Source organism: Streptomyces sp. CBMA29, assembly GCF_014596445.1.
In the GTDB taxonomy this organism is placed as follows: Bacteria; Actinomycetota; Actinomycetes; order Streptomycetales; family Streptomycetaceae; genus Actinacidiphila.
This window is the reverse complement of record NZ_MECL01000158.1, coordinates 1-57,671: the sequence shown is the minus strand read 5'-3', so window position 1 is coordinate 57,671 and position 57,671 is coordinate 1. Positions and strand designations below refer to the sequence as shown.

At 69.0% G+C, this 57,671-nt stretch carries 49 protein-coding genes, 4 pseudogenes and 3 CRISPR repeat arrays (1 of these 56 running past the window's edge); of the genes and pseudogenes, 18 read left to right on the top strand and 35 right to left on the bottom strand.

All coding sequences use genetic code 11. From position 1 onward, the window contains the following. The 5 genes from BGM09_RS21335 to BGM09_RS21315 form a co-directional block, all read left to right on the top strand. On the top strand, positions 1-1,844 hold the 3' portion of the coding sequence (locus tag BGM09_RS21335) for an Ig domain-containing protein (protein WP_188283265.1). The gene continues 400 nt to the left of window position 1, outside the view; the window shows 1,844 of its 2,244 coding nt (coding positions 401-2,244); the start codon falls outside the window, past its left edge; the stop codon is at positions 1,842-1,844. 208 nt (positions 1,845-2,052) lie between these two features. Next, positions 2,053-3,084, top strand: coding sequence for a LacI family DNA-binding transcriptional regulator (locus BGM09_RS21330; protein WP_188283264.1), 1,032 nt, complete (start codon positions 2,053-2,055; stop codon positions 3,082-3,084). A gap of 11 nt (positions 3,085-3,095) precedes the next feature. Further along, positions 3,096-4,010, top strand: a complete 915-nt coding sequence (locus BGM09_RS21325) for an SMP-30/gluconolactonase/LRE family protein (protein ID WP_188283263.1) — start codon at positions 3,096-3,098, stop codon at positions 4,008-4,010. A gap of 5 nt (positions 4,011-4,015) precedes the next feature. Then, positions 4,016-4,732: an SDR family NAD(P)-dependent oxidoreductase gene (locus tag BGM09_RS21320; protein WP_188283262.1), complete on the top strand. Its 717-nt coding sequence runs from the start codon at positions 4,016-4,018 to the stop codon at positions 4,730-4,732. Between the two features lie 203 nt (positions 4,733-4,935). Then, positions 4,936-6,279, top strand: coding sequence for an enolase C-terminal domain-like protein (locus BGM09_RS21315; RefSeq protein WP_188283261.1), 1,344 nt, complete (start codon positions 4,936-4,938; stop codon positions 6,277-6,279). Positions 6,280-6,307: 28 nt separating this feature from the next. Here the strand turns inward: BGM09_RS21315 and BGM09_RS21310 are convergent, their stop codons facing one another. Further along, the gene (locus tag BGM09_RS21310; protein WP_188283260.1) at positions 6,308-7,051 is read right to left on the bottom strand and encodes a hypothetical protein; all 744 of its coding nucleotides are present in this window, start codon (positions 7,049-7,051) and stop codon (positions 6,308-6,310) included. Positions 7,052-7,077: 26 nt separating this feature from the next. Between BGM09_RS21310 and BGM09_RS21305 the strand changes: the two genes are divergently transcribed. Next, entirely contained in the window at positions 7,078-7,395 is a 318-nt protein-coding gene (locus BGM09_RS21305; protein WP_188283259.1) for a hypothetical protein, read from the top strand. 208 nt (positions 7,396-7,603) lie between these two features. Beyond that, positions 7,604-8,071 (top strand): RICIN domain-containing protein, encoded by a 468-nt coding sequence (locus BGM09_RS21300; RefSeq protein WP_188283258.1) that lies wholly within the window; start codon positions 7,604-7,606, stop codon positions 8,069-8,071. Between the two features lie 133 nt (positions 8,072-8,204). On the opposite strand, the pseudogene BGM09_RS21295 reads toward BGM09_RS21300, so the two are convergent. The 5 genes and pseudogenes from BGM09_RS21295 to BGM09_RS38945 form a co-directional block, all read right to left on the bottom strand. Further along, positions 8,205-8,405: pseudogene (locus tag BGM09_RS21295) on the bottom strand (transposase); the annotation flags it as partial. 18 nt (positions 8,406-8,423) lie between these two features. After that, positions 8,424-9,267 (bottom strand): annotated as a pseudogene (locus BGM09_RS21290) (IS5 family transposase). Between the two features lie 37 nt (positions 9,268-9,304). Further along, positions 9,305-9,553 (bottom strand): hypothetical protein, encoded by a 249-nt coding sequence (locus BGM09_RS21285; protein ID WP_188283257.1) that lies wholly within the window; start codon positions 9,551-9,553, stop codon positions 9,305-9,307. Between the two features lie 69 nt (positions 9,554-9,622). Continuing rightward, positions 9,623-9,841, bottom strand: a pseudogene (locus BGM09_RS37910) (hypothetical protein); the annotation flags it as partial. Between the two features lie 4 nt (positions 9,842-9,845). Beyond that, positions 9,846-10,397, bottom strand: coding sequence for a C40 family peptidase (locus BGM09_RS38945; protein ID WP_188283256.1), 552 nt, complete (start codon positions 10,395-10,397; stop codon positions 9,846-9,848). An 80-nt stretch (positions 10,398-10,477) separates the two neighbouring features. Here BGM09_RS38945 and BGM09_RS21275 point away from each other — a divergent pair, with 80 nt between their 5' ends. Next, positions 10,478-11,290, top strand: coding sequence for an SCO6880 family protein (locus BGM09_RS21275; protein ID WP_188283255.1), 813 nt, complete (start codon positions 10,478-10,480; stop codon positions 11,288-11,290). 15 nt (positions 11,291-11,305) lie between these two features. Beyond that, a complete protein-coding gene (locus BGM09_RS21270) occupies positions 11,306-12,796 on the top strand; it encodes a VirB4 family type IV secretion system protein (RefSeq protein ID WP_223187369.1) in 1,491 nt (496 codons plus the stop codon). A 190-nt stretch (positions 12,797-12,986) separates the two neighbouring features. Here BGM09_RS21270 and BGM09_RS21265 read toward each other — a convergent pair whose 3' ends face one another. After that, a complete protein-coding gene (locus BGM09_RS21265; protein WP_188283253.1) occupies positions 12,987-13,511 on the bottom strand; it encodes a DUF1877 domain-containing protein in 525 nt (174 codons plus the stop codon). A gap of 296 nt (positions 13,512-13,807) precedes the next feature. On the opposite strand from BGM09_RS21265, the gene BGM09_RS21260 reads away from it, so the two are divergent. The 4 genes from BGM09_RS21260 to BGM09_RS21245 all read left to right on the top strand — a co-directional run bounded on the left by BGM09_RS21260 (position 13,808) and on the right by BGM09_RS21245 (position 17,755). After that, on the top strand, positions 13,808-15,601 hold the full coding sequence (locus tag BGM09_RS21260; RefSeq protein WP_188283252.1) for a type IV secretory system conjugative DNA transfer family protein: 1,794 nt from the start codon (positions 13,808-13,810) through the stop codon (positions 15,599-15,601). Positions 15,602-15,753: 152 nt separating this feature from the next. Continuing rightward, complete coding sequence (locus tag BGM09_RS21255; protein WP_223187368.1) at positions 15,754-16,431, top strand: hypothetical protein; 678 nt, start codon at positions 15,754-15,756, stop codon at positions 16,429-16,431. Positions 16,432-16,452: 21 nt separating this feature from the next. Next, entirely contained in the window at positions 16,453-17,445 is a 993-nt protein-coding gene (locus BGM09_RS38940) for a DnaB-like helicase N-terminal domain-containing protein (protein ID WP_188283250.1), read from the top strand. Between the two features lie 13 nt (positions 17,446-17,458). Further along, positions 17,459-17,755, top strand: coding sequence for a hypothetical protein (locus BGM09_RS21245; protein WP_188283249.1), 297 nt, complete (start codon positions 17,459-17,461; stop codon positions 17,753-17,755). Between the two features lie 112 nt (positions 17,756-17,867). Beyond that, positions 17,868-18,547: direct repeats of the CRISPR family, unit length 29 nt; unit sequence GTTGCGAACCCTCCTGGGCTGATGACGAG. Between the two features lie 88 nt (positions 18,548-18,635). Here the strand turns inward: BGM09_RS21245 and cas2 are convergent. From cas2 to BGM09_RS21170, 15 genes are all read right to left on the bottom strand, one after another. Beyond that, positions 18,636-18,890, bottom strand: a complete 255-nt coding sequence (gene cas2, locus BGM09_RS21240; protein WP_317452816.1) for a CRISPR-associated endonuclease Cas2 — start codon at positions 18,888-18,890, stop codon at positions 18,636-18,638. Positions 18,891-18,905: 15 nt separating this feature from the next. Further along, positions 18,906-19,886, bottom strand: a complete 981-nt coding sequence (gene cas1b / locus BGM09_RS21235; protein WP_188283248.1) for a type I-B CRISPR-associated endonuclease Cas1b — start codon at positions 19,884-19,886, stop codon at positions 18,906-18,908. Further along, entirely contained in the window at positions 19,886-20,425 is a 540-nt protein-coding gene (locus BGM09_RS21230) for a CRISPR-associated protein Cas4 (RefSeq protein WP_317452812.1), read from the bottom strand. Before BGM09_RS21230 ends, cas1b begins: the two co-directional genes overlap by 1 nt. Beyond that, positions 20,422-22,842: a CRISPR-associated helicase Cas3' gene (gene cas3, locus BGM09_RS21225; RefSeq protein ID WP_188283247.1), complete on the bottom strand. Its 2,421-nt coding sequence runs from the start codon at positions 22,840-22,842 to the stop codon at positions 20,422-20,424. The genes BGM09_RS21230 and cas3 overlap by 4 nt, the downstream gene beginning before the upstream one ends. Then, positions 22,824-23,534 carry a CRISPR-associated protein Cas5 gene (gene cas5, locus BGM09_RS21220; protein WP_188283246.1) on the bottom strand — a complete coding sequence of 237 codons (711 nt, stop codon included), beginning with the start codon at positions 23,532-23,534 and terminating at the stop codon, positions 22,824-22,826. The genes cas3 and cas5 overlap by 19 nt, the downstream gene beginning before the upstream one ends. Continuing rightward, on the bottom strand, positions 23,518-24,588 hold the full coding sequence (gene cas7i / locus BGM09_RS21215; protein WP_188283245.1) for a type I-B CRISPR-associated protein Cas7/Cst2/DevR: 1,071 nt from the start codon (positions 24,586-24,588) through the stop codon (positions 23,518-23,520). The genes cas5 and cas7i overlap by 17 nt, the downstream gene beginning before the upstream one ends. Next, positions 24,588-26,000 carry a hypothetical protein gene (locus BGM09_RS21210; RefSeq protein ID WP_317452810.1) on the bottom strand — a complete coding sequence of 471 codons (1,413 nt, stop codon included), beginning with the start codon at positions 25,998-26,000 and terminating at the stop codon, positions 24,588-24,590. Before BGM09_RS21210 ends, cas7i begins: the two co-directional genes overlap by 1 nt. A gap of 2 nt (positions 26,001-26,002) precedes the next feature. Next, positions 26,003-26,692 carry a CRISPR-associated endoribonuclease Cas6 gene (gene cas6, locus BGM09_RS21205; RefSeq protein ID WP_188283243.1) on the bottom strand — a complete coding sequence of 230 codons (690 nt, stop codon included), beginning with the start codon at positions 26,690-26,692 and terminating at the stop codon, positions 26,003-26,005. A gap of 382 nt (positions 26,693-27,074) precedes the next feature. Then, positions 27,075-27,424: a CRISPR direct-repeat array (repeat unit 29 nt; unit sequence GTCGTCATCAGCCCAGGAGGGCTCGCAAC). 99 nt (positions 27,425-27,523) lie between these two features. Then, positions 27,524-28,137: a CRISPR direct-repeat array (repeat unit 29 nt; unit sequence GTCGTCATCAGCCCAGGAGGGCTCGCAAC). A 38-nt stretch (positions 28,138-28,175) separates the two neighbouring features. Continuing rightward, the gene (locus tag BGM09_RS21200; RefSeq protein ID WP_317452809.1) at positions 28,176-29,114 is read right to left on the bottom strand and encodes a thiopeptide-type bacteriocin biosynthesis protein; all 939 of its coding nucleotides are present in this window, start codon (positions 29,112-29,114) and stop codon (positions 28,176-28,178) included. 11 nt (positions 29,115-29,125) lie between these two features. Further along, positions 29,126-30,277, bottom strand: coding sequence for a lanthionine synthetase C family protein (locus BGM09_RS21195; RefSeq protein WP_188283241.1), 1,152 nt, complete (start codon positions 30,275-30,277; stop codon positions 29,126-29,128). Continuing rightward, complete coding sequence (locus tag BGM09_RS21190; RefSeq protein ID WP_223187367.1) at positions 30,274-33,276, bottom strand: lantibiotic dehydratase; 3,003 nt, start codon at positions 33,274-33,276, stop codon at positions 30,274-30,276. Before BGM09_RS21190 ends, BGM09_RS21195 begins: the two co-directional genes overlap by 4 nt. A gap of 108 nt (positions 33,277-33,384) precedes the next feature. Next, the gene (locus tag BGM09_RS21185) at positions 33,385-33,585 is read right to left on the bottom strand and encodes an FxLD family lanthipeptide (protein ID WP_188283240.1); all 201 of its coding nucleotides are present in this window, start codon (positions 33,583-33,585) and stop codon (positions 33,385-33,387) included. Positions 33,586-33,640: 55 nt separating this feature from the next. Further along, entirely contained in the window at positions 33,641-34,888 is a 1,248-nt protein-coding gene (gene fxlM / locus BGM09_RS21180; protein ID WP_188283239.1) for a methyltransferase, FxLD system, read from the bottom strand. Positions 34,889-34,932: 44 nt separating this feature from the next. Further along, positions 34,933-35,421, bottom strand: coding sequence for a DUF6907 domain-containing protein (locus tag BGM09_RS21175; RefSeq protein WP_188283238.1), 489 nt, complete (start codon positions 35,419-35,421; stop codon positions 34,933-34,935). A gap of 307 nt (positions 35,422-35,728) precedes the next feature. Next, the gene (locus BGM09_RS21170; protein ID WP_317452808.1) at positions 35,729-36,925 is read right to left on the bottom strand and encodes a helix-turn-helix transcriptional regulator; all 1,197 of its coding nucleotides are present in this window, start codon (positions 36,923-36,925) and stop codon (positions 35,729-35,731) included. A 121-nt stretch (positions 36,926-37,046) separates the two neighbouring features. Between BGM09_RS21170 and BGM09_RS21165 the strand changes: the two genes are divergently transcribed. Together BGM09_RS21165 and BGM09_RS21160 are read left to right on the top strand one after the other, a co-directional pair. Then, positions 37,047-37,754 (top strand): HAD family hydrolase, encoded by a 708-nt coding sequence (locus BGM09_RS21165; RefSeq protein ID WP_188283236.1) that lies wholly within the window; start codon positions 37,047-37,049, stop codon positions 37,752-37,754. A gap of 521 nt (positions 37,755-38,275) precedes the next feature. Next, complete coding sequence (locus BGM09_RS21160) at positions 38,276-38,803, top strand: ATP-binding protein (RefSeq protein ID WP_188283235.1); 528 nt, start codon at positions 38,276-38,278, stop codon at positions 38,801-38,803. Between the two features lie 375 nt (positions 38,804-39,178). On the opposite strand, the gene BGM09_RS21155 is transcribed toward BGM09_RS21160, so the two are convergent. Further along, positions 39,179-39,703, bottom strand: coding sequence for a hypothetical protein (locus tag BGM09_RS21155; RefSeq protein WP_188283234.1), 525 nt, complete (start codon positions 39,701-39,703; stop codon positions 39,179-39,181). Between the two features lie 328 nt (positions 39,704-40,031). Beyond that, entirely contained in the window at positions 40,032-41,441 is a 1,410-nt protein-coding gene (glnA, locus tag BGM09_RS21150; RefSeq protein WP_188283233.1) for a type I glutamate--ammonia ligase, read from the bottom strand. Positions 41,442-41,682: 241 nt separating this feature from the next. Between glnA and BGM09_RS21145 the strand changes: the two genes are divergently transcribed. Next, positions 41,683-42,150 (top strand): RDD family protein, encoded by a 468-nt coding sequence (locus BGM09_RS21145; RefSeq protein ID WP_188283232.1) that lies wholly within the window; start codon positions 41,683-41,685, stop codon positions 42,148-42,150. Between the two features lie 69 nt (positions 42,151-42,219). Here BGM09_RS21145 and BGM09_RS21140 read toward each other — a convergent pair whose 3' ends face one another. The 4 genes from BGM09_RS21140 to lipB all read right to left on the bottom strand — a co-directional run bounded on the left by BGM09_RS21140 (position 42,220) and on the right by lipB (position 45,499). Next, positions 42,220-42,909, bottom strand: a complete 690-nt coding sequence (locus BGM09_RS21140; RefSeq protein ID WP_188283231.1) for a DUF4191 domain-containing protein — start codon at positions 42,907-42,909, stop codon at positions 42,220-42,222. Positions 42,910-42,940: 31 nt separating this feature from the next. Then, complete coding sequence (locus BGM09_RS21135; RefSeq protein WP_188283230.1) at positions 42,941-43,147, bottom strand: hypothetical protein; 207 nt, start codon at positions 43,145-43,147, stop codon at positions 42,941-42,943. A 324-nt stretch (positions 43,148-43,471) separates the two neighbouring features. Beyond that, positions 43,472-44,461, bottom strand: coding sequence for a lipoyl synthase (lipA, locus tag BGM09_RS21130; RefSeq protein WP_188283229.1), 990 nt, complete (start codon positions 44,459-44,461; stop codon positions 43,472-43,474). 168 nt (positions 44,462-44,629) lie between these two features. Continuing rightward, the gene (lipB, locus tag BGM09_RS21125; RefSeq protein ID WP_188283228.1) at positions 44,630-45,499 is read right to left on the bottom strand and encodes a lipoyl(octanoyl) transferase LipB; all 870 of its coding nucleotides are present in this window, start codon (positions 45,497-45,499) and stop codon (positions 44,630-44,632) included. A 336-nt stretch (positions 45,500-45,835) separates the two neighbouring features. Here lipB and BGM09_RS21120 point away from each other — a divergent pair, with 336 nt between their 5' ends. Beyond that, on the top strand, positions 45,836-47,341 hold the full coding sequence (locus BGM09_RS21120) for a regulator (protein WP_188283227.1): 1,506 nt from the start codon (positions 45,836-45,838) through the stop codon (positions 47,339-47,341). Between the two features lie 275 nt (positions 47,342-47,616). Here BGM09_RS21120 and BGM09_RS21115 read toward each other — a convergent pair whose 3' ends face one another. Continuing rightward, on the bottom strand, positions 47,617-48,912 hold the full coding sequence (locus BGM09_RS21115) for an NAD(P)/FAD-dependent oxidoreductase (protein ID WP_317452807.1): 1,296 nt from the start codon (positions 48,910-48,912) through the stop codon (positions 47,617-47,619). A gap of 268 nt (positions 48,913-49,180) precedes the next feature. After that, a complete protein-coding gene (locus BGM09_RS21110) occupies positions 49,181-50,074 on the bottom strand; it encodes a TIGR01777 family oxidoreductase (protein ID WP_188283225.1) in 894 nt (297 codons plus the stop codon). 73 nt (positions 50,075-50,147) lie between these two features. Between BGM09_RS21110 and BGM09_RS21105 the strand changes: the two genes are divergently transcribed. Continuing rightward, on the top strand, positions 50,148-50,648 hold the full coding sequence (locus BGM09_RS21105; protein WP_188283224.1) for a GNAT family N-acetyltransferase: 501 nt from the start codon (positions 50,148-50,150) through the stop codon (positions 50,646-50,648). A gap of 39 nt (positions 50,649-50,687) precedes the next feature. Here BGM09_RS21105 and BGM09_RS21100 read toward each other — a convergent pair whose 3' ends face one another. The 5 genes and pseudogenes from BGM09_RS21100 to sucB form a co-directional block, all read right to left on the bottom strand. After that, the gene (locus BGM09_RS21100; RefSeq protein ID WP_188283223.1) at positions 50,688-51,200 is read right to left on the bottom strand and encodes a DUF4240 domain-containing protein; all 513 of its coding nucleotides are present in this window, start codon (positions 51,198-51,200) and stop codon (positions 50,688-50,690) included. 119 nt (positions 51,201-51,319) lie between these two features. Next, complete coding sequence (locus BGM09_RS21095) at positions 51,320-52,315, bottom strand: GNAT family N-acetyltransferase (RefSeq protein ID WP_188283222.1); 996 nt, start codon at positions 52,313-52,315, stop codon at positions 51,320-51,322. 388 nt (positions 52,316-52,703) lie between these two features. Further along, positions 52,704-55,382, bottom strand: coding sequence for a pyruvate dehydrogenase (acetyl-transferring), homodimeric type (gene aceE / locus BGM09_RS21090; protein ID WP_188283221.1), 2,679 nt, complete (start codon positions 55,380-55,382; stop codon positions 52,704-52,706). Between the two features lie 376 nt (positions 55,383-55,758). After that, a complete protein-coding gene (locus BGM09_RS21085; RefSeq protein ID WP_188283220.1) occupies positions 55,759-56,397 on the bottom strand; it encodes a GntR family transcriptional regulator in 639 nt (212 codons plus the stop codon). Positions 56,398-56,569: 172 nt separating this feature from the next. Next, positions 56,570-57,553: pseudogene (gene sucB / locus BGM09_RS21080) on the bottom strand (2-oxoglutarate dehydrogenase, E2 component, dihydrolipoamide succinyltransferase); the annotation flags it as partial. Between the last annotated feature and the right edge of the window lie 118 nt (positions 57,554-57,671).

Below are 57,671 nucleotides of genomic sequence, written 5' to 3'. Positions count from 1 at the left end.
TGTGCCTGGACATCGTCAACGGCAGCGCCGTCAACGGCAACCCCGTCCAGATATGGGCATGCAACGGCTCCGCCGCCCAGCAGTGGACCCTGCCCACCGGTGACGGCGGCGGTACCACGGGCGGCACCACCGGCGGCGGTACGGGCGGCACGCTCGGCGTCACCGGTATCAGCACCCAGAGCACCACGCTGGGCGTGGCCACCGGACTGCTCCCGGCCTCCACCGGCGGCACCGGCCAGGTCCAGTGGTCGGCCACCGGCCTGCCCGCGGGCCTGTCGATGAACTACATCAACGGCACCATCATGGGCACCCCGACCGCCACCGGTTCCAGCACGGTGACGGTGAAGGCCACCGACGCCAACGGCGCCACCGGCACGGGCAGCTTCACCTGGACGGTGACCGCTCCGGCGGCCGTCGGCAGCTCCTACTACCTGGACTGCTCGGCGGCCTCCAACGGCTCCGGCACCCAGTCCTCACCCTGGAACACGTTGGGCAGCGCCAACAGCCACACCTTCGGCCCCGGCGACAAGCTGCTGCTGAAGAAGGGCACGACCTGCCACGGCAAGCTCACCCCCAAGGGCAGTGGCAGCGCCACGGCGCCCATCACCCTGGACGGATACGGCTCCGGCGCGGCCCCCGTCGTCGCCGGCGACGGCCTGACCAACCCCGATCCCAGCAACCTGATCAGCGAAGCCACCGTGGCGCTGACCAACCAGAGCTACTGGATCATCCAGAACCTGGAGGTCACCAACAACGCCTCCGCCGAGGCCCTGCGCTCCGGCATCGAGGTCTTCGGTACCGACGGGCAGGAGCACGACGGCATCACCATCCGCGACAACAACGTGCACGACGTCATGGGCTGGACCAGCCGCAGCGCCAACCTGGACTGGTACTACCTCTCGCACGGCATCGGCGTGGAGATCCCCACCCAGGGCACCTTCTTCAAGGGCGTCACCGTGTCCGGGAACTCGGTCCACGACATCCACGGCGTGGGCGTCGGCCTGTACGGCGACCAGCACAACTGGAACGACAACCCGGTGCGCAACCGCTACGTCCTGGTCACCGGCAACACGGTGCGGAACATCTCCCACGACGGCATCGTCGTCTCGGTCAGCGACTCCCCGCTGACCGAGCGCAACGTCGCCGACCGGCTCGGAGTCAACGGCCGGGACGGCGTCTACGCCGGCATCTGGGGCTGGGGCGACACCAACCCCACCTTCCAGTACAACGAGGTCTCCCACATCACCCGGGTCACCGACGACAGCGTCGCCTGGGACTGCGACGGTTCGATGCTCGGCACCTGCACGTACCAGTACAACTACGACCACGACAACAGCAACGGCATCCTGCTCGTCTGCGCTTCCTGCGGACGGACGACCACGCTGAAGGTCGTCTACCGGTACAACGTCTCGGTCAACGACTGCCGGTTCCACAAGTACACCGACGGCGCGCTGTCGGTCGACTTCTACAACAACACGATCGACTGCCGGAACAAGGCGTTCGACTTCGGTGAGACGCCCAGCATCACCAAGTTCTCCAACAACGTCTTCATCGGCCAGGCCGGCTCGTCGCTCCCGTCAGGACCCACCTACAAGGCCAACACCTACGTGGGCTTCACCCCGCCCTCCGACCCCCAGGCGTCGACGGCCGACCCCAGGCTCGTCTCCGCCAACGGGGTGGGAACCCCGGGCATCGGTTCCATCGGCGGCTACAAGCTGCTGTCCGGTTCCCCCGCGCTGAGGAGCGGCACCACCGTGCCCGGCAACTTCGGCACCGACCTGTGGGGCAACCCCGTGAACACCGCGACTCCCAACCGCGGTGCCTACGCGGGCCAGGGAGAGTGAACACCCCCGTCGGTACCACCGTCGCCCTCGACGGCCGCACCGCAGGAGGATGAGGCAAGCTTCGTATCACCGACACATGATCGGATCCCGCGCGTGGTAATTGACGGATAGCACACCGTCAGTCCACCGGTGATTCCGGTCCCGCCCCGGCACCTCGTGCCGGGGCGGGACCGGAACGGATGTTCCAGACTCAGGAGACGACCCGCCCATGCCGGACGCCCCAGTTCGCCCCCGCCTGGCCGACGTCGCCGCTGCCGCGGGCGTATCGAAGTCGGCCGCTTCCAAGGTGCTCAACAACGCCCCGAGCGCGAGCGTCAGCGCCGGGACGCGGGAGCGGATCCTGTCCGCGGCCAAGAGACTCGGCTACCGGCCGCACGGACCCGCGCGGTCGCTCGCGACCGGGCGGACCGGCGCCATCGCTCTCGTGCTGCCGTCGATCGCGAACCCGACCCACGCGACGATAGCCCGCGGTGCGACGAGGCGCGCCCTCGAACTCGGCTTCATGACCCTGACCGCCGAGGACCTGGGGGACGCCGGCTCCCGCGAGGAACTGGAGATGGTGGTGGAGTCCGGTCGTATCGACGGCGTGCTCGTCGGTTCGGCGTCCGCGACCAGCGACCTGCCGTTCGTGCTGCGCCGCACCGGCATTCCGCACGTCTTCGTCAACCGGAGCAATCCGCAGGGGCAGGCCAACATCGTCATGGACGTGGCCGAATCGGCCCGCGCCGCCGTCGACTTCCTCGTGAAACTGGGCCATCGTCGGCTGGGCCACATCGGTGGGCCGGAGGACGTCACTCCCAGCCTCGACCGTATCCGTGCCTTCAGGGAACGCTGCCGGGAACTCGCCCTGCCCGAGCCCGTTTTCGCCATGCAGGAGTTCGACGAACACGGCGGCAGCCGGGGCCTGGCATCCCTGCGGGCCGCGTCGGAGCCGCCGACCGCGCTGTTCACCAGCTCCTTCGCCCAGGCCGTAGGGGTGCTGGGGACGGCTGCCCGGATCGGTCTTGCCGTGCCGGACTCGCTGTCGGTGCTGGCGAACGACGACTACCCGATGGCCGACTATCTGGTGCCTTCCCTCAGCACCGTCGTGACGCCCCTGGCCGAACTCGGCGCCGCCGCCGTCGACGCCCTGGTCGCGATCGTGCGCGGTGGCGAACCCCGCAGCATCGTCATCCCGACCAGCCCCACCATCATCGCCCGCGCTTCTACGGCGGCCCCGCCGCCGTCCGACCCTTCGTGACGAGAGACCCCATGAAGATCTGGCACTCCGGAATCGACGCCTTCGACCACGATCCGCTCCTCCTGGGCGAGGGCCCCCGCTGGGACACCGCCACCGCGACCCTTTCCCTGGTCGGCATCGACGATCAGGTGTTCGGGACGCTGACCGACGACGGCGTCGCCCTTTCCGCGGTGCCGGATTTTCTCGGCAGCGCGGTTCCCTGGCACGACGGCCTGTGGCTCGGCGCCTACGGAACATCCCTGGCAGGTATCACGGGGGCCGGTGATCTCATCCCCTTCACCGCGCTGCCGGTCGATCCGACGCTGTACCGGGCCAACGACGGCGCCTGTGATCCGGCCGGGCGCTTCTGGCTGGGTGTGATGGACCGGCACGCCGCCGTGGGCGCGGGAAGCCTGTGGGTGGTCCGCCCGGACGGCTCGGCGGAGCAGGTCCTCGACGGCATGACCATCCCCAACGGACTCGGCTGGTCGCCGGACGGCACGGTCATGTACGTCACCGACACCCACGCGGGCACGATCACCGGCCATGTCTTCGACGTGGATTCCGGGTCCCTGGGCGAGGTCCGTTCGGTGATCCGCACGGACGGGCGCCTCGGCGGACCCGACGGCCTCGCCGTCGATGCCGAGGGCGCTGTGTGGACGGCGATCTGGGACGGGGGCGCCATCCTGCGATACGCACCCGACGGCGCTCTGACCGGTGTGCTCGACGTTCCGGTACCCCGGCCGACAGCCTGCGCGTTCACCGGGCCCGGCCTGCGGGATCTCGTCATCACCTCGGCGGCCGTCGGGCTGTCCGCCGACGAACGCGCGCGGTATCCGATGTCGGGACGGACTCTGCGCATGCGCGTGGACGCCGAGGGGCTGCCGTCGACACGGTTCGCCGCGCCGCTGCCGTCCGCCGTCCGCGGGGAACGAGCCGTCCGATGAATGCCGTGGCCGTTGTCACCGGCGCCGTCGGGGAGATCGCCCAGGCGTCCGCGCGTCTGCTCGCCGACTCCGGCTGGACCCTCGTCCTCACCGACATCGACGACGAGCGCGGCCGCACGATCGCCGCGCGGACCGGCGCCGCCGAGTACCACCGGTGTGATGTCACCGACCAGGACGACTGGGCCCGGCTGCGCGATCACCTCGCGCGTCGCCACGGCCGCCTGGACCTGCTGTACTTCAACTCCGGAAGCAGCGCGCGCACCCCGCTGGGCGACACCCCCGTCGCGCGCTGGAAGCACCTGCTCGATGTCCACATCACCGCCGTCTACCAAGGTGTCGCAGCGCTCCGCGACCTGTTGGACGTCGCTCGGGGCAGCGTGGTGGTCACCTCCTCCATCCACTCCGTCACCGCGTTTCACGAGTACTCCGCGTACGCGGCCGCCAAAGGCGGTCTCGAGGCGCTGACTCGTCAACTCGCCGTCGACTGCGCACCAGGAGTACGGGTCAACGCCGTCGCGCTCGGTGCGGTGTTCACCAGTCCGTGGGAGATCGCCGGCGAGGAGGAGCTGGCGGCCATCCGCAGCCGTATTCCTCTCGGACGGATCGGCAGCCCGGCGGATGTCGCGTCCGTCGTCGCGTTCCTGGCTTCGGAGGGCGCCGCCTACCTCACCGGCCAGACCCTGCGGGTCGACGGCGGACGCACGATCTGGGCGGGGGAGTAGACCGCGCCGGCGGCTCTCCGTGGTACCGATCGTGCGCGATGGTGTCGTTCTTCGCTTTTCGTACTCTCGATACATCCGATCTTTATCTTGTCAAACCCTGACCTTGGGCTCTATGGTGCACGCACTGGGATTATTCATCCCATCTTTCTCCTCGCTGTCCAACGGGCCCGCGCCTGTGGCCGCATCCCGCGAAAGGAACTGTCGTGTCCTTTGCCAGAGCCCGGATCACTGCCGTGGACACCTACGATGTCCGTTTCCCGACCTCCCGTGACCTGGACGGTTCGGACGCGATGAACCCTGACCCGGACTACTCGGCGGCGTACGTGGTGCTTCGCACGGACGCCGGTGACGGGCTGGACGGACACGGATTCGTCTTCACCATCGGCCGTGGCAACGAGGTGCAGGTGGCCGCGATCGACAGCCTCCGCTCCCATGTCATCGGATGTTCGGTGGCCCAGCTCTGCGCCGACCCCGGTTGGATCAGCCGGCGGCTCATCGCGGACAGTCAACTGCGCTGGCTCGGGCCCGAAAAGGGCGTCATGCATATGGCCATCGGCGCGGTGGTGAACGCGGTCTGGGATCTGGCCGCCAAGTGCGCGGGGGTACCGCTGTGGCGCCTGCTGGCGGAGGCCGAGCCGGAGTGGCTGGTCTCGCAGGTGGACTTCCGCTACATCACCGACGCGCTGAGCCCACAGCGCGCCCTGGAACTCCTGCGCGCCGGACGTGAGGGCGCCGCCCAGCGCCAGTCCGAACTGATCCGGCACGGATATCCCGCGTACACCACCTCACCGGGCTGGCTCGGCTACTCCGACGAGAAGCTGGAGCGGCTGGCCCGACAGGCGGTGGCCGACGGATTCGGACAGATCAAACTGAAAGTCGGCGCGGACCTCGCCGACGACATCCGCCGCTGCCGCACAGCACGGCGCGCGATCGGTGACGACGTCCGCATGTGCGTGGACGCCAACCAGCGCTGGAATGTGCCCGAGGCTGTGGAATGGACGAACGCCCTGGCGGCGTTCGGGCCGTACTGGATCGAGGAGCCGACCAGCCCCGACGACATCCTCGGTCACGCGACCGTCCGCTCGGCCGTCGCGCCCGTCAAGGTCGCCACCGGCGAGCACGTGCAGAACCGCATCGTCTTCAAACAACTGCTCCAGGCCGGTGCCATCGACGTTCTTCAGCTCGACGCGGCCCGGGTCGGCGGCGTCAACGAGAATCTCGCGATTCTCCTGCTCGCCGCGGCCTTCGGCGTGCCGGTCTGCCCGCACGCCGGCGGCGTCGGACTCTGCGAACTCGTCCAGCATCTCGCGATGTTCGACTTCGTCGCCCTGTCCGGCTCGGTCGAGGACCGCGTCATCGAATACGTGGACCACCTCCACGAGCACTTCATCGATCCGGTCGTCATCCACAACGGTCACTACCAGGCGCCCTCCCGCTCCGGCTTCTCCGCCCAGATGCGCCAGACATCAGTGGCCACGTACACCTACCCCGGCGGAAGCTTCTGGGCAGCCGACCTCGCCGTGACGTCGTCGTCGGCCGACCGCTGACGCAGGCGGGTCGGCCACGCCGCCGGTATTACCGGCTCAACCCAGACGGTGCTGAGAGGGCTCGGATGGCCCTGGCAGTTGCATCTGCCAAACGCAGTGCCCTGCGCGCGCTGCGCCCGGGTCTGGCTGGAGGCACCACTTCATGAGCAATGCCGGTGCCTCCGAGGTCCGCGCGACAACCCATCACCACCGCGCCCCCGATTCCGTCCTTGCCCGCGCTCGGGACTCTGCGCTCGCCATCGCCCGCGAGCTCGAATTCGCCCGAGATCGCGCCCATGAGTTGGAGGGTGCTCTCGATCAGGCCCGCCTCAATCGAGCCCGGGAAATCGTCGGCGACCTTGCCGTCCACCTCGACCTCGTCCGCGATTTCGTCGGCGAGATCGGCCCGGTCCGTGGTCTCGACCTTGATCTCGACTTGGTCCGCAGTCTCGACTACGACCTCGACCTCAACAGCGCCCGCGGTGTCGTCGTAGTGCTGGAAAGAGCGGGAGCCCAGGCGCGGAAGATCGTGGTCGAGCTTGGAGCCGTTGCCGCGCTTGACGGGGTGTTGGCGACGGGACAGGTACGGACTGCCGCGTGTGCCGGATGGTTGGTCCGGGTGGCGTTGCGCATCCTGCCCGCGGCCGAACGGATGCGGTACAGCGAAGAGTGGCGCGGAGAGCTGTGGGATCTCGCCGAGGGGCCGGCTCGACGGCGCAGACAGACCCGTCACGCCATGCGACTGGTCGTCCGGGCGTGGCCCGTGCGATGCGGCATACGTGAGAGCCAGCACCGTCGTCCGGGTAAGGGTTGACTCTGGTGGGCGCGGTGAAGGCGAAGGTAATGGCAGGGGCGGGAGCGACGGCCGGAGCGGGCGGAGTCTTGGTCGGCGGCCTGCCTCTGGCGGCAGCGGTGCTCGGTGTGCTCGTCGTGGCGGTACTCGCTCTGCTGGTATGGACGGTGGCCGACGCCAGCCGTACACAACGCCTGGCAGAACTGATCCGTGCCTACCGCGCACCGTCCGCCCAGCTCCCGTCATGGTCCGGGGAAGCCAGCGACAGCCTGTCGAATTCGCCCGACCAGTCGCAGACCGCCGACCGTCACTCGATCGGTAGCCACCTCGAAGAAGCTCACTGACCCAGGCTCAGTTCGACCTCCGCTCGGATCGGCCCGTACCCGGAACACCACAGCACCACCCCGGGTATGGGCCGTTTCGCGTGTCCGCCCGCGGACGCCGTCCCGCCTGACCGCCCGGCGCACCCTGCCATCTGTCAGGAGCGGGCCGGCGGCCAGCTCTCCTACCGTGACCGCCACAGGCGGGCACAGACCGAGGGGAGAGGTTCACATGATCGGCAAGCGGGGCATGGCGGGGACTCTGGCGGGCGCAGCGATCGCCCTGGCCGGGACGACGGGGGTCGCCTCGGCGGCCCCGTCTGCGGATCCGGTGCAGACATACAGGAACAACCAGACCGGGTGGTGCCTGGACTACAACTCCCGGGAGAACGTCCACTCGCAAGGGTGCAACGGCGGAGCCTGGCAGCAGTGGCGGGTACACACCTGGGCCGACGGAACCAAGCGGTTCCAGAACGTCGCCACCGGGGTGTGCCTAGCCCGCGACAACATGTCGTACTCCGTGTACGGCGCCCAGACCTGCGACTCCTCGACGGAGCAGAGCTGGCGGGTGGACCACGTCAGCGGTGGGCTGGTGTTCCGGGCGCAGTTCGGGGGCTTCACCGACTGCCTTGACGACAACTACGTCGACGGGGTGCGGGCGTACCCGTGCAACAGCGGCCCGTACCAGGTCTGGTACTGAGTCGAGCGCGGGCCGGTTCCGGGGGCCGCGGGAACGCCTGCCGGGCGGTCTCGCGGCCCCCGGGACCACCTGTTTCTCCCTCGGCAAAGTGGCACGCCGAAGGGCACCTACTGACCGTGAACGTGTGGTGTCGTCATGGTGGGGTGCAGACGAGTCCGGTGCCGGCGAGGCAGCCGTCGAGTACGTCGGTGCGGTACTGGAGTTGGCGTAGGCCCCGCCGGACGGCGGGGATCAGGTCGTCGGGGCCGGTGAAGGCGCGATTGGCCGTGGTGGTGCGTCGCAGTACGGACCAGATGCGTTCGACGGGGTTGAGGTCGGGTGCGTAGGCGGGCAGTTAGGGCGTTTTTTCGGGTCATCTCGCGGACCAGATGAAGATGGCGGCGATGTGGAGTCCGGCGAGGTAGATGGTGCTGGTCTTGTCGTAGCGGGTAGCCAGGCCGCGCCACTGCTTGAGCTTGTTGATGCACTGCTCGACGGTGTTGCGTCGCTTGTAAGCGTCGCGGTCGTAGGCCGGCGGACGACCGCCCCGGCTGCCGCGGCGTTTGCGGTGGGTGGCCTGATCGGCAGGCTGCGGAATCACCGCCCGGATCCCACGCCGACGGAGATGGTCGCGGATCGACCGGGACGAATACGCCTTGTCGGCCAGGACCATTTCCGGGGTGGTCCTGGGACGACCGATCGGCCGAGGCACCCGCAGGCGGGCCATGACCTCGGGGAACGCGGGCGCGTCACCCGCCTGGCCAGGCGTGAGGACGAACGCCAGCGGCCGGCATCGGCCGTCAGCCGCGAGATGGATCTTCGTCGTCAGCCCGCCACGGGACCGTCCGAGGGCATGGTCGTCCGGCTCGCCGGACGGGGCCCCTTTTGACGGACCCCGGCGGCGTGCTGATGTGCCCGGACTGTCGTGGAGTCGACAGGGACAATCCAGTCGAGATCGTCCTCGGCGTCTGCCTGAGCCATCAGAGCGGTGAAGACCTTCCCCCAGGTGCCATTGGCAGCCCAGTTCCGCAGCCGGTTGTGGGCGCCCTTCCACGAGCCGAAGTGCTCGGGCAAGTCTGTCCACGCTGTCCCGGTGCGGTACTTGAACGCGATCGCGTCGATCACCTGCCGGTGATCACGCCACCGTCCACCCCGCCGAGGTGTCCGGTTCGGCAGCACGGCTCGATCCTTGCCCACTGGGCATCAGTCAACGACACACGTCAATCAACGATCAGGTGATCCGAAGGCTGCTGTTCAACTGTGCTGGTGCCGCTGATGCTTGCGAAGCCGTCGCACATGCCTGGCGTACTGCCCGGCCTGCGACCTTTGGGCACGATCAATCGAAAGCACCTGGGGATCTGCCGCACGCTCGTATAGCTCAACCTCGAAGGAGTCAGCGTCCGTTTCGACGAGCTGGGCCAGGGCGTCCCGATCCTGCTCAGCTGTCGGACGTGCGTTGACCTTGTCCCTCCATGCCTGGCCACTCACCTCGGCTTCGTCCACGCCGCCAATATGTCCGCGGACAACCGCGTGCGAAGTCCGCCCGGACCAAGATCCGGAAGAAGCGCCCTAGTAGACGGTGAGCCAGTCGCGGTCGGCGATGTAGCGGCGCATTCCGGCGGCGAGGTGGGTGTTGAGGTTGTCCTACATAAGGACGATCGGGCCGCCGAGTTGCTGGTGGGCGGCCTGGAGGAGGTCGCGGTAGTCGGTCCAGGCGAAGCGTTTGCGGCCGTCGGGGCGGGTGTCGGCGCGGGGCCAGCACTCAGTGCACGATGCGACGGAATGCCACAGATTCCTAGTTCCAGTATCCGTCGTCGAATCGGGTGATCTGGATGTCCTTGCCTGTCCGCGGCGCATCCAGGACGAGGTTGGTCCCGAGGTACATGCCGATGTGGCCGGGGTTCGTCGGTGTTCCGTCGGAGCCGGCGGCGAAGATGAGGTCGCCGGGCTTGAGGTCGGAGGCGTTGTAGACAGGGGTGCCGTCGAGTACCTGGGTGTACGTGGTGCGCGAGATGGTCACTCCGGCCGCGTCGTAGGCCATCATCATCAGACCTGAGCAGTCGTAGCTGGGGTTGCCGGTGCCGCCCCATTGGTAGGGCATGCCGAGCTTCTGGATTCCGTACGAGACCGCGGTGACGATCGACACCGGAGTACCCGCCGGGAGGCTGAAGCCGGAGGGGAGTTGCACGGGGGCCGTGATGGTCTCGCCCGCGCCATCCTCCTTCCCGCCTGCGCAATCGGTCGCCCCTCCGCCGACGGTGGCGACGAGCTGGTGGGCGAACGGTTCCCACTTCGCGTACGCCTCGGGTGTTGCTGACTGCTGAACCGCCTGGGCGGCTTGAGTCACGGGCAGGCTCTGCCAGTTGGACACGTGGAGAAGACGTGTGTAGAAGGATTTCGCTGAATACGCCGGATCCATCAACTGACTTGGAGCTCGACACCGCGCGAGCAGCTGGCGCCATCAAGGGAGCGGGCGGCGGGACCGCGGGCGCGGCGGCCGTACTCGTCCGCCACCTCCGGGCGCTCACCTCCTCCATCGCCTCGGCGGACCTCCAGGTCGAGGGATGGCTGTCGCCGCGCGACCTGGCGGAAGTCCTTCGGACAGCGTTCGACCCGCACAGCGCTCGGATGCTCGCGGAGCGCCGCGCCTCGGCGGTTGCGGCGGCCGTCCGCGGACTGGAGTCCGGGGGAGCCCCCGGCGTATCAACTGCGCACGCCGGTCCGGTTGCAGCCGAGGCGACTCGTACGAGCTACGTCCATGACGGTGCGGTGTCGGTGACGTACTGGGTCGCCGACTGGCCACGCAACAAGGTCTTTTCGACGGCGCTCGCACCGCTCCTGGCCGAGGGCGCGCATCGTCGCGCCTTCTCCATGCACATCCAGCCGCTCGCGCCTCGCGCCGCCGAGCGCGACGTGATGCGTGAGCGCACCTCCCGCCATGTCGCGGTGAGTATGCGTAACAAGACGGGTCAGATCGTGCCCGAGCACGAGAAGGCCGCGCTGCAACGGGCGGAAGCGCAGGACGCCGAGTGGGCCGCCGGGCACGGTCTCGTCCGATATACGGCCTACGTCACCGTGACGGTCACCGATCCGGCGGACCTCGAAGACGCTTGCGCCGCGCTGGAAGCGGACGCCTCCGGGGCGTACATCGACGTCCACCGCATGTACTGGGCCCAGGACTTGGGCTTCGCCGTCTCCGCGCTGCCGGTCGGCATGGGTCTGCCGAAGAAGAGGTGGTGAACGATGAGCCCGCGTTTGCCGCATAAGAAGTCCGCCGACCTCCCGGCGTTCGACCTCGGCCAGGTGCTCGGTACGCCTGCCGCCGCGCCCCAGCGCGTACGACCGCCCAAGCCGCCGAAGGCGCGCAAGGAACCGATCCCGCCGCGACGAGGGTGGGCCCGGCCCTTCGCCGGTCGGGCGCCGATCACGCCTCCCGTCCCCGTCTTCCGCGGCAGCACCGGCCAAGTGCAGGTTCTCTACCCGTGGTTGTACGGTGCGTCGATGCCGCCCGTCGGCGTCTACGTCGGTGTCGACTGCCTCAGCGGCGGCGCGTTCTCCTGCCACCCGATCGAGTGGCTCCACCGAGGTCTGATCACCAACCCCAACATGCTGATCACCGGCGTGCCGGGCGCGGGCAAGTCCGCCACCGTGAAGTCCTTGGTGACCCGGCTCGCCGCGTACGGCGTGCGTACGTTCGTGCTCGGGGACATCAAGAACGAGTACGCGCCGCTCGCGCGTGCCTTCGGCGTCGACCCTGTCGAACTCGGCCCCGGCTTGCGTAATCGCCTCAACCCCTTGGACTCCGGGCCGTTGGGCCACAATCTCCCCGCGGACCCGGAGGCGCTCCGCGAGCGCTTGGACGAGATCCATCGCCGCCGCATCACCCTCCTCTCCTCTCTCCTGGTGATGCGTCTCGGGCGCGATCTCACCCCGACGGAGGAGGCGGCACTTTCCCTCGCCATTCACCACGCCTCAGGGCAGGCGACCGCCAACACCACACTGGCCGACCCGACCATCCCGCAGGTGTGGACCCTTCTGCGTGATCCCCTTCCCGAGATGGCCGAGGAACTGCGGATCCGCGACCGCAGCATCGCCGAACTCCGCGAGATGATCCGCCCGGCCGCCGACGCCCTGGGCAACATGGTGCGCGGCTCGCTCAGCGGGCTCTTCGACGGCCCGACGACCGTACGACCGGACTTCGACGCCCCGATCCAGACCGTCGACCTCAGCCGGATCGACGGCCGCGGCGACGACACCGTGGCGATGACCCTGGCCTGCGTGTCCAGTTGGGGGCAAGCAGCCATCGACGAACCGGGCGGCCCCGTACGGCTCGTCGTACGGGACGAGCTTTGGCGCGCCATGCGCGTACCCGCGATGGTCCGCAAGCTCGACTCCGACCTGCGCCTGAGTCGTGCTCAGGGCACCATCCAGGTGCTGAGCACGCACAGGCTGGCCGACTTCGAGGCCGTTGGCGCGGCGGGCAGCGAAGAGGTCAGCATCGCGCGCAATTTGATCGCGTCATGCGACGTACGGATCTGTCTGCGCCAGGACACTGAACCCTTGGCGATGACGCGCGAGGTCATCGGCCTGACCGACACGGAGTGCGCGCACATCGCGTCGTGGAGCGGCGAGCAGATCGGACGGGCTATCTGGAAGATCGGCCGGTCCAGCTCTCACGTCGTCCAGGCGATCCTTTCGCCGCTGGAGCGCCAGCTCTACTACACCAACGAGCGCATGGCTGTCTAAGCCCGTGGGTTCGTCAATTCTGAAGCGTCCAGCGGTTGGAACCCAGGGGGTGAGCGTCGTGAAGAGCCTATGTGGGGTCGCCGGTTGGGGAACCGGCGGCTGGCCGTATGGACAGTCACGCAAATCCCGAGCCCTGCAGTCACGTGCTTGCGCGGTTGCTCGTGGTTGGGACGGCTGGGTTGGTCCCGGTTCAGTCCCACCAGAGCACGACGAGCAGGTGGCGCTTCGCCGCGTCAAGGTAGAAGTCGCGGAGAGCGTTGAAGTGCCTCAGCAGGTATGCCCTCGGACCTCCGGTGATCTCGGTGGCCCCGTGCCCGATCAAGGATCCGGCTTCGCGGTCGTCGGTCGGCAGGGCATCGAGAAGGGCAAGCATGTTGATCTGGCCAAGCAGTTCGGAGACACGCGCCACTTGAGGGGCGGACAGAGCTGTGGGGGCGGGTCCGAAGGGGGCGATGGCGTGCGGATGGGTGTTGAGGAAGGCCAGGTCGAGAGCAGTGTCGCCGTCTGTGGCCCAGCGGAGAGCATCCAGATGGACCTCGTCGAGCCGGGCAATCTCGCCGGCTCGCTCCAGCAGTTTCGGAGCCCAGTCCAGGTCCAGCACGTCGTATGTCGGCGGATCCCAATGGGGTTCGCGGCCCGGCGACATGCCAGCGGACTGGCGGCACGTGGCGAGGTACTCCGCCGGGATGCGGGCGAGCTGTTGGGTGACGGCCATGACGCCAGTATCCCGGGAACGTTCACCGGACTCTCGGGCTGCCGGCTTGGGCCATGTGCGACCAGCCGGGCCGCCTACGGCCATCGCCGCTATGAGCACTCATTCTGGACCACGGCCAGTGTCATCGGCCGCTTCGTTCACCAAATGGGCGCATACGTCAGGGATACCGCCGAGGCTTCGGGATTCCCGACGAAACAACGGATTCTTCGCGCCTTCGAGTGAACCCTGTCCGACCTGGCCTCCCAGGTCGGCCAGACGGACCTGTCCGCAACGAACCCAAGACAGTAGGGACATGAATGGCCTCCGGCAACTCCACCGTCGCACGGCGACCGCTCCTCGCGGAGCCGACGGACTACCTGATCGTCCTGCTGATACTCGGGGTCGCGCTCATCACGGTCGGTACGTGGGCCACGGGCCAACTCGCCGGGCTCCTCACGCACGCGCGATGGCCGCCCGTTGCCTTCGGCCGGTCCTTCGCCGTGGCGCGGGAGCTGCCGCACCACCTCGACAATCCGAAGCTGGCGTGGCCACGGACCGTGCGGTCCGACCTTCCCGGTCGTGGAGGATTCGCGGTCTCCTCCGTCCTGGTGGTCACAGGACTCGTCGCGCTGATCGCCGCCGTGTTCCGGCTCGTCAACCGCGGGCGCTCGGTACGCGGCTTCGCTTCGACGGCGCAGTTGGACCGCGCGATGTCCGGCAGGGCCGTCGTCCGCCGGAGCACGACGATTCGCCCCTCGCTACGAGGCGCGAAGATCAGACCGCATGACGTCGCCGTACTTCTGGGCCGAGCTGTCAGCGGAACGCTGCTCTGGGCTGCGGTCGAGAGCAGCGTGATCGTGCTCGCTGCCCCGCGGCAGGGCAAGACGTCCCAAGTGGTGATCCCCTGGTTGCGGTCCTGGAACGGGCCGGCCTTGGTGACCAGCATCAGGCCCGATGTCCTGACGAACACCGCTCTTCTCCGTCGCTCCCGAGGGCCTGTTCTCGTCATGGCTCCGACCGGCATGGTCGACTGGCCCGACCAGGTCCAGTGGTCGCCCACCTCGGGGTGCGAGGACTTTGGGAAGGCCATGGAACGGGCCGATGTGATGGTTACAGTCGGCAAGTCGGAGACGTCGATCGACTCCAGCGGCTCGGGTTACTTCGGGCTCACCGCGACCTCGTTGTTGGCCGCGTGGCTGCACACCGCCGCGCTAACCGGCCGGACCATGGCCCACGTCCTGGAATGGGGCTTCAACGCCTCGCTGGACGAGTCGGTGAAGTTCCTGGCCAACGCTCCGGGCGCCGAACCCGGCGTCGCCAAGATGCTCGACTCCCTGTACCGAAACCCGAGTGAGACGCGCTCGAACCTCTTCACCACGGTGCAGACGGCGCTGACCCCGCTGTTCTCCCGCGCGGCCAAACACACCTTCGTCCCTGACGACGGCCAAGGGTTGGACATCGAACAATGGCTGCGAGCCGGCGGAACGATCTACCTTCTGGTCAAGGACAAGCAGGCGAAGGCCCTCGCTCCACTGACCTCGGCCTTCGTGGACGAGGTGATCGAGACCGGGACGAGGATCGCCAACGAGTCACCGGGCGGGCGGCTCGACCCGCCCCTGGGCCTCTTCCTGGACGAGGTCGCCAACGTCAGCCCGTTGCCCCACCTGCCCGAGCTGATCTCATTCGCGGGCGGAACCGGCATCTTTGTTCTGGCCGTCCTCCAGAGCCAGGCACAGGCGCGAAAGCGCTGGGGTATCGATGGTGCCGAGATGCTCTGGGGCTCGGCGACGATCAAGGTGGCCCTCGGCGGCCTGTCCGGCAAAGAACTCGACGCGTTCAGCGACCTGGCGGGCACGTACCGCGAATCCTTGACGACCTATCAGACCGGTGTGCACGGCACCACGATCCAGACCACCCTCCAGGACCGAAAGACGTTGACCCCGGAGGAGATCCGCGTCCTCGACGAGCTGGACCGCGAAGCCCTCGTGTTCCACGCGACGACGCCAGCGGTCAAGGTGCGGATGGAGCGCCACTACGAAGGGCCGGACCGGGACGCGTACGCGGAGTCGGTCGAGTGGGCCCGCAACTACCGTCGGAGGAAGACGCTATGAGCGCCGTCGATTCCAGCGGGCTGTCTCCGGGCGTCCCTTCCTTCGCGGTCATCCGCCGTCTCAAGCGCCGACCACGTGTTCGTCGTCCGCGACCGCGGCCTGGAGCGACGGGGGAGCGGACTGCCGTCGGGCGCCGTGCCGGGCAGCCGTCCTTGTCGCTGACGGAATGGCACAGCATGTCGGTGGCCGAGCGCGACACGGCGTGGACAGAGCTACGTGGTTGGGTCACCTGGCTCTATGACCGGTACGAACTCGCCGTCGAGTCGCGGCTTCCCGACTGCTGGGCGGAGCACCCCGGACTGATCGAGGAACTGTGGGCGCTCATGCTCTGGCGGCACGAGATCTACTCCGCCGCGCAGCCTTCCGGCCAGGCCGCGCGCTACTGGCACATCGAGCTGCGTACGGTCATCGCCAGCACCGCCTCCCACTACGCGGCCGGCTGCCGTACGGGGCATGTCCCGCTCGGTGACCTCGCGGCGCAGTCCCCCGAGCTCCAGGCGAGATGGGCGCGGGCCGATCCCTGGGCTCGGATCCCGCCCTTGACCCTCGTCATGGGTGCCAGCGGGCCCTCCACCTCGGACCAGTTGGACGTCGAAGCCATGGAACGGGCGATCAGCGTCGGTGAAGCCCGACCGCTCAGCCCGTCCCTTCCCGAATACGTCCGCTACGCGAGTACCTGGTGGTGGCTGGCAGAAGAAGGCGGGGACTGGGCGAAGGTGACCACGCCGACCTTCGCCGCTGAACTCGACGCAGCCGCCGAGCGGTTGAAAGCAGCTTCGGAGCGCTGCGGCGAGACTCGCCACCGGTCAGTAATCCGCTCACCGCGATGAGCACGATACGAGGAACGCACCGTGAACGATCCTTATCTCGTGCTCCGCGCGGAGCAAGCACTCATCGCAGCGGCGCTGGCCGACCGGAGCCGCCTCCGCGAAGTCTCCTACGTGAAACCGTCAGCCTTCGCCCACCCCACCAACCGTGCCATCTATACAGCCCTGTTGAATTCGAGCGACCTCGGTCCCGACACGACGAACGCGCTCTCCACGATCGCCGAGCGAGTAGATATCCCGGGCGTCACGTCCGAATACCTCGGCGCACTCGCTGAAGCGAGCCGCGGTGTCGCGAGCATCACGGTGTACGGCCGACTCGTCGAGGAAGCATCAGTCCGACGGGACCTCGCCGCTTACGCCGACGGCATCACCACCGAAGCCGCAGCCCGCCCAGATCACCAGCTCGACCGGCTCGCTCGGGCCCTACGGCAGCAGAGCCGTGCCGCGGTAGCCGCCGAACTCGCCGATTCCGCACCGGCGCTGTACGTCCCAGCCGATGTTCCCCTGTCGACTCCGGGCACCAGAGCCCACCAGGAGGAACTGCTGCTCGCCTGCCTCGTGACGTACCCGAGCCAAGTCGCCCAGGTCGAGTGGCTTACAGCCGAGGCCTTCGAGCCGGGCCCGCGCCGGGAGATCTACGCTGCCATCATCGCGGTGACGGAACGCGGCGAGCCCGTCGAGGAACTGACGGTCATCTGGGAGATGGAACGACAGCAGCCCGACCAGTCGTTGCAGGACACCTACGCCACCGGGCACGCCGACTACCTGTCGCGGCTGGCGAAAACGGCCGTTGTCGTCGGCCGCGCGGTGGAGATCGGCAGCGAACTCCTGGTCGACGAACTCCGTACGACCCTTTCAGTAGGAGCAGCGGGCCTCACCCACGGCAGAAGCGAACAACGGATAGCCGGGCCCTCCCCGACCCCGGCCAACCACCGGATCGACCAACCCACCCCGTCTCCGACCCAGCCTCCACCACGCCCAGCCGCCCCTGCCCCCAAGCCCGACATCCGGCCGTAGGAGGGGAGCAGCCATGACCAACTCCACCTCCGCGGAACGCCCCGAGTACGTCCGCGCACGAGCGGGCCGTATCCCACCGGGCAGCACCGCGCAGATCACCCACGACGAGATGACCACCGCCGTGACCGCAGGCGATGCCCGATACCTCAGCGAAACGATCAAACAGTTCGCCGTCTACCAGTCCACGTGGTGGATGAGCGACCGTGACGGCTGGTTCAAGATCACAGACGGCGCGGTCCTGGTCGGTCTTGAGACCGCGTCGAGCCGCATGGCGGTTGCGGACCGCACCGTGCGGCAGGAGTCGGGCTGATCTCTTTGTAGCGAGTGATCACACGCGCTTTAGGGCCCCAGCGGCCGAGTGGCGGCGCTCTTGGGGCTGTTCACGAGATGGGAGCGGGAGCACGTTTCGGTCACCAAGAACGCGTTGCAACCCTCCTGGGCTGATGACGAGTGGCGGCCGGGGGCCTGGCCGAGGTACTGGAGCCAGTTGCGAACCCTCCTGGGCTGATGACGAGGTGGGAGCTTGCGCAGCTACGAAGAGGTCATCCGGCGGTTGCGAACCCTCCTGGGCTGATGACGAGCTTCGCCCACCACGTCCACACCGGCGGCCCTGTCTCGTTGCGAACCCTCCTGGGCTGATGACGAGGGCCGACTTCCTGGCCATTCCGCCACGCCCCGCCTAGTTGCGAACCCTCCTGGGCTGATGACGAGGCGAGTTCTTCTATTCGTCATGCCAGAAGAGAACGTGTTGCGAACCCTCCTGGGCTGATGACGAGTCGACCAGCGGACGCTGGCCCAAGGTGGTGTGCCAGTTGCGAACCCTCCTGGGCTGATGACGAGGGTCCAGGTCGCCGCCGTATGTGCCGCGTGGATCGCGTTGCGAACCCTCCTGGGCTGATGACGAGGGCGTTCGATGTCGCAGGGCGCGGACGGCGGACTGCGTTGCGAACCCTCCTGGGCTGATGACGAGTCAGCTGCACGTCGTGGTACTCGGCGATCTGGTGGGGTTGCGAACCCTCCTGGGCTGATGACGAGGTGCGCCGCGTCTGGCGGCGGACCGCGGATGCCGCCGTGTTGCGAACCCTCCTGGGCTGATGACGAGGCGAGGGTAAAGGCACAGGTCAGAGCCATGCGGCGTCCTGTGGACGTGAATGTTTCCCCGGAGTTCGTCGGTAGTGCATCGTGCCTGGTCAGAGGATGTCGCCTGGGCCACCGAGGGCGACTCCGACGGTTGTTGATTCGATCATGTCCGGGGAGCGGACCTTGTAGGTGACGATGCTGTCGTAGTCCACGTCGATGGTCGTGGCAAGAGCAGCCATGAGGGCCCGGTATTGGGCGGCGGTGAGTTCGCCCTGGAAGACGCTGCGTTGGGTCCAGTGGAGGTATTTACGGCAGGTTTTGAGAACCTTCGGATTGCGCTCGGCGGCGGTGTCGTAGACGAGGATGACGAAGATTTCCGGTCACCACCAGGGCCGGAACGGCTTGTAAGGCTTCTCTTCCAGGCACATTCGGACGAGTTTGAGGGCTTCGAGGTGGATGAGCTCTTCGTAGCTGACCTGGCGTTTGAGGGTGCGATGGAACACGGTGGTGGAGAGTTCCTCCCGGACGAGCGCGGCGACTTTCTTGCGGCCGTCCTTGCTCAGAGAAGCGCGGCCGACGTCGGTTTCGAAGTCGCTGGCCTTGAGGTGTTTTTGGGCGGCCGTGCGTTTGAGGAGCCGTTCGGCGAAGAGGGGCTTGAAGGGTTCGGCCAGGTCCAGGGCGAGGGTGTTGCGTCGGCGGTCGGTGTCGGAGTGGAGGAAGCCGATGGCCGGATGCAGTGGCGTGCTGCGCAGGGCGGTGAGGACGCGCGCGTAGACCAGCGAGTTGAGGTAGCTCACGAAGGCGTTGCCCGCGTTTGTCGGCGGTCGGCGGGTGCGGCCGTTTAGGCGCAGCCAGGCGGGGAGTTGGGTGTCGAGGACCGCCCAAGCCGTGCGTCGGTAGTTGCCCTCTTGGCCCATGATTGCGTCACTGTCCTGGCAGTCGGGAAGGGCGGTGCGCAGGGTTTGTAGGGCGAGGTCGAGCAGGTCGGTATCCAAAGCCCAGCGGAGGTTTTCCGCTGTGGCGAGGACGAGCGAGCGGCCGATTGCCGTGCGGGTAGCCGGGTCGGCGGTGATCTCGACCTGGCGTCTGACGACGCTGGCGGAGGCCATGGACTCCGCCGGGCTGAAGTGGCCGGCGTGGTTCCCGTAGTAGTCCAGAACGTGGAGGGTGACTCCACTGCGGCTGAGCAAGGACAGGGCGGAGGTGTTGATGTCGATGTGGTCGAAGGCGATCAAGTCGCGGATGTCGGTGATGGGAATGCGGACCGGGCTTCCGTCGGGGCGTTCAACGCGGACGCTGTTGTCTTCACGGCGGATGCGGCACGGTTCGGTCAACCAGTAGGTGCGGCCGACGGCGGCCATCAGTCTCCCCAGCAGTAGTCGAGATAGGAACAGCCCCGGCACTCTCTTCGTGCGAGATGTGGCGGCGGCGTGGTCGCGGCCAATACGGCGTGAGCTTGGGCTTCGGCGTTCTCGGCTTCGGCGCGGGCGTCGTCGTCCCACGGCACGTCGGTGGTGCGGCGGATCAGGGGGTAATGGACGGTGCCGCCTCGTACAGTGATTCCCCGGCGCTCCAGCAAGAGGCAGTAGTGGCGGACTTGTGCGGCGTGCGCCGGGGATGGGGCGCGCGAGGACTTCGTTTCGTGGACGATGGCCCCGGTGGTGACCCAGTCGATTTTGGCTTCGCCGAGGTCGATGTCGCGGCGCCGGATAAAGGTGGTGTCGTCGACGACTTCCCCGAAGGCGACCAGTTCGCTGCGGTGTTCGGGGCGGTAGCCGCGACCGTAGAGCCAGAGCTGGCGCGGGCAGTGGTGGAGATATTTGATGTGGACGCCGCCCAACGACGCGCTGTCGCCATCGGGCTGGGCGGGGCCGTACGGGGTGTCGCCGGGCGCGCTCACAGGATGGTTTCCGGTTCGGACGGGGGCCGCAGACCGGTGACCGGGTCGTAGTCGCCGACGATGAGGTGTACGCCCAAGCGGCGATCGAACTCGGCCTGATACTGCTTGAGTTGGCGGTAGCGCAACGGGATGAGCAGCCCTGCGGCGAGCAGGGGATCGCCCTTCTTGCCCAGGGCCAAACTCCGGTACTCGTCGGCGTCGTCGCGATGCAGGACTTCGACACTGTCGAACTGCTCGTTGAGGGCCTTGGCGAATTCGCTGCGGTCGTGGAACGGGTCGGTGAAGGTCAGGAACTGTGCGGTGAAAGCGTCGCGGCTGCGCCTGGCCTCGATCTCCCATTTCCGGCCCCACGGTGTGTCGTAGGCATGGGCCAGCAGGCGTTCGATGTCCTGTTCGCTGAGCGTGTCAGAGCCCTGGGAATCCAGATCGGTAAGCGCGGACCAGGCGGCGTCGACCGCGTCGGCGTCGTAGGGCCGGTGTCCTTCTGTGCGGTGAACGCGGAATTCGGAGGGGCCGTCGGGGTGGAGACCCCGGCGATTGACCCGGCCGGCGCGTTGGGCGACCGCCTCGATCGGCGCGTTGTCCACCGCACCCCGGTCGAAGTCGAGTTGCAACGACACTTCGACCGTCTGGGTGGCGACGACCAGGCCGCCGCGATGAGCGCCCTCGTCCGGATGCCGCTCGGGGTGGCGTTGCAGCAGGCTCTTCTCGATCAGGCCGCGATCACGGTTCTTGAAGCGCGAGTGGAGCAGCAGCGCGGCGTAGGGATCGCCAGGCCGGGCTTCGCGAGCTTCTGCGGAGAGCTGGTCGAAGAGACTCTGGGCACCGTTGACAGTGTTCGTCACCGCCAGAACGCTGTATCCCTCCCTGAGCCAGGTGCGCAGCCGTTCGATGCTCTCCGGAGCATCGAACGGCTTCTCGTCGAGGACGAGCCGGTGCCGCACGGGGCTGGTGCCTTGCGGAGCTTCGTGGACGGTGACGCCCTGCTCCAGACTCTCGTCGATGATGCCGGTCATCGTCTTGGAGAGGGTGGCGGACAGGACGGCCACCCGGCTGCCGAGTCGCTCCCACAGGCGCATGGCAGCGCACAGGCGGCCGAACGTGGCGGGATCGTAGGCATGCAGCTCGTCCAGGACGAAGAGCGAGTTGGCCTGTTCGAGTAGGACGGAGGAGTAGACGGGGCCGGCGATGGCGCCGCGCAGGAGCTGGTGGGGCGTGGCCACGCGGAGCCGTTGGGTGAACAAGCGCATGGCGCCGGCCTGCGCTCGTGCTTTGCGGGCTTGCTCGGCGGTCGGGGTTGCCGCTGGCGTGCCGGCGGAGCAGTCGTCGTCCGTGGACTGGGTGAGCAGTGTGTGGGCGACGGTGCCGTGAAGCAGACCGATGTCGGGCTTTCGCTGGCCGGGCGGCGGCACCAGGTCTCGTTCGAAGCGTCGGCGTACTGCGTTGAGGGATGCGCGGTACGGCAGCGTCCACACCAGCCGGGGCTGTCCCGGCATGGTGGAGAGCTGTTCTGCTGCCCAGGCCAGTCCGGCCTCGGTCTTTCCGCTGCCGGTGGGAGCGACCAGGATGAGATGGCCCCGGGTGGTGGCGGCCTGCTGCTGGTGCGGGTATGCCGGGTAGGGGAGACGGTTCAGGTAGTCCGGTAGGAGCGGCATGTGCGTCTGGAGATCCACGTGGGCGGAACCGGCGTGATCGGCGAGAGTCAGCGCACCTTGGGCGAGAACGGCGAGAAGGCCTTGATCGGGTTTGACGGGCTGGCGCCAGGTGTCCAGGAGCTGCTGAAGCAGTAGACGCGACCGTTCCGCCAGGGATGGCCCTCTCGGGGTACCAAGCGGCGGGTCCATGCTGAGGAAGCCGCTCAACCAGGCGAGTAGTTCGCCGTGCAGGCCTTTGGTGACCTGGACTTGGGGCTGGCCGGGGGTGGCGCCTGGAGCGAGGCTGAAGGCCTCGCTCCAGTCGGTGTGCTCGTTGTAGAGCTGGGACAAGGCCGGTTTGCCGCCGCTGTCGGATGATGCGGAGTGCAGTGCCCGGTGGTGGGTGGCGACCAGTGTCGCCACCATGAACCGATCTTGGTCACTCCAGCCTGCCGTGGCGCCGAGGATATCGACGTACGCGAGTGACAGCACCTCGTGCCGTTGCCCCCAGGCGTCATGACCGGGCAAGAGTTGCTGCTGGAAGCCTTCGGCGACCTTGCCCGTGTCGTGGAGCAGCGCGGCGTGGCGCACTCGCCGCCAGAATGCGGGGTCGGTTGCCAGGATCCCCGCCTGCCCGCTGCGGGTCTCGATCTGCGCAACTGTGTCGTGGACGGTGCGTGAGTGCGTGGTCAGCCGTTCCGGGTCCGCTGGCGGTGTGGATTTCGCCCGTACTTCCGTGAGGCCGCGCCGTCGAGTGACGGGAGCTACGGGGTGAGCAGCCATACAGCCCTCCCCGGTAGATCACGGTCTTGCCCTGGCACGGTTCGTTCTCGATAAGCGCCTGACACGGGCCAATTGCCTGTCTGTTCCTCGCACCACTGGTAGTCGGCCCAAGTCGTGGTCAGACGGTCGGTGGATACCGCGGACGCCAAACGGTGAACGACGGCGGACGGTGCGGCGTGACTGCCCACTGGCGCCAATGCATGGTCGACCACAGCATCGCTTGCGGGCTCCAAGGCCACCTGGCACCGCTCCCGCAGGTGAACGATGTCCTGCGAGCGTCCCAGGCGCAGCGCCCAGCGTGGGCGGCGCAGCGCCTGCTCGATACGGTCGCCGTCCCGTCCTGGGATCCACACCGTCAGATGCACGCCGACGAGGAACGGCCGGTCGCGAATCGTCATTCCGCCCTTCCCCGCCCGGACCCGGCCGGACACGGCCCGGTTCGCTCCGCCGGCGTCGATGGGGTGGTAGGTCTCGGCGTCGACGCCATTGCCGTCGCCGTAGGACGCCATGCCGAACGGCACCAGCTCTGACGGTTTGCCGGTAGCTGCGGCCAGCATCCCCCGCACGGTGGAGGGCGGCGGCACCGGTAGACCGTGGGAAAGGCCGGGGAAGAGCGGATCCCGGAAGGACGCCACCGGGGCGTAGAACTCAAACCGCCAGGTCGGCAGCGCGTCATCAGGCACGGGGGGCATCCGCGGGGTCGTCGAACCAGGCGTTGAGTTTGCCGTCGCGGAGATCAGCCGCCAACCTGCGCAGCACGGTGCGGGGATGGTCGATCACGATGGACTTCTCACCGAGTTCGACTGCGCATTCCTTCTCGAAGTCCTCGCGGAGATCGTCCCGGAAACCGGGGCGCCAGCCGATCCGGACCGGAGCTTCCCATTCACCGTCCCATGCCGCCAGCTCCTTGCGAAGAACATCGCCGCGGATCCTGAGGCCCACCCCCTCTTCGCCGTCGACGCAGTTGGCCAGCGGATTGATGCCGCCCTTGAACGGCACCAGCACAATGACAGAGGGGACCCGGTCGCCGTAGTGCAGCGCCTTTTTGGCGCCCCCGCTGAGATGGGCAAGCGATTCCAGCAACATTGCCGCACGCCTGCTGCGCTCCGCGATCGGCAGCCGTACCGCGGGCTGGTCGCGGAACGTCACCGCTGTCGCGCCTGCTGCGGCAGCGGCGGCGACCCGCAATGCCTCTTCCTGGCTGAGGTAGTTCGGCCGTCCGACTCCCTCCGCTGTGGGCAGCGTGAAAGTGCCGATGCGGGGGAGGTCGAGCAGGAAGGGCGCGGCGAGGTCCGCGGTGTAGAACTCGTGGCCGTGCAGTACGGGTTCGCTCACCCCTCGCGACATCACACCGAAGTCCTCCGTGGGATACACCGGTGCGACCGACATCAACGTGCCGAGCATGAACGGGCTGTCCCGCAGCGTCGTCGCCGCGTCTTCCTTCTTGGCCCCGGCCCGCATGTAGCCGAAGAGGTCGTCGTCGGCATAGTGGATCGGGTCCGCGTCGGTGTTCGCCTTCTGTGCCCGGTTCTGGGCTTTGCCGACACGTGTCACAGGTGAGGGCACCGAGCCCTGCTCGACCATGCCGTCCCGGATCCACCGGCGCACCGCCTGAGCCGAAACATACGGGTGCCGTCGACCCCGCACGGTCGCGAACTTCACCCGTGCCGTGGTGTCCTCGCTCTTGCCGTTGTTGGGTGCGCCCGCCTCGATCGCGAGCACCATCTTGCCTGCGAGATACGTCATTACGCCGGTCCCAGTTCGTCGTCGTGAAGAGCGAGAATCGGCTCCCGCATCAGTTGTTCGACCTGCTCGCGCTCGCGCTCGTCGGCCGGAGGAGTGTTCACCACCACCCCGCGCTGGTCCAGAATCCTCAGCACTTCGGCGGCCAGCAACATCCGCTGCTCCCAGGCGCGGGGCCGCTGCGTCACCAGCGGTTTCCACTCCTCGGCGCTGATCGTGACGGCCCTGCCGTCGAACTTGAGACGAAAGCTGGCCTGGTAGAGGAGCGCGCCCAGCCGATAGCCGTTCAGCCCGGCGTTGCGATATTCGGCCAGACGGCCGCGAGGGCTGCCGCTGCCGTGCTCGATCCAGTCGGCGATCAGAGTCGCCACCCCGCTCAGGTTCGGCTCCATGCCGTGAACCTCTTTCTCGTAGCTGTAGGCAAGGCGAGTCAGGGCCGCACGGTCCTGGCTGCGCCACCGATCGGTGTCCCAGAGCAGGTCGTGCAGTTGCCGCGACAGCGACCGGCTCCGTCCGTCCTCCGCCTCGAACAGCAGCCGTGCCGCCTCGGCCGGACCGCCGACGGTCACCTGACCGTTCTTGTCCCGCTGGGTCAGGGCTGTCTCCAGCAGCCGCCATCCACGGCGCAGCGGCGCGTTGCCCTGGACCGCAGCCAGGAAGGTCGGAACCGCGCGGCGAGTACGTGTCACACGCAGCCATGGCTCCTGGTTGTCGTTCTTGAAACTCCACAAGGTGGTCGCCGACAGGTCCGGCCCGGCATTGCGCAAGGCCCGGAGGGTGACCAGTTCCGGCCGTACACCCGCCACAAGGCCCGTGAAGCCCGCGTGCATGATCCGGCGTGCCCTGACCACATTGCGCTCGGCGAACTCTCGTTCCGCCGAATCCTGTTCACACGACAAGACCGTCGCCGATCCCGCCGTGACCCACGATCCGTACGGCAGCGCCCACATCGCCAGGCGACAGCCTCGACACACCGGCCATCCAGCCAGCCCAGGGGGCAGCGTATTGAGCGCCTTGTTCGTATCGAACATCGGCAGCATCGACTTCGCCCAAATCGACGTGGAGCCCGCGCCACAAAAGGTGCACGGCCGTACGGGACGATCGTGATCGTCGGGTGCGAACATCTCCACGAGGGCGCTCTTGAGTACGGTGCGGTCACGAGGGCGGCTGGCATGGGTCGCCTTCGAATTCGGATACAGCGCGAACAGAACTTTCCACCAGTCGTAACGCGGTGTGTCCTTGTCCGCCGACGCCGCTTCCGCGACGTCCTCCACGATGCGCGTCGCGACAGCGTCCAGGTCCGCAGCGACCATCTGGCCCGCGCTTGCGCGACCAGCCATCACGCACACGGCCCACGCGCCGGCCCGCTGCAGGGGATGGCTCGTCGCGGTCAGGTGTCTGGTCGTGCTCGCCACGGCTACCGGATCCATCCGAACCCCTGCACCGTGTCGAGCCCGAGCCCCCACGACCGAAGTGCGTCCACGTAGGGTGCCTCGGCTTCCATCGACACCCGCACCTGCGCCCCGATCCGTGGCGCTCCCCGTACGGTGAACCGCCGTCGCGGACCGCCCTCCAGCACGCGCAGGCCCTGCGGCGCGGGCATGCCCAGCACATCCGCTTTATGGACCAGGTTGTGCTCCAACCGTTCGACATAATGCTCATCACCGGGAAGCAGATCATGGCCCTCGTGTCTGATCACGACGGGAGTTGCGGTCGCCAGCTCAACCACGCCGCCGACAGTTGTGGCGCCCATATCGACGGTGAATCCGCGCAACCGCAGGCGCGTCGCCCCCCATTCAATTTCCGTCCGCGAAGCGAGCGCGGCAACAAGCACAGCCGCAATCTCCGGAACGGGAGAGCCGAACCACATGGAACCGTCGGACGAGGTCGTGTACTCGCCCCGCTGTCGCCGAGCCCCTCGAAACTGGGGAGCCGTCAGCCCGATCGGCTTCAGCGGATGCCCCCGCCACCCGACGTCATGCAACGACTGAGCCAGTTCGGGATCCTGGCTTCGCAACAGCCCGTACACGACGCCCCGCGCCGGACCGTGCACATCCTCCCACCGCAACGTCGGCGTATCGGCCTCGACATCCACTCTCAACCGCACAGCAACACACCTCGCACACCACAGCCGTCAGCATCGCCGCTCGGCTCAACTATCAAGAAACGCAGCGTAGTTGACCAACTCAGATGGGATGGTAATTTATTACGAAGTAACACCAAATCAACTCCATGGTGATATGAGACCTTTGGTTGGCGTTGCGGTCTCTCCGTCCCAGCCACCTGCACGCCACGCAAGGTAGCGCCAACCACCGACAGCGCCCCTCGGCGACTGCCAGATCGAAGAATGGATCCCTGCCAGACTGAACGAACCCGTGCGCGTCTTACAAAACGTCCTGACCTGCACTGATGCACTACCGTCGGGTCGCCGCACTTTCGCCTCACAAACCCGTCCAACGACCCCGCCTGACCACTACCTTTACCCTCGGGTCGTCATCAGCCCAGGAGGGCTCGCAACCCGCGCCCGCCCGTCACCCACCACCGTGTCCGACGTCGTCATCAGCCCAGGAGGGCTCGCAACGTGCGCGCCCACTCCTCCGGGCTGATCTCCACCGTCGTCGTCATCAGCCCAGGAGGGCTCGCAACGCGCCCGGACCGACGCGCTGACGATCCTCGACCAGGGTCGTCATCAGCCCAGGAGGGCTCGCAACCCCTCGACATCGCCTGACCGGCCGAACCCCAGCCGGTCGTCATCAGCCCAGGAGGGCTCGCAACCGCGGTGGGCACGGTCCTTACGCCGAGCCTTGCGCGTCGTCATCAGCCCAGGAGGGCTCGCAACCAGTACGGTGCGCGCGAGTACGGCGCGCTGCTGGAGGTCGTCATCAGCCCAGGAGGCTCGCAACGTGATCTGCTGGCCTCCGATGCCGTGCAGGTTGCCGGTCGTCATCAGCCCAGGAGGGCTCGCAACCGATGCCCGAGTGGGCCCGGCTGCACGACGACCGGTGTCGTCATCAGCCTAGGAGGGCTCGCAACTCGTAGCTGTCCAGGGACAGCACGACCGACATCGTCGTCGTCATCAGCACAGGAGGGCTCGCAACGGCTGCCGGTGGCCGCGAAGATCGCGGGCCAGTACGGTCGTCATCAGCCCAGGAGGGCTCGCAACCGGGCTTCGGCCAGGGCGAGCACGAGTGTGGCCGCCGTCGTCATCAGCCCAGGAGGGCTCGCAACACAGGACACGCCTGGACGGCATGCAGATGCTGCTGGTCGTCATCAGCCCAGGAGGGCTCGCAACCCGATCCCGTGCACGTACGCGTAGCGGGCCGCCAGCGTCGTCATCAGCCCAGGAGGGCTCGCAACACGCTTTCCGCCCGCTCGACTGGGCTTGGTGCGCCGGTCGTCATCAGCCCAGGAGGGCTCGCAACCCGTGGGCAGCGTGGGCGGCGTACCGCCCGCCAGCTGTCGTCATCAGCCCAGGAGGGCTCGCAACGCATGCCACAGGGCCTGGGCGAGGACGTCGTCGGGGGTCGTCATCAGCCCAGGAGGGCGGGCAACTCGTGTATGTACGGCCACTTCGGCAAGTACCTTTTGCCTCAGCTGCCGAGAATGGTTTCTCGGGCGGCGCGCGCCCAGACGGCTTGCTGTCGGGCGGGGAAGCCCATTCGGTTCCAGTGGAAGATGACGTGGCGCGCGAGGATGCCGCGGACGCCGAGGTTGAGTTGGCCGTTCTCGGCGGCGTCTGCCAGGTCCCGTCCGCTGCGTTCGAGGCCCGCGATCCAGGGGCTTATGAAGGCGAGGGCGCCGGAGTTCAGGAGGGGGTGGGCGTCGGTGAGGAGGAGGCGGCGCATCGGGGTGACCATGGTGCTGATTTGGTCCGGGGTGACGTCTTGGGGGAGTGGGCGGCGTTCTTCCACGCGCGCCCATACGTCCCCCTGCTCGCCGTATTCGAGGCGGGCCGCACGCATCAGCAGCGTCATGCCGAGAAGGGAAGCCACCTTGGCGTCCGGCAATGTCTTGCTGCTGTCGGATGCGGCGTGGAGGTAGTCGAGGACGCCGAGGCTGTCGGCGTGAAACAGCTCGTGGGCGAGCTTCATGCCGGTCGGGCCGCCGAAGGCGGTGGTTTCTGGTTCGTACAGGGCGGGGTGCCAGTTCGTGGTGACGCCACGGGAGACAGAATTGTCGAGGGCTGAGGTGATAGGGCTGGTGGCGTCAAGTCCAGGGTGATAACGCAGCCGCCAGTGGGGGTGCTTGCGTACGAACCACCAGGCGCCCACGGGCCCGGACAGCAGGGCGGGCAGGAGGTAGGCGTGGAAGGCGCGTTCGGCCATGGGGTAGTCGGCGAAGCGGATGTTGACCTGCTGCCAGGTGGAGGGCTGGGCGTCGAGGGAGGCTCGGCCTGCGGCGCGGTAGTGCTTGATCGCTTCGGAGAGGCGGCCGGGCGTGGTGTGAGCTGCTCGGGCGGCTTCGGCTACGGGGATCCCGCCGAGGACGGCCAGGACGGCGTCCTCCGTGCGGTTCGTGTCCTGGGGCACGCTGCTTCCTCTCAGGCCAGGAGGAGGCAGGCGTCCCACCGACCCTGGGGCGCGGCGCCGCATTCGGCGTCCTGGAAGCCGAGGACGGCTCCGGCTCTTCCGACCAGGAATCCGCCTTCCTGCGGAGTCTCGGCCATCAGGAACCGGACGGCGAGGGGGCCGAGGTGGCGGGCGAAAGCAGTCGGGTCGTCGGCGTCCTCTGCGACACGCTGGACGGTCCGGAGGACGCCGCCGACGCCGTGACACAGACCGCGGTCGGCGACCCTGGAGAGTTCGGACGGATTGGTCAGACAGCGGAGCAGCGCCCGTTCAGCCATCCGTTTGCGATCATTGTCGCCAAGAGCGATGGCCGCGAGTTGCTGTGCGCGAACGAGTCCTGGAGTTCCGTAGCACCACGACGGCGTACACGGGAGAGCTGGAGCGGGCCCACTGGCACTGATCCATCGCGGCCAGCGAAGACCACCGTGGTCGCTCTGGCGAATCCGGTCGAGCCACCGGCAGATCCGGACCATGGCGCCGTCGTGCCCGGCCACGGTGACGCCCGCGCGTTTGGCCAGGGCGAGGAGAGCAAGGGGGCCGGTAATGCCGTGCGCCATGCCCGCGTTCGCGTGTCCGCCGGGGGTGGCCGTCGGGTCGCTGGCCGGGGCGTGTGCGACCCACCAGCCGGGCCGGGACTCGCCGCTGGCGGAGTCGACGACGGGCTCGGTGAGGCGTACGAGGTACTCCAGGACGCTATTGAGTTCGGGGCTGTTGGGCGACCGGAGCAAGAGCAGGGCGCCGATGCCCGTCAGCCCGCGGAACAGGTCGTACTCCGCGAACGACGGGGACCGTCCGGCGTCGATACGGGCGTGTGCCGCGGCCAGGCGCTGATGCGTGTGGGTGGTCACGATGCCGTCGAGGGTGCGCCGTGCGCCGCCGTATCGGTTCGTGCCGTCGGCGGCGAGGTGGAGGACGAAGGCCATTGCCGGGGCGCCGAGGAAGAGGTTTGCGTCAGGTCCGCCCATCAGCGGGCCGATCTCGCCAAGTACGCGGTGCACGTCGTGCCAGTCGCCGGTACCGCGGCGTGCCCGCTCGACGGCCAGCAAGGCGGTACCGAGGGGACCGTGTGCGAAGGACTGCCGAGCAGACAGCGAGGCGTCGGTGCCGGACGGGGCGGTGGTCACCGAGGTACTCCTTGGGAACGAGTGATCCAGGACAGAGCTGCGGCGCGGGCCGTGCGGCGGCAGGTGGCCTCGGCGTCGAGGTCGATGCCTGCGACGCGGTTGTGGTGCATGTGGAGCAGGGACGGCAGGACGGTGGAGGGGGTGATTCCCTGAGCGTCGAGTGCCTGGCGATAGCGGGCGAGGGCCTCGCGCCGCTCCGTCCAGGTACTCCCCACGGCATCGCCTCCGGCGAGACCACCCAGGACCGCCCTCGGGCCGTCGCTATCGGTCAGTCGCAGAGCGAGAGCCTGCGCGGGGCGAGGAGCCGGCGCGGCGTCGCTGCGTGGCAGGTGCCGTATCAGCCAGTCACGCCCGGCTGACCGCGAGCCGAGAAGGCCGCTGGCGATGTCCACGAACGACGCCGCAGTGACGCCGGGACGCAGGTCGGCCGGTACGGCGAGCCGCATCTGCGCCAGGGCGGCGGTTGAATCGGCGGCGAAGTACGTCTCCGCGGCGGCGAGCGCGGCGCCGGTGCCGTAGCGGCCGGTCTCGGGTTGGTCGGTGTCCCATTGGACACGGTGGATCAGACCCTCTTCGCTCAGCTCAGCCGCCCACGCGGCCACCTCTCGTGTAACCGGGCCGAACGCGTCGGTCGCGGCCAGGCGAAGCCGGACCCGTAGGTGCGCGTCGGGGTCCGCGTAGCGGATGAACCACGACTCCGTGATGTTCTCCAACTCGGCCAGCAGCCGGGGTAGATGGGCCGTCAGCACATCCGGGACGCGTGCCTCGCTGCCGTAGACCTTCAGATAGGCCCAGTCCGTGGAGCCCGGTATCCGCGCGGCCTCGCGTACATACGTGGCACCGCGAGTCGGGTGTGGCACGGGTTGCTGGTTGGCGGCGAACGGCACGGTCACTTCGTGTGCGTGACCGATCCAACCGAAGGCGCTCTCCTCCGGCGCTTCGTGGAGAACGACGGTGCCATGACGGTCGACCTCGGCTCGCAGGAGGTCACGATCGGCGGCGAGGTCGAGGTCGAGGCGGAGCTGCTTGTCGTCGGAACCGACGGTCACAGTGCGGGGGACGCCATATCGAATACGCCAGTTGGTGAAGTGCTTCGTCCATTCCCGTGGCTCGGTCACGTCGCGGGCGTGCAGCCGCCAGCAGGCGCCGGACAGGATGGTGCGGCCGTAGCGGACTTCCGGTAGGAACGGGAGTCGGGCCGCAGCGCCCCAGGCGAAGGGGATGAGGATCGCGGCGTGGGAACGGTGCAGCTCGGAGAGGAAGCGCACCAGGGGATGGGTCGCGGTGCTCAGCTCGACGGCGTTCATCACGGTCGGTTCGATGATCCGCCCGGACAAGAGGGAGACGAGGTAGAGCTGTGCGGAATCGGCGGTGACCCCCAGGTCGTCAAGGCCGAGCGTGGCGTCCGGGTTGTGCTCCCCGACGGACAGCGCCTCGGGTGCGAGGAGGGGCGCGCGGCCGACGTTGTGCGTCTGGCGTTTCAGCGGCGGTGCGGAGATCTGTGTCCGCACCGCGCCGTCGGTCAGCGTCGGCAGCGCGGTATAACCGGCCGCCACCTGGGCGAGTTCGGCGGGTTCCAGCATGGGCAGGAAACGGCCGGTCAGGGTACCGGCGGCCAGCGACAGGCCGACGGTGGAGAGGTTGAAGCGGCCCTCGGTCAACGCGCGGGCGGACAGTGCGAGCACGCTGAAGCACAACTCGACGTGAGCGGGGACTTGGGCGGGTTCGCCGAGGGACAGGGCTTCCATGTCCCCGTCGGTGAGAACGATCTCGCGCTTGTCGGTGAGCGCGGCGTCCTGGGCGAGCGCGAGGAGATGTTCGTCGCGCGGTGTCGTCGCGAGTACGGGGCGGGGCAGCACGGTGCCCCGGAAGCCGACGGGGAAGCCCAACCCGGTGTCGGGGTCGGTCAGTTCACGTACAGGAACGACGCTGCCCATGCTGTAGCGCTCCAGGAACCGCGCCCGATAGTCGCTCCACGCGGGAGAGCCTTGTGGATACGGCGTGATGCGGGCCATCACCGCCAAGGCGCGCTCCGCCTCGCGGGCGACCTCATCCGGCAGGACGACGTCGCAGTCCGGGCGGACATTGACCATGAGCGGGCTCGCGGTGCCGCGGGTGATCGCGGTCATCGCTTCGGCTGCCTCCGCCCGCAGGCGCGGCTGGTCCTCGGTGGACGCGTGGTCGTGCAGGTGCAGAAGCCGCTGGATCGGGCGGAGTTGAGCAGTCCTCGTCGTAGCACCGGCCTCGTCGAGACGCGCGATCAGGTGGCCCAGCGTGTCCGTACACGTCATCGGCGGTTGGAGACCGGTCAGCAGTACCCGGTGCGAGACGAGGTCGCGCACCATTTCCTGGACGACCGGTTTCGGCGTATCGGGGTAGCCCGCGTGGAGCTTGTCGACCAGGTCGCGGACCTGGACGGGGGAGCGGGCGATCCCGAGCGCCGTCTCGGCAGCGCGAGTCCGCCGCAGGCTGGTGTCGGTCGGCCCGTCCGTACCGGGTTGGTGCGCGACGACGATCCGGGCCCCGCGCACGGTGCAGGTCGGGTCGGTCACGACCGTGAGACGCGGTAGCACGGCCGGGTCGTGCTCCAGGGCTGCGGTGATCTCGTGCAGCCAGGTGGCGTCGGCGCAGGCGTAGGCGCGGTGACGACTGCCCCGATGAACATGTGCCTCCTGGCCGAAGGACACGGTGGTCGAGCCGGCGAAGAGTCCGAAAGGGGTGGCTCGGTACCGCATTCTCACCAGATAGCGGGCCGCTGCCCGCCCGGTCCGCCGCAGGCGCGCAGGGCGTGCCGTGCCGTCGATCGCCGTGCGAACCGCGCTCGTGAGGAGCGGCGCCGCGTGGCCGATCGCCTCCGCGCGAGGGACGTCCGCCCATACTTCCTTCAGCCACGTACGAATCTGTTCGAGGGTGGCGCTCTCGCCGGGCCAGGAAGGCGTCGTCGAGGTGAGCGGAAAGACCGACATTCTGATCATGCCCGCGTCAATCTGTTGATACATCCGTGCTCCTTCCGATCGCGGGCTCCCGGGGGTCCGGGGGCGAGGGAGCCGATCTCGGGCTCGCTCGCCCCGATGCTTTGTCAACCGCGGGGTTGGCCTTCGGCCGGATCAGCCGCCGATACAGGTGCTGTTCGAGCACGCCGAGTTGCACGTGGACGTGCAGTTGTCGCTGGTGTCGTTCAACAACCAGCCGAGGACCGGAGCCGAGTCGATCGTCTCGATGTTCAAGTCGAAGTCCCCGCCGTCCGCGCGGAAATCGGTCGCCGCCTTGAGGACGGTGCCGGACGTGTGAGTGATCTGCGCTGCCATCTCGCTCTCCTCAATGAGGTTGTAGGGATGTGCTGCCCTGCCGTTGCCCGGTTGGCTACGGCCAGGTGATCGTGACCCGCGAGTGCCGCCGCTCGACGCGGCGACCGCCGGCGGGAAGCCGGTCGTCCGGCGTGCCCGCCGGGTAGACCTCGATCTGCGCCCGGTCGCTACGGTGGTCCCGGTCCCAGACGCGGATCTCCTCGACGAGGCGCTCGGCGAGCTGCCGACCCTGTGGCCCGTGCCCGACCGCGCCCAACTCGTAGCGGTCCTCGACGTCGGTGGCGCGCACCGTTCGATAGGCGAAACTGCCGCCGTCGACAAGCGTCGGGATCCCGAGAGGCGAGGCCGAAGCGACGAGGCCGCGCGCACGCGCCTCAGGCTTCGCGGCCAGCAGCGGGAGGTTGTCGAGCGCGGTCGTCAGCCACAGGTCCAGGTGTTCGTTGGACTCGTCACCGGCCAGCGTCACCCCCGACCACTCGGTGGTCCGCGGCGCCGCCAGGGCTTTGGCGAGAGCGGCGGTGTCCGGCTCGGGGTGCCCGTCCAGGCGCAGACCGATCTCTTCGCCTTGCTCGTCATGAAGAACCGCCAAGCGGACCCGGTTCTCTCCGACGCCCTGCATGGGTACGAATCCGCACAGCTCGAATCCATCGCTGACGAGGTGGTCGCCGTGGCGTACGAAAGCGACCGTGCGCGTCATGCCACGCATCCGTAGCGGTACGACGAGGCGTCCGCCCTCACGGAGCTGCTGGATCCAGGCCGACGGGACGTCCGCGGCCTGGACGGTGACGACGATCCGGTCGAACGGTGCGTGGTCCGGCGCTCCGTGCTCCGCATCCGCAGTGACGACGCTGACGTTCCGGTAGCCGGTGGCCTTCAGGAACGCCGTGGCACGGTCCGTCACCTCCGGATCGATGTCCATGGTGACGACCCGGCCGCTCTCACCGACCATCTCCGCGAGATAGGCCGCGTTCGGACCGCCGGAGCCGATCTCCAGCACGGTCATGCCCGGTTCGATATCGGCCTGCTCGATCTGCATGGCCTGGACGCGCGGAGCGGACACCGAGCTGACGTCCACTCCGTACTCGTCCGTCTTGGTCACCGTCGCGACTTCAGCCTGGTACGTCCTGGCCATGTCCGCATCCGGGGTGGCCAAGTGCCGACGGACGATGCGGAAGGCATCCATCACCCTCGGGCTGCGCGCCGCACCGAGCTCGACGAGCTGCTGCACCAACGCCTCGCGCAATCGCTGCTCCGCCTCGGGGGCATGGTCGATCTTGGGCGTCATGGCGGGAACGCCGTCCATACGGGGATTTCCTCTCGGTGTGACCGTGGGCTTCGGCAAGGCGCTCAGCTCCTGCCGGGATGGTGAGCGGCCCAGTCCTCACGGGCGGCGATGAGTGCGGGGCGCACCACGGCAGTGAGGAGGTCGGCTTGAGCGTGGAGCTTCGCAGCTACAGCAGCAACGCCCGCGGGATCGAGGCCGGGAATCCACCGTCCGGGAACGACGTGGATGTTGACGACCGGTTCGCGCTGGACGGGGTCCGGACTATATGGGTTGCAGTCGATGGCGGCTTCGAAGACGGCCTCCTCCTCAACCTCTTGTGCAGACGGCATGGTCGCGATGTTCACCATTTGGCCGTCGTACAGGACGCGGTGGCCGATCTCCGTGAGCCGCATCGAGAGCGCGTCCATGGGAACGTCGACCTCGCTGGGATCGTCCTCAGCCCAATCGGGTAAATAGCCCGATGCCGCAAAGCCGTTGACCGTGGTGATCGTCCATATTCCCGGCGTACTCCAGGGCGCGGGCTGCCGACGACCGTTGTCGTCGGCGGTCATGACTGTAGAGTTGCGAACCTGGTTGATGATTGTCTCCGTAAGTACGAGCAAGGTATTTCGTTTTCGGGGCACCTGGTTGTGTGGGTGCCATGCGCCGGAAACGCCACGTTGGACAGCAGTCCACTCAAAAGAATGTGCCGGTCGCGAATTTGAGTTGCTCGGATAACCCGACTGCTCGTGCAATCGGGCTATTCTTACGCATGGTTGTCGCCCTTCCCGCTGCGTCCACAACGACGTGCCATGGATGCTAGGGCCGGGTCAGAGGCTCAACCCGGACTGCTGGTCCGGGTGGACCAGCAGTCCGGAGTCAGTGAACCCCGACCCGCTCGGCGAGTCCGACAACCTGCTTCCGGTAGGTCGCCCGGACGCACTTGCGTAGATCGGTGATCATCTGCCTGGCCAGCGGGCTTCGCGCGAGATCCTCCGGCGCCAACTCTTCGAGGTCCAGCAGGTGCACCAGCACGGCGGCGTCTTCCTTGCGGAGGTCCCAACAACGGGCGACCTCAAGCTGGAAGGTGAACTGGCGTTCCAGGGGGAGGCCGTTGGTGTCGATGCTGTCGGCCAGATTTAGGGCGGCGCTTGATTCACCTGCCTCCATGTCGAGGGAGACCGCGTGCAGCGCCACATTCGTCGGGCCGAAAACGGTGTGGAGGACGTTGCCGTCGCCTACGCGTTCACCCTGCGGTGCCGCCTGCTCGCGAAGCCTGTCGCGAGCGGCCCAGAAGTTCTTGCGCCGGCAGTCTGCGACAACGGCCACGAGGTGAAGAGCGCCGACCATCGCGGCAGTATTCGCTTGTGGGGTCCTGACAAGTCGTTCGATGCCGCGCGCTGCCACCTCTGCGGCGGCTTCCGGCTCATCGGTGCCCAGCAATATGTGACCCAAGTTCCATTGGGCGGCTGCAATTCGTAGGGGATCGTCGGCGTCCTCCGCGGCCCGCATGCCGCGATCGGCCACCATCAACGAGAGGTCACCGCGACCAGTACGGCGGCAGTAGGACCGGAGAAGGAAGTAGAGATCCGCGGCGCACCGCAGAACTTCGCGCTTCGCTTCAATGTCCGTGCCCGTCCGGTGGAAACGGACCGCGTTCTCCACGTCGGTGATCAGACAGGGCAGCACGGCAGAGGCGTCGGTGAACCGCGTCTTGCTCGTCTGCCAGGTGCGCCAGGCGCCCTCTACCGCCTTGCGTAACGCGCTGGGCGACAGCAACGGTCGGTTGTGGCCGTCTGCGTACCCCAGCAGAGCCTGAGCGACGTCCTGTTCGATGAAAGACTCATGTGAGGTCGTCTCAGGAGCCGAAGTATCACCAAGGAGAACGGCTACGGGAACACGCAACTCACGGGAGATGGCCATCAGGACCGGCAGCGTGGGCGTCTTCTTGCCCCGCTCGATTCGGGACAGATAGTCCTCGCTGATTCCGCACAGGCCGGCCACGACGCTCTGATTCCGGCCCTGTCTGTCGCGGTGCTCGCGGATGCGCTGCCCGATGAGTCGATCTGATTCCACGGTGGCCGCTCCTTCGCTCCGTGGTGCGGTGTACCGAGGGTAGACCCGTAAGGTCTGGGCGTACGCGGCTCGCCATGATCGCGTGACCAACGGAGGCGGGGCCTCAAGGAGGTTTGTGCAGATGGTTTTTGAGCGGATCGTGCTGTGGGACATCGATCACACGCTCATGGACACCCGGGGAGTGGGACGTGAGCTGTCCGCCCAGGCTTTCCGGCGCGCGACCGGACTGGAGATGCGCGAGCAGGCGAAGATCGACGGCATTACCGAGCCCGTCATCTTCCGGGAGACCGCGAAGCTGCACGGTCTGGTCACGGGCAGGAGCGATTTCGAACGCTTCGCCGAGGCTCTGGCGGACGCGCACATCGCGCACGCGGCAGAGCTGCGCGCGCGGGGGCACGCGCTCGCTGGAGCCGCTACCCTTCTTGACCGCCTCGCCGACGTACCCGGTGTCGTCCAGACGGTGGTGAGCGGCAACATCCGGCCGGTGTCGGAGATCAAACTGGCCACCTTCGGCCTCGACCAGCACATCGTCTGGGAGATCGGCGCCTACGGAGATGACGCGGACGAGCGGCCTGACCTCGTACGTATCGCCATGCGACGCGCCACCGAGCACTTCGGCCGCACCGTCTCGCCCGCCGACATCGTCCTGCTGGGCGACACTCCAGCCGATGTCCAGGCGGCCCTGGCCGTCAACGTGCCGGTTATCGCCGTTGCCACCGGCCGAAGCACGGAGCAGGACCTGCGCAACGCCGGCGCTTCGCGAGTCCTGCCCGATCTCACCGACACCGAGAAGACAGTCGAGTGGATCACTTCGGCTCCCAGGGCCTGACAGGCATGTAGGCGTTCTCCGATCCGGACTGAAGGTCCAACCGGACTGAGAGTCCGGGCGATGCGTCACCGCCTCCCCCAACCTTGAAGTGCACGTCGCCACGACGTGCGGGAGAGGCGACTATGCCCCGGCGCACCACGAAAGCCCGAGACGCTATACGTGTTGCCAGGTTTATCGGTCTCGCTGTGCTCAGGAGGCTGCGCAGACCGGGCCCGGTGCTGGTGAGCCCCGCTGAAAAGGCGCTGTACTTTTTTGTGCCAACCGGATCTGTAACTGGCCGGAATATTCCCGGCATCTGTGTACACAGTCCGGCGGAAAGTCTTCCTCTCCCGCCCGCGGATCGCTCTGCGCCGCCAGGCCCCTACTGGCTCACCGCGCCTGCTTCGGGCCGAGCCTTTGTCTTCGCCGATGAGTTGCTTGCGGCGATAGCGGCAGCTCTGGTGGACGCAGAGTCCGGTCCGGGCCAGAAGCTATGGAGGCCCGCCGAAAAGGGCGGGGACAGGAAGCGAAGTGAGACTCACATGCCCAATTTCAAGGGCGATCCTGAACCTTTCGACTTCAGGGTGTTGCCCACGGCCCAAGGCGTCGTAGAGGCTCGTCGACAGGTAGTGGATGTGGTGCGTCGTTCGAGCGTCTCGGTCTCCGAGAGCGTCTTGGCCGACCTGGCGCTGCTCGCCGACGAGGTCATCGCCAACGCCGTCACGTACTCCCGCGCACCGTGTGCGGTATGCGTCCGGTGGACACGGATCCGTGTACGAGTCGAAGTAACCGACTGCGCGGACGATCTGCCGCAGCGTCGGCAGGCCGGAGCGGATGACGAGTCCGGGCGAGGGCTGCAACTAGTGGAGGCTCTGGCCGCGGACTGGGACGTCACACCGTGTCCCTCCGGCAAGATCGTCTGGTTCGAGGTCGCTACCGATCTACAGGTCAGAGACGAAAACGCTCTCGTATCCGACGCACCTACCGCCTGGCCCCTTCACGTCCGTGGAATACGATCGAGTGCCGTGGCGCAGATCCTCCGCTCCACAGCGACGAGCGCACGGACCTGATACTGCACCGAGCGAGACGAGAAGGCGTGTGGCTCAGTCGTTCTTATTGGAGTTCACGTCCATCGGCATCGCGATCGGCGGTCGTGTCGACGGACGACCGTTGAACCGGCACGGCGATCATCCGGCTGAACCCCGACTTCCCCGCGGACCGGCGCTCCAACCAACTGGCGCAATCCTGCTGGGCGGTTGCTCAAGGCCCACGGCTTGGAAGTACACGTGGCGAACTTGGACGCCATCGACGACAGCCTCGTCTTCGACCTCGCTCAGTACATCGCTGAGACGGGCCCCCGCGGAATCGTTGGCGCACCAACCAAGTTGGCCCGCTGGCCTTATTCCGTGCAATCGGTCCTCGCCAGGGTGATCGGGCTGAAGGTCCTAGCTGGCCGGCTGCAGTGCCCAGTAGTGGGGGTCGATGGGGGCTTGCCGCACCACGATTCGGCCGGTGACGTCTGGGCTGTCGACGAGTTTTCCCCATGAGTTGGAGTGATCGCTGGGGGTGTGCTCGATGTCGGCCCAGACGACGCTGTCGGGGCCTGCGGAGCCGTAGGAGACGGTCCACTCGGCGTATGTGTCGGAGCAGTTGTCGGTGACCTTTACGTGGTAGTCCGTCGTCAGGTTCAGGCAGGTGCGCGGGGCCGAGCCCGGTGTGGAGACTTCCATGGTTCCGTTGGGGCGTTGCCGTACCTGCCAGTTCGCCGAGGTGGAGGCGGTGTCCGTGCAGGCGCCCAGCGACACCATGCCGATGCTCGCCTTCGTTTTGGGCCAGATCAGGCACATGCCGTCCTTGAGCGCCGCGAAACGGTAGACCCCGTCGACGACCGGGGCGGCGTGGGCGGGTTGCGCGAGTGCCGCGGTGGCCGCGGCCGCTGCGGCCATGATGGCGATGACGCGTGAACGCATGGGATGGGACTCCTCGAACAGCCGTGGTCGATGCGCAGCCCGCCGGAGACGGTGGCGGCACTGATCCTGGCGCACCGGCCCCGCCCAGCAGCAGCCCGCAGCGCCCGCTGTCACCCGCGTGGCTGAGCCGCGCCACCCGATGGCGTGGCGGCAGGGGGGCTGCGGCCAACGCCGACAAGACCCCCCATGAACGCGGGCTGCGGGACGGTGACCCGCGGCAGGCACACAGTTGGGCGACGCGCGGGAGCCCCGTCACACTCCGGCAGGGGAGGTGGCGGGGCTCCAGCGCATCCGGCATGGGTTGCCGCACGTAGGCGGCACCCGCGGTTTAGATGTCGAAGTACAGCTCGAACTCGTGGGGGTGCGGGCGGAGCTGGATCGGGGCGATTTCGGCGGTGCGCTTGTAGTCGATCCAGGTGTCGATCAGGTCGGAGGTGAAGACGCCGCCGGCCTGGAGGTATTCGTTGTCGGCCTCGAGGGCGTCGAGGACGGCGGGGAGGGAGGTCGGGACCTGGGGGACGCCCGCGTGCTCCTCGGGGGCGAGCTCGTAGAGGTCCTTGTCGATCGGCTCGGCGGGCTCGATCTTGTTCTTGACGCCGTCGAGGCCCGCGAGGAGGAGGGCGGAGAAGGCGAGGTACGGGTTCGAGGACGGGTCCGGGGCGCGGAATTCGACGCGCTTGGCCTTCGGGTTGGAACCCGTGATCGGGATGCGCATCGCGGCGGACCGGTTGCGCTGCGAGTAGACCAGGTTGACCGGGGCCTCGAAGCCGGGGACCAGGCGGTGGTACGAGTTCACCGTCGGGTTGGTGAAGGCGAGCAGCGACGGCGCGTGCTTGAGGATGCCGCCGATGTAGTAGCGGGCGATGTCGGACAGGCCCGCGTAACCCTGCTCGTCGTAGAAGAGCGGCGTGCCGCCCTGCCACAGCGACTGGTGGACGTGCATGCCGGAGCCGTTGTCACCGAAGATCGGCTTGGGCATGAAGGTCGCGGTCTTGTTGTTGCGCCACGCGACGTTCTTCACGATGTACTTGAAGAGCATCAGGTCGTCGGCCGCGGCGAGCAGCGTGTTGAACTTGTAGTTGATCTCCGCCTGGCCCGCGGTGCCCACCTCGTGGTGCTGGCGCTCGACCTGGAGGCCAGATGCCTCCAACTGGAGGGAGATCTCGGCGCGCAGGTCGGCGAAGTGGTCGACCGGCGGGGCCGGGAAATAGCCGCCCTTGTAACGGACCTTGTAGCCGCGGTTGTCCTCGACCGCACCGGTGTTCCAGGCCGCGGCCTCGGAGTCGATGTGGTAGAAGGACTCGTTCGCCGAGGTCTGGAAGCGGACGCTGTCGAAGACGTAGAACTCGGCCTCGGGGCCGAAGTACGCGGTGTCGGCGACGCCGGTGGAGGCGAGGTACGCCTCGGCCTTCTTCGCCACGTTCCGCGGGTCACGGCTGTACGCCTCGCCGGTGATCGGGTCGTGGATGAAGAAGTTGATGTTGAGCGTCTTGTCCCGGCGGAACGGGTCCACGCGGGCCGTCGAGAGGTCGGCGCGCAGCGCCATGTCCGACTCGTGGATGGCCTGGAAGCCGCGGATCGACGAGCCGTCGAAAGCAAGCTCATCGGTCGGGTCGAACGTCGAGACCGGGACCGTGAAGTGCTGCATGACGCCGGGCAGGTCACAGAACCGGACGTCGACGAACTTGACGTCCTCGTCCGTAATGAACCGGTTGACGTCGTCGGCGTTCTGGAACATCCCACTCCTCCTAGGCCCGGCCCCACGGGTCGGGTTGGCAACTCGAGGCGCGCCAGTGCGGTGGCGCACACTGCCCCGACCATAGGGATCAGGGATTTCTCCAGCATGACCCATTTGTTTCCGAGGCGTTAACCGCGACGCCGGGGCGACACCCGGGCAGCGCCGTACGGGTGGCCGTCCGCAAGGCGCCGTCCGCGACCGCGCTGTAGGGCCGCGGACGGCGCCGGGTTACCGTGGACGGGTGGACAACAGGGATGCAATCGGATCGTGGCTGTCGGGCCCGGGTGCCGCCGCCGAGCAGATGGGCGTGGAGTTCGGCTACCGCGGGCAGCGCCTCGGACTGCCGGAGAACGGGCCGGGTTCCATCGCGCCGGTGGGGCGCCGCGTCGTGGCGCTGTTCATCGACTGGTTCCTCTGCCTGCTGATCGCATACGGCCTGATCGCGCACCGTGACGCCGGCAAGTCCAATACCTGGACACTCGTCGTCTTCGGCGTGGTCAGCGTCGTCCTGCTGCTGACCGTCGGCACCACCCTGGGCAAGCGGCTGATGGGCCTGCGCGTCGTACGCCTCGACGGCGGCCGTCTGGGAGCCGTCGCCGTCGTCATCCGTACGGCGCTGCTGCTGCTCGTCGTCCCCGCCGTCATCTGGGACCGCGACACCCGCGGCCTGCACGACAAGGCCGCCAAGTCCGTGCAGGTGCGGATCTGACAAAGGGGTTCAGGGGACGTCGTCCCCTGAACCCCTCTCCGTTCGTCGGCCCTAGCGGCCCTAGCGGCCCTAGCGGCCCTTCGGCATCCGCATCCCCTTGGGCATCGGGCCCTTCGGGATCGGCATGTTGCTCATCAGATCCCCGAGCGCCCGCAGCCGGTCGTTCACCTCGGTCGTCTTCGGGCCCGACAGCACGCGCGGCAGCTTCAGCAGCGTCGTACGCACCTTCTTCAGCGACAGCTCGTCCGGGCCGTTGCCGACGATGAAGTCGTGCACCGGCACGTCGAAGACGACCCGGTTGACCTTCTTCTTCTCGGCGGCCAGCAGGCCCTTCACGCGGTGCGGGTTGCCTTCACCGATCAGGACGACACCGGCCTTGCCGACGGCGCGGTGCACCACGTCCTGGCTCTTGTTCATCGCGACGGCCGGGGTGACGGTCCAGCCGCGTCCGACATTCTGCAGAACGGCCGCGGCGGCGCCCGGCTTGCCTTCGAGCTGCCCGAACGCGGCCTTCTCGGCCCGGCGGCCGAAGATGACCGCCATCGCGAGGAAGGCCAGCAGGAAGCCAAGGATGCCTGCGTAGATGGGGTGACCGATCAAGAAGCCGAGGGCGAGGATGACACCGAAGGTGACGATTCCCACAGCCGCAACGACAAGCCCGACCTTGGGGTCGGCCTGCCTGGTCATCTTGTAGGTCTGGACGATCTGCTTCAGTCGTCCAGAATTCTCGGGGTTCTCGGGTGTTTCCTTCCTCGCCATGCCGCTCAGGATACGCGAGGGGGGTGCCCGTTCAGTCGTTGAGGGCGCTTCCCCGTGCGGCGCTCACAAGGGCGTCCATCTCGTGCTGCGCCTCCCGCCGGTCCCGGGCCCTGCGGCGGTCCTCGACGACGGCTGCCCAGGCGTTACGGCGGGCTGTCTGCTGCCCGCCGCGCAGCAGAAAGGACTCCACGGCGCGCAGCGCCAGGGCCGGACGGATGTGCACGGACTCGGACGGCATGGCGTCCCCCTCATATGCGGCTGAGAGCTGAGAGCTGAGAGCTGAGAGCTGGGAGCTGAGAGCAGGAAGGTGCGGGGCGGCGCTCCGCGTCATGACGCAGAACGTGCTGCGGCAAGCGCGGGGAACCGGAAGAGCGAAGTGCGTGACACCAGGGTCGCCACAATGTGTTACCAGGCGGTGACCACTCGGTCAATCTCGCATGAAAGCCTCAGTCCGGCAGCACGGCGCCCCGCCAGGTCACTCGCCCGGCGGGGCGTCGTCGGCGGTGAGCGGACTCACACGACGAGGGTCGGAACAGGGCCGTGACGGGGGTCACGGCCGGGGTCATACGGAGGGCGCCGCCACCGGCCCCATGGCCAGCCGCTCGCCCTCCCGCAGCCGCTTGTCGACGGCCTGCTGGAAGAGCCGCCCGGCGCGGTACGAGGAGCGGACCAGCGGCCCGGACATGATGCCCGCGTAGCCGATCTCCTCGGCCTCCTCCTTCAGCTCCACGAACTCCGCGGGCTTCACCCAGCGCTCCACGGGGTGGTGCCGTACGGACGGCCGCAGGTACTGCGTGATGGTGATCAGCTCGCAGCCCGCGTCGTGCAGGTCCTGGAGCGCCTGGCTGATCTCCTCGCGCTCCTCGCCCATGCCCAGGATCAGGTTGGACTTGGTGACCAGACCGGCCTCGCGGGCGCGGGTGATCACTTCGAGCGAGCGCTCGTAGCGGAAGCCGGGGCGGATCCGCTTGAAGATCCGCGGCACCGTCTCGACGTTGTGCGCGAGCACCTCGGGGCGGGAGCCGAAGACCTCGGCGAGCTGCGCGGGCTCGGCGTTGAAGTCGGGGATGAGCAGTTCGACCTTGGTGCGGCCGGCCTCGCGCGCCGCCGTCATGGCGTGGATCTGCCGGACGGTCTCCGCGTACAGCCAGGAGCCGCCGTCCTCCAGGTCGTCGCGGGCGACACCGGTGATCGTGGCGTAGTTGAGGTCCATCGTGACGACGGACTCGCCGACGCGGCGCGGTTCGTCACGGTCGAGCGCCTGCGGCTTGCCGGTGTCGATCTGGCAGAAGTCGCAGCGCCGGGTGCACTGGTCGCCGCCGATGAGGAAGGTCGCCTCGCGGTCCTCCCAGCATTCGTAGATGTTGGGACAGCCGGCCTCCTGGCACACCGTGTGCAGCCCCTCGCTCTTCACGAGTTTCTGCATCTGGGTGTACTCGGGGCCCATCTTGGCGCGGGTCTTGATCCACTCGGGCTTGCGCTCGATGGGGGTCTGGCTGTTGCGGACCTCCAGGCGCAGCATCTTGCGTCCGTCGGGTGCGACTGCGGACACGACCGGCTCCCTAAAGCTTCGATTCTTCGGCGAACACCAGAGTACGCCCGTGATTCGTACGGCTTGATCCGTGCGGCTTCCTCTGGAAGCAACCAGCCGTGTCGTAGCCGCATTCCCGGCCGGGAACCTGCTACCGCCGAGGCTCGGCGGTACGGCCACCGGCCCCGGCTATACGGCCCGCGGCAGCGGTACGACCGCGCCCAGGACATCCGCCAGGTGCCGTTCCAGCACCGGCAGCACCTCGGTGACGCCGATGTCGCGGCCCAGTTCGTTGGAGAGCGAAGTGACGCCCGCGTCGCGGATGCCGCAGGGCACGATCCGGTCGAACCAGGTGTTGTCCGGGTCGCAGTTCATCGCGAAGCCGTGCATCGTCACGCCCTTGGCGACGCGGATGCCGATCGCGGCGAGCTTGCGGTCCTCGCGGCGCTGTCCGGCGTTGGAGGGCGCGTACTCGGGGCCGTTCAGCCGCGGGTCGAACTCTCCCTCCTCGCCCCCCTTCGACGAGGAGGGGCCCACCTCGCCCCCCCTCGGGGAGGAGGAGCCCGCTTCCACCCGCGGGGCGAGGTCGAGGGTCAGGCCGCTGACCGCCGGGCGGTCCGCCACCGGGTCGCCCAGGACCCACACCCCGCTGCGGCCCTCCACGCGCGTGGTCTCCAGACCGAATTCGGCGCACGTCCTGATCAGCGCCTCCTCCAGACGGCGTACGTGCGCGACCACGTCGACCGGGCGCGGCAGCTTCACGATCGGGTAGCCGACGAGCTGGCCGGGGCCGTGCCAGGTGATCTTGCCGCCGCGGTCGACGTCGACCACGGGGGTGCCGTCCAGCGGGCGCTCGCTGTCGGTCGTACGGCGTCCCGCCGTGTAGACCGGGGGGTGTTCGAGGAGCAGGCAGGTGTCGGGGATCTCGTCCTCGACGCGTGCGGCGTGCACCCGGCGCTGTTCCTGCCACGCCTCGGTGTACTCGACGGCGTCGGCCCCGAACCCCAGGTGGACGAAGCGCAGCTCGTCCGTCCGCGCGGCGTCCTGCGGAAACCCCATGACCACTCCTCTGCGTGCCCGGCGGTGCTTGTTTCGCGCCTCTGCCACTGTACGGCGGCGGGTCGGTGGGGCCCGAGCGGGGCCGAACCTCCCGGCGGGACCTTCCGGCGGGACCTCCCGGCCGAACCCCCCGGACCTTCCGGCCCGGGGGCAGGGCTTGAGGGCGGTGCCATAGCACGACGCTCTCGACCGATCGGGGAGGTTTACCGACCCTTGGGGGTCCTTATCGCCCATTCGGGCGAATAACGAGGTCTTACGGTGAGCTTCCCGGTACCGGCCGTTACATTCACGCCGTTCCGGTACCTCCCCAGTCCCAGGAAGTGGACCGCACTGCCGATGACGGACCGTTCCACGCAGCGAACCCCGACCCGTCCCAACAGCAGACTCGCCTCGCTGATCGCGGAGGCAGGCTTCTCCAATGCGGGGCTCGCCCGCCGGGTCGACCAGCTCGGCATAGAGCACGGCCTCGACCTGCGGTACGACAAGACCTCGGTGACCCGCTGGCTGCGCGGCCAGCAGCCACGCGGCACCACGCCCGCGCTGATCGCCGAGGTCTTCACCCAACGGCTCGGCCGCCGGCTGTCCGCCCAGGACCTCGGGCTCGACGCGTGCGCGCCGGTCTACGCGGGCCTCGAATTCGCCGGGTCGCCCGACGAGGCGGTGGACATCGTCAGTGGCCTGTGGCGCAAGGACACCGGCAATCAGACGGAGTTGCGGAAGATCGCCTTCACCGCGGCCGGGCTCGTCGTGCCCAGCCGCGACTGGCTGATCGGCCGCGCCGACGAGAGGGTCGCGCGGGGCGCCGACGCCGCGCCGGTACGGGTGCCCGCGCAGAGCCGCGGGCCTGGCCCCCTGGGGCTCCCGCCGTCCGCCGCGCCCGGCCCCGCGCCGGGGCCGGGGCTCGCCGCCAAGGCCGGGCCGCCCCGCGCCAAGGTCGGGGCCGGTGACATCGCCGCCCTGCGCGCCGTCGGCGACCTCTTCCGCGGCCTCGACCACGCGTACGGCGGCGGCCACGCCCGCCAGGCCCTCGTCCGCTACTTGGAACACGAGGCCGAGCCGATGCTGCGCGGCAGTTACGGCGAGGCGCTCGGCCGCCGCCTGTTCTCTTCCGTCGCCGACCTCACCCGGCTCGCCGGATGGACGTCGTACGACATCGGCGCGCACGGGCTCGCGCAGCGCTACTTCGTCCAGGCGCTACGGCTCTCGCAGGCCGCGGGTGACCGGGTCTACGGCGGCTACGTGCTCGTCACCATGAGCCGCCAGGCCGTCTACCTCGGGCACGGCCGCGAGGCCGTCCAGCTCGCCCGGGTCGCCCAGCAGGGCGTCGGCTCCGGCGCGCCCGCCGTCGTCCAGGCACTGCTGCACAGTGCCGAGGCGCGCGGGCACGGGCTGCTCGGCGAGATCCGCGCGTGTTCCGCGGCGCTCGCGCGGGCCGAACGCTCGCTCGGCGCGGCCCGCTCCGGTGACGAAGTGCCCTCCTGGGCGCGCTTCTTCGACGAGGCCCAGCTCGCCGACGAGTTCGGGCACTGCCACCGGGACCTCCAACTGCACCGGGCCGCCGCGCAGCACGCCGAGCGCTCCCTTCAGCTCCGCGCCCCCGCGTACGCCCGTAGCCGGCTCTTCTGCCGCACCGTGCTCGCTTCCGCTCGCCTCGGGCTCGGGGAGGTGGACGTCGCCTGTGCGCTCGGCATCGAGGTCTTGCAGCAGGCCGCCGAGATGCGGTCGGCTCGCGCCGTCGAGTACGTGCGGGACTTCGGTCGGCGCCTTGAGCCGTATCGCGATGCCGCGGCCGTCCGCGCCTTCCGCGACCGCGCCGTCACCTTGGGGCTGATCGCCCCATGACCTCCACCTCGCCAGGGGCGCGGGGAACGCGCCCGCAGGTCACCACCCGCCCCGCCGGGGCCGTTCGGTCGTCCCCGGACCACCGGCCGGTGGTGGGTTGCTCGCGCAGTTCCTCGCGCCCCTGACGGGGCGCACCGTCTTTCGTCCAGACGCCGGCCACGGGTTTTTAAGGGGCGCGGGGAACTGCGCGACAAGCCCCCACCGGTGGCGCGGGGGAAAAACCGGCCCCAGTGAGGCAGACGCTGTTGTTTTCGGGTTCGCCGCCCGGCGGAGGGCTAGGCGGCCTGGGGGGTGGGGGTGTCGGCGGGGTGGGGGACGGCGTCGCGGAGGATGCTGTGGGCGGCGCGGCGGGCGGAGAGAAGGGCGCCCTGGGGAGTGCTGGTGGTGCGGTGGGCACCGCAGATGTAGAGACCGTCGAGCAGCCGGGCGGGACGCCGCAAATCGTGGGGCGCCGGCATGGCCGGCACGGCCTCGGGATCGTTGTGGACGGCGAGCAGCTCCCACGCGTCGGTGGAGGTCTCGTACAGCTCGGCGAGGTGAGCGCGGACGGTCTTGTCGCCCGCCCCGTCGGGCGGTGGCCCGAGGACGACGGACGTGACGAGGGCACGCCCGGCCGGCGCCCGGCTCGGGTCGATCTCACTGACCGGGAGAGTGTGCGAGACGGGCCCCATGCGGTCGGCGTCGAGGACGAGCACCGGCTCGCGTACGGGTGGGACGGGCGCCGCGTGGTGCAGGACGGTGACCTCGTGGAAGGACGGCACCCGCAGCCCCGGCAGGAGTTCGGCCGCGGCCCGCGCCCCGGTCGCCACCAGCACGGCCCGGCAGGGCAGTTCGGTGCCGTCCTCGGTCTGCACGCAGTTGACGGCGACCCGCACCGCGCGCGTGCCGAGGCGTACCGCGCCCGGCGGCAGCCCCGCGGCGAGCCGCTGCGGTACGGACGCCGCGCCCGTCGCGGGCAGGCACGTACGGCCACGGGCGAAGCCGCGCAGCACCAAGTCGGCGCAACGGCTTGAGGTTTGCAGCTCCGGGTCGCACAACAGGGCGGCCAGCAGCGGCCGTACGAAGCCCTCCACGGTCCGCGGCGCGAAACCGCGGGTGCTCAGGGCCCGCGCGGCGGTCGTCTCGGGGCGGCCGGCGAGCCGTGAAGCGGGCGTCGCCGCGAGGCGGTTGAGGGTGGTGCCGAGCCGGGCCCGGTCCAGCGTGGAGCCGATCGGGGCACGGGCCGAACCGCGGACGGTACGGGAGCCGCGCGCGTCGCCGACCCGGTAGCCGCGCCCGTCGGCTCTGACCAGGGCGCCGGGCGCGAGCGGCGCCAGCGGCAGCCCCAGCAGCCCCGGCGTGCGGCGCAGTTCCGGATAGGACGTGTTGAGCAGGTGAGCGCCGCGGTCGAGCCGGAAGCCGTCCACCGTGTCGGTGGCCATTCGGCCGCCGACCCGGTCGGCGGCCTCCAGGACGGTGACCGACAGGCCGCCGCCGATGAGTTGATGCGCGGCGGACAGCCCGGATATTCCTGCGCCGATCACGACGACGTCCACGATTCCCGCGACGTCACGGCGTGCTGGTGAGAGCACTGTGCCCCTCCCCGAGGTCGGGTCCGAATCCCCGCTCACGCCGGCGTCACGCCCGAGGCGTCGCAGAACGCTGGTAAAGGTCATGCCCTCATCAAAGCCATCTGATGCCGGGTCAACCCGCCTATTCCAGCCCTTATCCAGCGCTTTTCGGCACCCCCGGCCGAATGTCTCCGGCACGGTCGCATCTCCGTCCAAGCACGGCCACATCTCCGTCCCGTCCCGTCGCGGCCCGCGAGCCGCCCCGCCGCGTCAGGCGCCGCGGCGGCGGCTATTCGGCGAGGGCAGCCGTCACGGCCTGGGCGAATTCGGGGAAGGCGAAGCGGAAGCCGGAGTCCAAGAGGCGCTTGGGGCGGACGCGTTGGCTGCCGGTGACGTCCTGGGCCAGTTCGCCGAGGACCAGGCGCAGGACGGACTCCGGGACCGCGGCCACGGTGGGGCGGTGCAGGACGCGCCCCATCTCGGCGGTGATCTCACGGTTGGTCAGTGGCTCGGGCGCGGTGAGGTTGACCGGCCCGGAGAGATCGGCCGTGTCCAGCGCGTAGCGAATGGCGGCCACCTCGTCGTGCAGGGCGATGAAGCTCCAGAACTGCCGCCCGTCGCCCAGACGTCCGCCGAGCCCGGCCTTGAACAGCGGGAACAGCCGCGCCCACGCGCCGCCGCCCTTGGCGACGACCAGGCCCGTACGGGGGTGGACGGTACGGATGCCGGCCGCGCGGGCGGGATCGGCCGCGGCCTCCCACTCCTGGCACAGCTCGGCCAGGAAGCCGCTGCCCACCGGGCTGTCCTCGTCGACGGCCGTGTCACCGGTGTCGCCGTAGACGCCGATGGCGCTCGCGCTGACCAGGACCCGCGGCGCGGTGTCGAGCGCGGCGGCGGCCCGCGCGACGGCGCCGGTGCCGAGCACCCGGCTGTCCACCAGCTCCTTCTTGCGGCTGTCGGTCCAGCGGCGGTCGCCGATCCCGGCGCCCGCCAGGTGCACGACCGCCTCGCAGCCCTCGAGACCCGCGGTGTCGACCGTGCCGCGGGCCGGGTCCCAGCGCACCTCGGCGGGACCGACGGGCGCGCGCCGCACCAGCCGTACGACGTCGTGGCCGTCCGCGGCGAGCGAGCGGGACAGGGCGGAGCCGATCAGACCGGAGGAACCCGTGACTGCGATACGCATATCCGCATTGTGCCCGCCGACGGCCCGGGACGTCCGATGTCGGCGGGCGGCGCGCCATGGCACAGTGACCGGCATGACCTCAGCGACCGTCCGGCCCGCGACCCGCGCCGACGACTCCGGCCTCGCGGCGCTCGACGCCCGTACCTGGTCCCCGCTGCACTCCGTCCAGCCCGCCCCGGCGCCCGGCGCCGCCTTCTACGGCTCGCCCGACGGACACCGGTACGTCCTGGTCGCCGAGGCCGAGGGCCGGCTGGCGGGATATCTCAAGCTGGTCCCGCCGACCGCGCTGGCGTGCAACGCGCATGTGCGGCAGATACAGGGTCTGGCCGTCGACACCTGGGCGCGCGGGCGCGGCGTCGCGCGCAAGCTGATGGACGCCGCCGTCGCCGAGGCGCGGCGGCAGGGCGCCGTCCGGATCACCCTGCGGGTGCTGGGGCACAACGCCCCGGCCCGGCGGCTCTACGAGTCGGTCGGCTTCGCCGTGGAGGGCGTGCTGCCGGGGGAGTTCCTGCTGGACGGCGCCTACGTGGACGACGTCCTGATGGGCCGGGCGGTCGACCTCACGGCGGTCTGAGCGGGTCGCGGCAACCGCGGGAAGGCCGTCCCGGCACCCTCAGCCGAAGCGCGACCACAGCTGCGGATACCGCTCCGCCATCGCCCGCTCGTCGTCCATGTCCAGCGACTCGCCCTCCGGCTGCTCCGGCTGCGGGAGTTCGAGGTCCGGCAGCCGGACCCCGGTGAGCTGCTCGTACGCCTCGTCCGCCGCGTAGCCCAGATCCTCCGCGTCGCCGTCCGTCTCCGGGTCGAACTCGGTGACGAGGAAGGCCAGGTCGTCGGGTGCGGCCAGACCGCCCTCGAAGACATGGCGGCCCTGACCGATCAGCCAGCAGCGGAAGTAGTCGAAGGACTCGTCGTCCGCGCCGCCCAGCATGATGTCGGCGGCGCCCCACAGGTCCCAGCGGAAGGCCCGGACGAACCGGGTCTCGAAGTGCCGGGCGAAGTCCACCACGGAGTCCGGGTCGAGCTGGGCCAGCCGCTCGATCAGCAGGTCGGCATGCTCCTCCGGATCGCCGTCCGCCGCCTCTCGCGTACGGTCGACGATCTCCCAGAACTCCGTCTCGTCCATCACTGGTCCAGCTTCCCGGTTGCCGCGCGCACCCGCACGCGGAGTGCCCCGGATGCGTCCGTGTCGTTACGGACTCCATCCGTGCGGGGTGGGTCGCCCACTGTACGAGGTCCGGGGGGTCAGCGCCGACCGAGGGTGAGCTGGTACTCGACCGTGCGGCGCAGCGGCCGGAAGCCGAGCGCGGTGTTGAGGGCCAGCATGTGCCGGTTGTCGTCGGCGTTGTCCGTCTGCACGGCGCTGAGCTGCGGGAATTCCTCCCGTACCCGGCGCAGCATCTCGGCCTTCACCCACAGCCCGAGGCCGTGGCCGCGGTGCGCGGGGAGCACGGCCGTGTCGTACTGCTGGGCGGTGCCCGCGCCCTCCGCCGGGATCACCAGTTCGGTGTAACCGGCGACGGAGCCGTCGAGCGCGTCGACCGCGGCCACCGTCAGCAGCCGCTCGCCGCGCCGCGCGATCACCTCGGCGGCCTCGCGGACCGCGTCCACGTCCCAGCGCACCTCGCCGAAGTCCACGGCGCCGGTCGGCATGTCGTCCATGCCGCGCCGGGCGTCCGCGAAGCTCTCGGCGAGCGCGTCGGGGACGACGCCTTCCCAGGACGTCAGCCGGTAGCCGGGGTGCGGGACGTCGGGGAGCTTGTGGATACGGTCGGGCACGTCGTCGAGCGCGAGCCGCTGCCAGGTCAGCCGCAGGACCGGCTGGAAGTCGCGGGTGGCCAGAAATCCCTCGTGCGGGGTGCCCGCCATGACCTCGGTGACCACGCTGCGGCAGCCCGCCTCGGCCGCCGCCTCGGTCACCGTGGACAGCAGCCGCGAGCCGGTGCCCAGCCGCCGGTAGGCGGGGTGGACGGTCATCCTGACCTCGGCGAGGTGGCTGCGGCCCGGTTCGTTGAACAGCCGCAGGGTCGCGGTGGCCACCGGTTCCTCGTTCGCGTTGCGCACCAGCCACAGCAGCAGCCTGCTGCGGTTCCCCGTGGTCGTCAGCTTCGCCTGGAGGGCGGTGGCGGACAGCACGGGCTCACCTGGCCGGTCGTGTGCGAGAGCGGCCGACTGCACCCGGTGCCAGGCGCGGAAATCCTCGGCGGTCGGAGCCGTCAGAGGGCTGGGATTTGGTGGCATCCGAGGGAACGTAGCCGGTAGCTGTATGTGCCCGCAATCTCTTTCCGGCCAGGACGGGAGCGGGCGGTAGCCGATTCACGCACCTCTCACGTGTCACCGGGCCGCACCCGTACCGCCGTACAGCCCGTACGGTGCGGGCCGCGCGCGGTCTCGCGGGCCGTACGGAGGGCCGCTGCGGCCGGTGGCACCGGGTGACGCGCGGGTGGCCGGAAACACTTGCCGAAACCTGTGAATATTCACTGGCACGGATACGGCCGCGCGGGGTGCGGAGGGTCCGCGCGCGGCCTTACCAGGGCTGTTCGGGGCGGGGCAGAGCTGTTCGGGGCAGGGCGGTACGGGGCGGGGCGCTACGGGGCGGCACGCGTACCGCGCCCGTCCGCCATCGGCCTTACCGGCCGTACCGCTCGGCGGCCTCCTTGACCGTCTCGGGCTTGATGTCGCCGCGCCGGGCGAGCGCGGCGAGCGCCGCGACCACCAGCGACCGCGGGTCCACCCCGAAGTGGCGGCGGGCCGCGTCGCGGGTGTCGGACAGGCCGAAGCCGTCGGTGCCCACCGACGTCCAGTCCTGCTCCACCCACTGCGCGATCTGGTCGGGCACCGCCCGCATCCAGTCGCTGACCGCGACCACGGGACCCGGCGCGCCCTCCAGCGCCCGCGTCACGTACGGCACCCGCTCCTCGCCGCGCAGCCGGGCCGCGTCGCACTCCAGCGCCTCGCGCCGCAGCTCGGTCCAGGACGGCGCGGACCACACGTCGGCGGCCACACCCCACTCCTCGGCGAGCATCCGCTGCGCGTCCAGCGCCCAGTGGATCGCGGTGCCGGACGCCAGCAGTTGCAGCCTGGCCGCGTCCGCCGCCGGGTCCTGCGCCTGCTGGAAGCGGTAGAGGCCCTTGAGGATGCCGTCCTCGACGCCCTCGGGCATCGCGGGCTGCACCTTCGGCTCGTTGTAGACCGTCAGGTAGTAGAAGACGTTCGCGTCCTCGTCGGCGCTGCCGGGCCCGTACATCCGGCGCAGACCCTCGCGGACGATCACCGCGACCTCGTACGCGAACGCCGGGTCGTACGAGAGCGCCGCCGGGTTGGTGGAGGCGATCAAGTGCGAGTGGCCGTCGGCGTGTTGCAGGCCCTCACCGGTCATCGTGGTCTTGCCCGCGGTGGCGCCGATCACGAAGCCGCGGCCGAGCTGGTCGGCCAGCGCCCAGAACTGGTCGGCGGTCCGCTGCCAGCCGAACATCGAGTAGAAGATGTAGAACGGGATCATCGGCTCGCCGTGCGTCGCGTACGCGGTCGCGGCGGCCGTGAAGTCGGCGAGTGAACCGGCCTCGGTGATCCCCTCGTTGAGGATCTGACCGTCCTTCGCCTCCTTGTAGTACAGGAGTTGGTCGCGGTCGACCGGGTCGTACGTCTGCCCCTTCGGCGAGTAGAGACCCGCGGACGGGAACAGCGACTCCATGCCGAAGGTGCGGGCCTCGTCGGGGACGATCGGCACCCAGCGGCGGCCGGTCTCCTTCTCCCGCATCAGATCCTTGACCAGCCGCACGAACGCCATCGTGGTGGCGATCTCCTGCGTGCCGGAACCCTTCTCCAGCGCCTTGTACGCCTTGTCGGGCGGCAGCGGCAGCGGTTTGGCGACCACCTTGCGGGCCGGGGCGAGACCGCCGAGCGCCGCCCGCCGCTCGCGCAGGTACCGCACCTCGGGCGAATTCTCACCGGGGTGCCAGTACGGGACCACGTCCGCGTCCAGTGCGCTGTCCGGGATCGGCAGCTCCAACAGGTCGCGCATCGTACGGAACTGAGCGCCCGTCAGCTTCTTCATCTGGTGGTTGGCGTTGCGCGACTCGAAGCCCGCGCCCAGCGTCCAGCCCTTGACGGTCTGCGCCAGGATCACCGTCGGCGCGCCCTTGTGCTCGACGGCGGCGCGGTAGGCCGCGTAGACCTTGCGCGGCTCGTGCCCCGCGCGCGAGCTCTGGAACAGCTCGGTCAGCCTGGCGTCGGTCAGCCGGGCGCCGATCGTCCGCAGCGACGGGTCCGCGCCGAAGAAGTGCTCGCGCAGATAGGCCGCGTCACGCGTGGCGTACGTCTGGAACTGCGCGTCCGGGACCTCGCGCAGCCGCTTGAGCAGCGCGCCGTCCACGTCCTGGGCGAGCACGTCGTCCCAGGCCGCGCCCCACAGCGACTTGACCACGTTCCAGCCCGCGGCGCGGAACTGGGACTCCAGCTCCTGCACGATCTTGAAGTTGGGGCGGACCGGGCCGTCGAGCCGCTGGAGGTTGCAGTTGATGACGAAGGTGAGGTTGTCCAGGCCCTCGCGGCCGGCCAGCGCCAGGGCGGCGGTCGACTCGGGCTCGTCCATCTCGCCGTCGCCGAGGAACGCCCACACGTGGGAGTCCGAGGTGTCCTTGATGCCGCGGTGCTCCAGATAGCGGTTGAACCGCGCCTGGTAGATCGCCGACAGCGGGCCGAGGCCCATCGAGACGGTGGGGAACTCCCACAGCCAGGGCAGCCGCCGCGGGTGCGGGTACGAGGGCAGGCCGTCGCCGTTCGTCTCCTGGCGGAAGCGGTCGAGCTGGCCCTCGGTCAGCCGCCCGTCGAGGAACGCGCGGGCGTAGATGCCGGGGGAGGCGTGGCCCTGGAGGTAGAGCTGGTCCCCGCTGCCCGCGCCCTCCTTGCCCCGGAAGAAGTGCTGGAAGCCGGTCTCGTAGAGCCAGGCCGCCGAGGCGAAGGTCGCGATGTGGCCGCCGAGGCCCAGGCGGCTGCCGCGGGTGACCATGGCCGCCGCGTTCCACCGGTTCCACGCGGTGATCCGCGCCTCCAGTGCCTCGTCGCCCGGGTAGGCGGGCTCGGCGGAGGTCGGGATCGTGTTGATGTACTCGGTTTCGAGCAGCGACGGAAGCCCGACGCCCGCCCCGGCGCTTTCCAGGGTGCGACGCATCAGATACGCGGCCCGGTGCGGACCGGCCGCCTTGGCGACCGCTTCCAGCGAGGCGAGCCACTCCGTGGTCTCTTCCGGGTCGCGGTCCGGGATCTGGTCGAGCTGGCCCCGCGGGGGGCGTACGTCGTCGGGCATGGGTGCCGCCTTCGAACGGAGGTTGGGGGTGGGGAACGCGCTTGTCGGCACGACAGGGCTGTTCCCCACTGACGACGATACGCCGACGATCGATGATCGATCAATGGCTTCCGGCCCGGCAATTCCAAGACGGCACGGGGTGCCAGACCGTAAGGCACTGGGTGCCTGGGCGGCACGGCCTTGGATGTCACGGTTCCCCCCGTCCCAGGGTGCGGCGCCACACCTCGCCGTGGGCGGGGCGACGCGCGCCTTCCAGGGCCGCGACCGTCGTGCTCCCGTATGTCACCACCGGCCGCGGAGGGGCAGTCGCTGTCGTTTCCCGGCCACCGGCCGGTAGCGGGTCGAAGAACGCCCGCCGCCCTCCGCGGGAGCGGCGTCAGACCTGGGGCGCGCAGCTCAGGACGTGGGACTTGATGAGTGCGCAGATCTCGGGGTCGCGGCGTACGAAGGCGTCGACTATGTCCTGGTGCTCGGCCGCGTACGGGCGGGGCTCCGGGCTCAGCCAGCGGATGGACAGCGTGGTCCAGACCTCGATGCCCAGCGACTCCCAGGCGTGCAGCAGTACGGCGTTGTCGGCCGCGCGCACCAGCTCGTGGTGGAAGGCGACGGTGTGCCTGACCTGGGCCTCGCCGTCCAGGGCGGCGTCGGCCTCGCGCAGGGCGGCCACCTCGCGTTCGAGGGCGGCGGGGTCGGCGGCGAGCCGGGCGGCGGCCAGCTCGGCGGCGACCTGTTCGAGCCCGGCGCGCACCGGATAGCTCTCCTTGAGATCGGCGGCGGTCAGGCTCCGTACGCGTACGCCCTTGTTGGGTGCGGACTCGATCAGCCGCAGCGCCTCCAACTCCCGCAGCGCCTCCCGCACCGGAGTCTGGCTGACCTGGAGCTCCACCGCGATCCGGCGCTCCACGATCCGCTCGCCCGGCTTCCAGCGCCCGCTCACGATGCCTTCGAGGATGTGCTCCCGGATCTGCTCACGCAGGCTGTGGACGACCAGGTGCTGGACGACGGCAGGGGCCATGGGGCGCTCCTTCACGGTTTGCGTGACATAGACGATACGACCAGGAGGCAACGCTGCCTCCCCATGGACCGCTGCGGGCGCCCGCCGGGACGCGACGGAGCCCCCGTCCCGGAAAGAGGGACGAAGGCTCCGTCGTACACGCCGTACAAGCCGTACAGGCCCGTGTGCGGCCTTACAGGCCCAGCTCGACCTCGAACTCGCCCGCTTCGAGGATCTCCTTGACCGCCGTCAGGTAACGGGCGGCGTCCGCGCCGTCCACCAGCCGGTGGTCGTAGGAGAGCGCCAGGTACGTCATGTCCCGGACGCCGATGACCGTGCCGTCGGGGGTCTCGACGACCACCGGGCGCTTGACGGTCGCGCCGACACCGAGGATGGCGGCCTGGTTCGGCGGCACGATGACCGTGTCGAACAGCGCGCCGCGCGAACCGGTGTTGCTGATCGTGAAGGTCGCGCCCGCCAGGTCGTCCGGGGTGATCTTGCTGGCCCGCACGTTGCCCGCGAGCTCCGCGGTCTTCTTGGCGATACCGGCGATGTTGAGGTCGCCCGCACCCTTGATGACCGGGGTCATCAGACCGCGCTCGGAGTCCACCGCGATCCCGATGTTCTCGGAGTCGAAGTAGGTGATCGTGCCCTCGTCCTCGTTGATCCGGGCGTTGATGACCGGGTGGGCCTTCAGCGCCTGGGCCGCCGCCTTGACGAAGAACGGCATCGGGGACAGCTTCACGCCCTCCCGGGCCGCGAAGGCGTCCTTCGCCGCGTTGCGCAGCCGCATCACCCGGGTCAGGTCCACCTCGACGACGCTGGTGAGCTGCGCCTGCGAGTGCAGGGCCTTCATCATGTTGTCGCCGATGACCTTGCGCATCCGGGTCATCTTGACCGTCTGGCCGCGCAGCGGAGACACCGCGGGTGCCGCCTTCCGCGTGGCGGCCGGGGCCTTCGACGACGCGGCGGCCTTGGCGGCCTCCGCTGCCGAGATGACGTCCTGCTTGCGGATGCGGCCGCCGACGCCGGTGCCGCGCACCGAGCCGAGGTCCACGCCGCTCTCCGAGGCGAGCTTGCGGACCAGCGGGGTGACGTAGGCGCCGTCGTCACCGCTGGTGGCGGCGGGGGCCGGGGCGGCCGGGGCCCGGTCCCGGGCCCGACCCCCCCCGCTTGCCGGCCTGGGTTGTTGTTGCCATCTTCAGTCCTCTTCAGCCCGTCTGGGCGCGCGTTATGTGGTGGGCGCCGCGGCGCGCGGTGGCGGTGCGGCAGTCGCCGAAGCTGTCACGCAGCCG

Coding starts and splice junctions, on each gene's coding strand:
- BGM09_RS21330 (WP_188283264.1), top strand. CDS start 2,053: ATGCCGGACGCCCCAGTTCGCCCCCGCCTGGCCGACGTCGCCGCTGCC.
- BGM09_RS21325 (WP_188283263.1), top strand. CDS start 3,096: ATGAAGATCTGGCACTCCGGAATCGACGCCTTCGACCACGATCCGCTC.
- BGM09_RS21300 (WP_188283258.1), top strand. CDS start 7,604: ATGATCGGCAAGCGGGGCATGGCGGGGACTCTGGCGGGCGCAGCGATC.
- BGM09_RS21265 (WP_188283253.1), bottom strand. CDS start 13,511: ATGGCCGTCACCCAACAGCTCGCCCGCATCCCGGCGGAGTACCTCGCC.
- BGM09_RS21260 (WP_188283252.1), top strand. CDS start 13,808: ATGGCCTCCGGCAACTCCACCGTCGCACGGCGACCGCTCCTCGCGGAG.
- BGM09_RS21245 (WP_188283249.1), top strand. CDS start 17,459: ATGACCAACTCCACCTCCGCGGAACGCCCCGAGTACGTCCGCGCACGA.
- cas1b (WP_188283248.1), bottom strand. CDS start 19,886: ATGGCCGCCGTCGGCCGCACCTACTGGTTGACCGAACCGTGCCGCATC.
- cas3 (WP_188283247.1), bottom strand. CDS start 22,842: ATGGCTGCTCACCCCGTAGCTCCCGTCACTCGACGGCGCGGCCTCACG.
- cas5 (WP_188283246.1), bottom strand. CDS start 23,534: ATGCCCCCCGTGCCTGATGACGCGCTGCCGACCTGGCGGTTTGAGTTC.
- cas7i (WP_188283245.1), bottom strand. CDS start 24,588: ATGACGTATCTCGCAGGCAAGATGGTGCTCGCGATCGAGGCGGGCGCA.
- BGM09_RS21190 (WP_223187367.1), bottom strand. CDS start 33,276: ATGTATCAACAGATTGACGCGGGCATGATCAGAATGTCGGTCTTTCCG.
- BGM09_RS21185 (WP_188283240.1), bottom strand. CDS start 33,585: ATGGCAGCGCAGATCACTCACACGTCCGGCACCGTCCTCAAGGCGGCG.
- fxlM (WP_188283239.1), bottom strand. CDS start 34,888: ATGGACGGCGTTCCCGCCATGACGCCCAAGATCGACCATGCCCCCGAG.
- BGM09_RS21175 (WP_188283238.1), bottom strand. CDS start 35,421: ATGACCGCCGACGACAACGGTCGTCGGCAGCCCGCGCCCTGGAGTACG.
- BGM09_RS21165 (WP_188283236.1), top strand. CDS start 37,047: ATGGTTTTTGAGCGGATCGTGCTGTGGGACATCGATCACACGCTCATG.
- BGM09_RS21160 (WP_188283235.1), top strand. CDS start 38,276: ATGCCCAATTTCAAGGGCGATCCTGAACCTTTCGACTTCAGGGTGTTG.
- BGM09_RS21155 (WP_188283234.1), bottom strand. CDS start 39,703: ATGCGTTCACGCGTCATCGCCATCATGGCCGCAGCGGCCGCGGCCACC.
- glnA (WP_188283233.1), bottom strand. CDS start 41,441: ATGTTCCAGAACGCCGACGACGTCAACCGGTTCATTACGGACGAGGAC.
- BGM09_RS21140 (WP_188283231.1), bottom strand. CDS start 42,909: ATGGCGAGGAAGGAAACACCCGAGAACCCCGAGAATTCTGGACGACTG.
- BGM09_RS21135 (WP_188283230.1), bottom strand. CDS start 43,147: ATGCCGTCCGAGTCCGTGCACATCCGTCCGGCCCTGGCGCTGCGCGCC.
- lipB (WP_188283228.1), bottom strand. CDS start 45,499: ATGGGGTTTCCGCAGGACGCCGCGCGGACGGACGAGCTGCGCTTCGTC.
- BGM09_RS21120 (WP_188283227.1), top strand. CDS start 45,836: ATGACGGACCGTTCCACGCAGCGAACCCCGACCCGTCCCAACAGCAGA.
- BGM09_RS21110 (WP_188283225.1), bottom strand. CDS start 50,074: ATGCGTATCGCAGTCACGGGTTCCTCCGGTCTGATCGGCTCCGCCCTG.
- BGM09_RS21105 (WP_188283224.1), top strand. CDS start 50,148: ATGACCTCAGCGACCGTCCGGCCCGCGACCCGCGCCGACGACTCCGGC.
- BGM09_RS21100 (WP_188283223.1), bottom strand. CDS start 51,200: ATGGACGAGACGGAGTTCTGGGAGATCGTCGACCGTACGCGAGAGGCG.
- BGM09_RS21095 (WP_188283222.1), bottom strand. CDS start 52,315: ATGCCACCAAATCCCAGCCCTCTGACGGCTCCGACCGCCGAGGATTTC.
- aceE (WP_188283221.1), bottom strand. CDS start 55,382: ATGCCCGACGACGTACGCCCCCCGCGGGGCCAGCTCGACCAGATCCCG.
- BGM09_RS21085 (WP_188283220.1), bottom strand. CDS start 56,397: ATGGCCCCTGCCGTCGTCCAGCACCTGGTCGTCCACAGCCTGCGTGAG.